45 protein-coding genes and 1 riboswitch are annotated in these 48,234 nt (G+C 43.5%); of the genes, 34 read left to right on the forward strand and 11 right to left on the reverse strand.

From position 1 onward, the window contains the following. The first annotated feature begins 613 nt into the window (after positions 1-613). From M3204_RS22335 to M3204_RS22350, 4 genes are read left to right on the forward strand one after another with little or no spacing between them, the layout of a single operon-like run. Positions 614-1,987: a right-handed parallel beta-helix repeat-containing protein gene (locus M3204_RS22335; RefSeq protein ID WP_251488316.1), complete on the forward strand. Its 1,374-nt coding sequence runs from the start codon at positions 614-616 to the stop codon at positions 1,985-1,987. Next, positions 1,984-2,445 (forward strand): nitrous oxide reductase accessory protein NosL, encoded by a 462-nt coding sequence (locus M3204_RS22340; RefSeq protein WP_251488321.1) that lies wholly within the window; start codon positions 1,984-1,986, stop codon positions 2,443-2,445. The genes M3204_RS22335 and M3204_RS22340 overlap by 4 nt, the downstream gene beginning before the upstream one ends. Further along, positions 2,442-3,260: an ABC transporter permease gene (locus M3204_RS22345; protein ID WP_251488324.1), complete on the forward strand. Its 819-nt coding sequence runs from the start codon at positions 2,442-2,444 to the stop codon at positions 3,258-3,260. Before M3204_RS22340 ends, M3204_RS22345 begins: the two co-directional genes overlap by 4 nt. After that, a complete protein-coding gene (locus M3204_RS22350; RefSeq protein ID WP_251488327.1) occupies positions 3,253-3,963 on the forward strand; it encodes an ABC transporter ATP-binding protein in 711 nt (236 codons plus the stop codon). The genes M3204_RS22345 and M3204_RS22350 overlap by 8 nt, the downstream gene beginning before the upstream one ends. 261 nt (positions 3,964-4,224) lie before the next feature. Here the strand turns inward: M3204_RS22350 and M3204_RS22355 are convergent, their stop codons facing one another. Beyond that, positions 4,225-4,854 carry a nitrous oxide reductase accessory protein NosL gene (locus M3204_RS22355; RefSeq protein ID WP_251488330.1) on the reverse strand — a complete coding sequence of 210 codons (630 nt, stop codon included), beginning with the start codon at positions 4,852-4,854 and terminating at the stop codon, positions 4,225-4,227. 252 nt (positions 4,855-5,106) lie between these two features. On the opposite strand from M3204_RS22355, the gene M3204_RS22360 reads away from it, so the two are divergent. Both M3204_RS22360 and M3204_RS22365 read left to right on the forward strand, forming a co-directional pair. Continuing rightward, positions 5,107-6,204: a carbohydrate kinase gene (locus M3204_RS22360; RefSeq protein WP_251488333.1), complete on the forward strand. Its 1,098-nt coding sequence runs from the start codon at positions 5,107-5,109 to the stop codon at positions 6,202-6,204. Between the two features lie 12 nt (positions 6,205-6,216). Further along, positions 6,217-7,128 carry a pseudouridine-5'-phosphate glycosidase gene (locus M3204_RS22365; RefSeq protein ID WP_251488336.1) on the forward strand — a complete coding sequence of 304 codons (912 nt, stop codon included), beginning with the start codon at positions 6,217-6,219 and terminating at the stop codon, positions 7,126-7,128. Positions 7,129-7,277: 149 nt separating this feature from the next. On the opposite strand, the gene M3204_RS22370 is transcribed toward M3204_RS22365, so the two are convergent. Next, positions 7,278-7,625, reverse strand: a complete 348-nt coding sequence (locus M3204_RS22370; protein WP_353056061.1) for a helix-turn-helix domain-containing protein — start codon at positions 7,623-7,625, stop codon at positions 7,278-7,280. A 667-nt stretch (positions 7,626-8,292) separates the two neighbouring features. Then, positions 8,293-8,378, forward strand: a riboswitch (cyclic di-GMP riboswitch). Between the two features lie 29 nt (positions 8,379-8,407). On the opposite strand from M3204_RS22370, the gene M3204_RS22375 reads away from it, so the two are divergent. Next, positions 8,408-8,554, forward strand: coding sequence for an anti-repressor SinI family protein (locus tag M3204_RS22375; RefSeq protein ID WP_251488340.1), 147 nt, complete (start codon positions 8,408-8,410; stop codon positions 8,552-8,554). A 189-nt stretch (positions 8,555-8,743) separates the two neighbouring features. Here the strand turns inward: M3204_RS22375 and M3204_RS22380 are convergent, their stop codons facing one another. Next, positions 8,744-9,064, reverse strand: coding sequence for a helix-turn-helix domain-containing protein (locus M3204_RS22380; protein ID WP_251488343.1), 321 nt, complete (start codon positions 9,062-9,064; stop codon positions 8,744-8,746). 323 nt (positions 9,065-9,387) lie between these two features. Here M3204_RS22380 and treR point away from each other — a divergent pair, with 323 nt between their 5' ends. After that, a complete protein-coding gene (gene treR / locus M3204_RS22385) occupies positions 9,388-10,113 on the forward strand; it encodes a trehalose operon repressor (RefSeq protein WP_251488467.1) in 726 nt (241 codons plus the stop codon). A 115-nt stretch (positions 10,114-10,228) separates the two neighbouring features. Here treR and M3204_RS22390 read toward each other — a convergent pair whose 3' ends face one another. Continuing rightward, a complete protein-coding gene (locus M3204_RS22390) occupies positions 10,229-10,504 on the reverse strand; it encodes a late competence development ComFB family protein (RefSeq protein ID WP_251488345.1) in 276 nt (91 codons plus the stop codon). A 205-nt stretch (positions 10,505-10,709) separates the two neighbouring features. Between M3204_RS22390 and M3204_RS22395 the strand changes: the two genes are divergently transcribed. Beyond that, a complete protein-coding gene (locus M3204_RS22395) occupies positions 10,710-11,225 on the forward strand; it encodes a type 1 glutamine amidotransferase domain-containing protein (RefSeq protein ID WP_251488348.1) in 516 nt (171 codons plus the stop codon). 225 nt (positions 11,226-11,450) lie between these two features. Here M3204_RS22395 and M3204_RS22400 read toward each other — a convergent pair whose 3' ends face one another. After that, positions 11,451-12,635: an IS256 family transposase gene (locus M3204_RS22400; protein ID WP_251488364.1), complete on the reverse strand. Its 1,185-nt coding sequence runs from the start codon at positions 12,633-12,635 to the stop codon at positions 11,451-11,453. 387 nt (positions 12,636-13,022) lie between these two features. Here M3204_RS22400 and map point away from each other — a divergent pair, with 387 nt between their 5' ends. The 13 genes from map to M3204_RS22465 all read left to right on the forward strand — a co-directional run bounded on the left by map (position 13,023) and on the right by M3204_RS22465 (position 28,194). Next, positions 13,023-13,772: a type I methionyl aminopeptidase gene (gene map / locus M3204_RS22405; protein WP_251488368.1), complete on the forward strand. Its 750-nt coding sequence runs from the start codon at positions 13,023-13,025 to the stop codon at positions 13,770-13,772. A 125-nt stretch (positions 13,773-13,897) separates the two neighbouring features. Continuing rightward, positions 13,898-14,758, forward strand: a complete 861-nt coding sequence (locus M3204_RS22410; RefSeq protein WP_251488371.1) for a MurR/RpiR family transcriptional regulator — start codon at positions 13,898-13,900, stop codon at positions 14,756-14,758. An 83-nt stretch (positions 14,759-14,841) separates the two neighbouring features. Next, complete coding sequence (gnd, locus tag M3204_RS22415) at positions 14,842-15,744, forward strand: phosphogluconate dehydrogenase (NAD(+)-dependent, decarboxylating) (RefSeq protein ID WP_251488373.1); 903 nt, start codon at positions 14,842-14,844, stop codon at positions 15,742-15,744. A gap of 353 nt (positions 15,745-16,097) precedes the next feature. Next, positions 16,098-17,105: an ABC transporter substrate-binding protein gene (locus tag M3204_RS22420; RefSeq protein ID WP_251488376.1), complete on the forward strand. Its 1,008-nt coding sequence runs from the start codon at positions 16,098-16,100 to the stop codon at positions 17,103-17,105. Further along, positions 17,102-19,219 carry an ATP-binding protein gene (locus M3204_RS22425; RefSeq protein WP_251488379.1) on the forward strand — a complete coding sequence of 706 codons (2,118 nt, stop codon included), beginning with the start codon at positions 17,102-17,104 and terminating at the stop codon, positions 19,217-19,219. Before M3204_RS22420 ends, M3204_RS22425 begins: the two co-directional genes overlap by 4 nt. Beyond that, positions 19,185-20,528 carry a sigma-54-dependent transcriptional regulator gene (locus M3204_RS22430; RefSeq protein WP_251488382.1) on the forward strand — a complete coding sequence of 448 codons (1,344 nt, stop codon included), beginning with the start codon at positions 19,185-19,187 and terminating at the stop codon, positions 20,526-20,528. The genes M3204_RS22425 and M3204_RS22430 overlap by 35 nt, the downstream gene beginning before the upstream one ends. Positions 20,529-20,774: 246 nt before the next feature. Then, positions 20,775-21,755, forward strand: coding sequence for a nuclease-related domain-containing protein (locus M3204_RS22435; RefSeq protein ID WP_251488385.1), 981 nt, complete (start codon positions 20,775-20,777; stop codon positions 21,753-21,755). A gap of 33 nt (positions 21,756-21,788) precedes the next feature. Next, on the forward strand, positions 21,789-22,022 hold the full coding sequence (locus M3204_RS22440) for a hypothetical protein (RefSeq protein ID WP_251488388.1): 234 nt from the start codon (positions 21,789-21,791) through the stop codon (positions 22,020-22,022). A 33-nt stretch (positions 22,023-22,055) separates the two neighbouring features. Beyond that, the gene (gene tatA, locus M3204_RS22445; RefSeq protein WP_251488391.1) at positions 22,056-22,256 is read left to right on the forward strand and encodes a twin-arginine translocase TatA/TatE family subunit; all 201 of its coding nucleotides are present in this window, start codon (positions 22,056-22,058) and stop codon (positions 22,254-22,256) included. Positions 22,257-22,278: 22 nt separating this feature from the next. Then, positions 22,279-23,166, forward strand: a complete 888-nt coding sequence (locus M3204_RS22450; protein WP_251488394.1) for a 4Fe-4S dicluster domain-containing protein — start codon at positions 22,279-22,281, stop codon at positions 23,164-23,166. A 12-nt stretch (positions 23,167-23,178) separates the two neighbouring features. After that, complete coding sequence (gene nrfD, locus M3204_RS22455) at positions 23,179-24,471, forward strand: NrfD/PsrC family molybdoenzyme membrane anchor subunit (protein WP_251488397.1); 1,293 nt, start codon at positions 23,179-23,181, stop codon at positions 24,469-24,471. Then, a complete protein-coding gene (locus M3204_RS22460) occupies positions 24,461-27,559 on the forward strand; it encodes a molybdopterin-dependent oxidoreductase (RefSeq protein WP_251488399.1) in 3,099 nt (1,032 codons plus the stop codon). The genes nrfD and M3204_RS22460 overlap by 11 nt, the downstream gene beginning before the upstream one ends. Positions 27,560-27,609: 50 nt before the next feature. After that, positions 27,610-28,194, forward strand: a complete 585-nt coding sequence (locus M3204_RS22465) for a molecular chaperone TorD family protein (protein ID WP_251488402.1) — start codon at positions 27,610-27,612, stop codon at positions 28,192-28,194. A 245-nt stretch (positions 28,195-28,439) separates the two neighbouring features. Here M3204_RS22465 and M3204_RS22470 read toward each other — a convergent pair whose 3' ends face one another. From M3204_RS22470 to M3204_RS22480, 3 genes are all read right to left on the reverse strand, one after another. Further along, the gene (locus tag M3204_RS22470) at positions 28,440-28,760 is read right to left on the reverse strand and encodes a hypothetical protein (protein WP_251488405.1); all 321 of its coding nucleotides are present in this window, start codon (positions 28,758-28,760) and stop codon (positions 28,440-28,442) included. Positions 28,761-28,886: 126 nt separating this feature from the next. After that, positions 28,887-29,111, reverse strand: a complete 225-nt coding sequence (locus tag M3204_RS22475) for a DUF1128 domain-containing protein (protein WP_251488408.1) — start codon at positions 29,109-29,111, stop codon at positions 28,887-28,889. A 304-nt stretch (positions 29,112-29,415) separates the two neighbouring features. Then, positions 29,416-30,771, reverse strand: a complete 1,356-nt coding sequence (locus tag M3204_RS22480) for an alanine/glycine:cation symporter family protein (protein WP_251488411.1) — start codon at positions 30,769-30,771, stop codon at positions 29,416-29,418. 279 nt (positions 30,772-31,050) lie between these two features. Here M3204_RS22480 and M3204_RS22485 point away from each other — a divergent pair, with 279 nt between their 5' ends. After that, positions 31,051-31,416, forward strand: a complete 366-nt coding sequence (locus tag M3204_RS22485) for a YtxH domain-containing protein (RefSeq protein ID WP_251488414.1) — start codon at positions 31,051-31,053, stop codon at positions 31,414-31,416. Between the two features lie 128 nt (positions 31,417-31,544). Continuing rightward, positions 31,545-32,360 carry a YihY/virulence factor BrkB family protein gene (locus M3204_RS22490; protein WP_251488418.1) on the forward strand — a complete coding sequence of 272 codons (816 nt, stop codon included), beginning with the start codon at positions 31,545-31,547 and terminating at the stop codon, positions 32,358-32,360. Positions 32,361-33,065: 705 nt separating this feature from the next. On the opposite strand, the gene M3204_RS22495 is transcribed toward M3204_RS22490, so the two are convergent. After that, positions 33,066-34,985, reverse strand: a complete 1,920-nt coding sequence (locus M3204_RS22495; RefSeq protein WP_285857115.1) for a heavy metal translocating P-type ATPase — start codon at positions 34,983-34,985, stop codon at positions 33,066-33,068. 194 nt (positions 34,986-35,179) lie between these two features. On the opposite strand from M3204_RS22495, the gene M3204_RS22500 reads away from it, so the two are divergent. Then, positions 35,180-36,124 (forward strand): DMT family transporter, encoded by a 945-nt coding sequence (locus tag M3204_RS22500; protein ID WP_251488420.1) that lies wholly within the window; start codon positions 35,180-35,182, stop codon positions 36,122-36,124. 23 nt (positions 36,125-36,147) lie between these two features. Here the strand turns inward: M3204_RS22500 and M3204_RS22505 are convergent, their stop codons facing one another. Further along, positions 36,148-37,329: an MFS transporter gene (locus M3204_RS22505; RefSeq protein WP_251488423.1), complete on the reverse strand. Its 1,182-nt coding sequence runs from the start codon at positions 37,327-37,329 to the stop codon at positions 36,148-36,150. 300 nt (positions 37,330-37,629) lie between these two features. Here M3204_RS22505 and M3204_RS22510 point away from each other — a divergent pair, with 300 nt between their 5' ends. From M3204_RS22510 to M3204_RS22545, 8 genes are all read left to right on the forward strand, one after another. Continuing rightward, entirely contained in the window at positions 37,630-38,019 is a 390-nt protein-coding gene (locus tag M3204_RS22510) for an OsmC family protein (protein ID WP_251488425.1), read from the forward strand. 49 nt (positions 38,020-38,068) lie between these two features. Continuing rightward, positions 38,069-39,130, forward strand: a complete 1,062-nt coding sequence (cax, locus tag M3204_RS22515; protein WP_251488428.1) for a calcium/proton exchanger — start codon at positions 38,069-38,071, stop codon at positions 39,128-39,130. A 91-nt stretch (positions 39,131-39,221) separates the two neighbouring features. Continuing rightward, complete coding sequence (locus M3204_RS22520) at positions 39,222-39,839, forward strand: YczE/YyaS/YitT family protein (protein ID WP_251488431.1); 618 nt, start codon at positions 39,222-39,224, stop codon at positions 39,837-39,839. 118 nt (positions 39,840-39,957) lie between these two features. Then, a complete protein-coding gene (locus tag M3204_RS22525) occupies positions 39,958-40,788 on the forward strand; it encodes a YfkD famly protein (protein WP_251488433.1) in 831 nt (276 codons plus the stop codon). Positions 40,789-40,985: 197 nt separating this feature from the next. Next, positions 40,986-41,771 carry a YtxH domain-containing protein gene (locus M3204_RS22530; RefSeq protein WP_251488436.1) on the forward strand — a complete coding sequence of 262 codons (786 nt, stop codon included), beginning with the start codon at positions 40,986-40,988 and terminating at the stop codon, positions 41,769-41,771. A 181-nt stretch (positions 41,772-41,952) separates the two neighbouring features. Continuing rightward, entirely contained in the window at positions 41,953-43,638 is a 1,686-nt protein-coding gene (gene ggt / locus M3204_RS22535) for a gamma-glutamyltransferase (RefSeq protein WP_251488439.1), read from the forward strand. Between the two features lie 409 nt (positions 43,639-44,047). Then, positions 44,048-44,233, forward strand: coding sequence for an SE1561 family protein (locus M3204_RS22540; RefSeq protein WP_251488442.1), 186 nt, complete (start codon positions 44,048-44,050; stop codon positions 44,231-44,233). Between the two features lie 241 nt (positions 44,234-44,474). Then, positions 44,475-46,028, forward strand: coding sequence for a fumarate hydratase (locus M3204_RS22545; protein WP_285857116.1), 1,554 nt, complete (start codon positions 44,475-44,477; stop codon positions 46,026-46,028). A 38-nt stretch (positions 46,029-46,066) separates the two neighbouring features. Here the strand turns inward: M3204_RS22545 and M3204_RS22550 are convergent, their stop codons facing one another. Next, positions 46,067-47,083: a DUF3231 family protein gene (locus M3204_RS22550; protein WP_251488445.1), complete on the reverse strand. Its 1,017-nt coding sequence runs from the start codon at positions 47,081-47,083 to the stop codon at positions 46,067-46,069. A 119-nt stretch (positions 47,084-47,202) separates the two neighbouring features. On the opposite strand from M3204_RS22550, the gene pdaA reads away from it, so the two are divergent. Beyond that, positions 47,203-48,009, forward strand: a complete 807-nt coding sequence (gene pdaA, locus M3204_RS22555; RefSeq protein WP_251488448.1) for a delta-lactam-biosynthetic de-N-acetylase — start codon at positions 47,203-47,205, stop codon at positions 48,007-48,009. The last annotated feature ends 225 nt before the right edge of the window (positions 48,010-48,234 follow it).

Below are 48,234 nucleotides of genomic sequence, written 5' to 3' on the forward strand. Positions count from 1 at the left end.
TGTTAAAATTGGACATGGATAAAGTACTCCTCTCAAAAGGTTATTGTGGTGATAACTCAGAGAGTACTTTGTCCTTTTTTCTTTGTCTAGAAAAAGGCCTTACACATACATTTATAAACCATCTTTTAATAGCGAAAAAATAATTTTAATAGCGAAAATCTTATTTTAATAGCGAAAATCCAAATTTAATAGCGAACTGGAAATTCCTTGTCTGAATTTACATTTTTACCGATTAAAAGGAAATTCCGAGGAATTATTCCACTTCCTGCTTTGGAGCATCTGGCTTACACATTCTATCTACAGTAAAACCAATCACGAGCATCATGGCAATCGGAATGGAGAAATTTAAAATATGGACAATGGTCATGTCGATATCCTCCTTCGAGTTAATACGGTATTCATATTATTTACATTATATAGTAAAAGTCACAAAATAGACACATTTAATTTAGATAATTCAGAAAATTTTAGAAAAATGGCTAGACTTCACCCTGTTTTTGTGATTTTTACTGGTCATCATCTAGATAATTTCAACTTTTCCCCACATTAATTTCAAGTTTTCCTCACATTTATTTGCTAGTTTTAAAGAGGTACGTTACAAGGGAGGGCAGTTATGGAACGATTGAATACGCTCAGCCGAAATTTGCGAACGCCGGTAAAAATTTTATTCTATACAATCCTGTTTCTCACAATGGGAAGTACCGACGCATTTGCAGAAGAGATCAAGGTAGAAAAAGGCAAATCCATTCAAGCTGCCATCGATCGCTCGAATAGCGGGGATATCATCGGCATTGGGCCAGGAATTTACAAAGAGAATTTAGTCATTGATAAGCAAATTTCACTCATAGGGGAAGAGGGAGCAATTGTTGATGGCGGAGCAAAAGGGAGTGTCATCACAATCACTGCTTCAAATACCTTGATCGAAGGCCTGACCATCCAGAACAGCGGTACTCAGCAGGAGGACAGCGGGATCTATGTCAAAAAAGCACACGATAACGGGATAAAAAAGAACAAATTAAAAAACGTCCATAACGGAATTTATATAGCGAACAGCAACAATAACCAGCTGATTGAAAACAGCATCACAAGTTATGAATCTCATTTTTCAAAACGCGGAAATGGCATCCACTTGTTCAAGGGGGATGGGCATCTGCTTAGAGGAAATGAGATCTCCGATGTCCAGGATGGCATTTATTTCGATTTTACAAGAAGCGTACAAGTGGCTGAAAACCATATCCTTCATTCCCGCTATGGAATGCACTTCATGTTCAGTGAGCAAATTTCAGCGGAAAAGAATAAGGTTGAAAAAAATATCACGGGGTTAATGGTGATGGATTCGAGCGGGATTGAGTTCATCGGAAACAGGGTGTCCGACCATTTCCATTTCCGGGGTTTTGGCATCCTTATCTATGAAACGAAGGATGTTCTTGTTGAAGGAAATGAAATCCTGCGGAACAGCACGGGGTTGTCCTTGGAAAATGGTGCAAACACTTTGACCAGCAAAAATATCATTGCAGCAAACCAGGTCGGTCTTGAATTCAGAGGGGAAAATCAGCAAAACATCTTTTCGGAAAATAATTTTATCGGCAATGTCGTCCAGTCAAAAATCTCTGGGGGAAATATGAGGCTCGATAATGGCGAGAAGGGGAACTATTGGGATGATTACGGCAGTTTCGATTTATCGGGTGATGGAATTGGGGAAGAGGCTTATAAAGCAGGATCCCTGTATGACCGACTTTTGCAAACGCAGCCTTACTGGCAATTCTACTTTGAAAGTCCATCGATCAAGCTGTGGACTAAGGCGGAATCTTTATTCCCGTCTTTCGGGACGGCCAATGTATATGATGCAATGCCGCTCGTTGAACCTGCTGTTAAGCTGCAGGAAACAAAGCAAGAGAGCAAACGTCCATTGCTTCCAGGAGCAGCCGGGGCACTTTTCATTTTATTCTCTTTACTTGTCATTGTGAAAGGAAGGAAACTGCTATGATCAAAAAGCTTGGAATCTTGATGGTGTCGCTTGCGGTAATAAGCGGCTGCCAGAACAATACGATGGAACCTGAGGAGATCAATCCGGAAATTGACGTATGTGAGGTTTGCAATATGGGGATTGCCCATGAACATTTTGCGGCCGAGGTTGTCACTAAGGACGGTGATATCCATAAATTTGATGATATCGGCTGTATGGAGGAATTCCTGCAATTGGAAACCAGCCTAAAGGAAGAAGGAGCTGCGAAGAAGTATGTAAGGGACATGGAAACAGGGGAATGGTTGGAGCTTGAAGAAGCGTACCATGCGTACCACCCTGAATTCTGGACGCCGATGGCTAATGGTGTCGTCAGCTTCAAGGATAAAAAAAGTGCTGAGAAGTATGTGGATGAACAGGAAATGGGAGAAATCCTTGATTATCAGGCGTTGCTAAAACATGAGTGGAGCTGGGAACGATGATGCATATTGCCAGGCAGCAGATGACACTGATTATGAGAAGCCATTGGCTTGCCGGCTTTGGCTTGCTGTTCTCATCACTCGCCGTAATGGTGGCGTTTTTAGGAAACACGGGCGGGACGGGATTTGATGGATTTAATCGAATGACGGCAAGCTTGCTGAATGTAAACCTGCTGCTGATTCCATTGCTGTCCTTGTTGATTGGCAGCTTATTCCTGTCGGGTGATAAAGAGGATAGGGGACTGATGCTGCTGCTGACTTATCCAGTTTCACCATGGGCAGTCATCCTTGGAAAATATGCCGGACTGTTTGCTGCTGTCTGGTCGGTTTTAACATTCGGCTACGGTGCAGCATTGCTCGTTATCTTCTTTGTTGGCGGCAGTGTCTCGGTATCATTGCTGCTGCTGTTCTATTTATATTCCGTCCTGCTGGCGGCAATTTTCCTGTCGATGGCAATGATGATCGGCATAATGGCCAAATCGCGCTTCCAGGCTCTGGGAGTAAGCTTGATTGTCTGGGCATTCCTGGTGCTTTTTTACGAATTCATCATTATGGGAGCAAGCATGTTCATGATGAAGCAATGGATTCTGCCAATGCTGACGGCTTCGATATTTCTCAATCCTGTCGAACTAATACGTGTCCAGTCGATCCTGTCGCTTGATGGAGCATCTGTATTTGGACCGCGTTTATACGATTTGACGATATGGGCGGATGGAAGCGCGGGGAAAGTGCTATTTGCAGTTGCTGTTTTCCTATGGACCGTACTTCCTGTTTTATACTCGGTACGCAGGATAAAAAGAGGTGCAGTTGATGAATAACAACGAATGGATCAGGCTTGAGGGATTAGCCAAACATTATAGCGACGAGAAAAAAATCACCGACATCAGCCTTACAATAGAGAAGCCTGAAATCTTCGCGCTATGCGGGGGAAACGGTGCCGGCAAAAGCACATTGATTAAAATGCTGACCGGAATCACGAAGCCGACTTCGGGAAGGATCTTCTTGGATGGAAAAGAAGTGGACCCGCAAAGCTTCGACTATAAAAAACTGTTTTCGTATATGCCGGACGAAATGCTGCTCCCTCGTCAATTGACGGGACTGGAAGTGCTGGCTTTTTTTGCGAGATTAAGAGGAATAAGTGATGGAAAAGTAAGCGAAGTCCTGCAGCAGGTTGGTTTGTATGATGTACGGAAAATGCCGATCAAGCAATATTCAAAAGGGATGCAGCAACGCCTGTCGCTGGCGCAGGCGCTTATGCCAGACGTTCCGCTAAGAATCCTCGATGAACCCACGAACGGACTTGATCCATTCTGGGTATTCCGCTTTAAAGAAATTATTCAAGAGGAGAAACGGCAGGGGAGGACGATCTTCTTCACAACTCATATACTAAGCCTTGTCGAGGAACTGGCTGACAGAGCAGCCTTCATGCAGGAAGGAAAAATGCATTACTGTGATTCTGTCGACACGCTTGTACAAAAAAACGGCGTATATACACCGCTTGAGAAGGTATTCTTCAAATAGGGTCTTTTTGCTTTTATACTCAAAATTATTTAGATCCAGGTTCAGGAATAACTCAATAAGAAGAATACGAGCCGTATGGACTAATCCGAATAACAAAAATTAATGTCAAAAACATCGAAAAAAAATCCCGGTGCGGTTCAAATTTCGCTCCGGGATTTTTGAATTATAAGGAGTTGCTTCTACTAAATGTGTTTTTCAGCGACAGATCTTTCCCTTAGGACAACATTTTTAGGATGACCTTCTTCATCGGTGCTAGCATCATTAATGTCCGCTTTCTTCTTTTTCATCCTCGTCCATATTGCCGTCCTCCTTTTTATCCATGCTGCCGCCGTTCATTTTCATTTTTTTCATGTATCGTTCATTAGAAATTTGGTCGATTTGCTGCCATGCAGCCATCTCTGGATTCTTTTCACCATTATCCGAAATGAAATTTTCGGCGCTTTCCTTGTCACTGAAAAATGCATAGCCGTATTTCATAGGAGTTTTAATCTCTGCTTTTACCGGCACCGCAGTATCAGCACCAATCCATTCAGACGTCACATAGTCACGAACCCATTTCTCTTCGTATTCCACTTCATCTCTTCTTTGGTAATTCAAAAGGCAGCCCGAATCATCGAAGAAGACATATTCCCCGCCCTTCGTTTTTGCCTGGGCCGTGAATACTCCCATTGGATCGGTTTTTGTATAGACCTTCATATTGCAGAAGGCGCAGACATCTTCCTCGCCTGGTTCATGTGGGCTAGCTGCATGCTCGCTTTCATCATGTTTTTCTTCAGTTGCCACAGTCATTCCTTCCTCCTGCTTATCCTTGTTTTCTGCAGCTTCGTCACCGCATGCCGAAATGATTATCATTAAAAAGAATGCCATCATAATAGCTAATAATTTTTTCATTAAAGTTCCCTCCTTTAATCGAATTTAATCCTATCAAGGAGTTGTGATTAAATTGCGAAAAAACCGTGTGGAAAGCGTGAGATGGGCTTGTTTTTTTTGACGATTTTGTGACAAGTTATAAATCAATTTCTTATACAAAGTAAAAGTTGAGTTATCAAAAATGTAACCGTTTTATAATAAAGTTGTGTATATTCAGACAAAGGTTTAAGATTTAAATATAAGCTATAATTTGGAAGTAGCGAGGTGCGCCACATGAACGAAAAAGAGGCACTGATTTTAAAATTGATAAAAGAGGATCCGTTCATTTCACTGAACGACCTGGCTGCGAAAACTGATTTATCACGTTCAGAGGTTGCCAGCTACATTTCAACATTAATAAAGCAAGGAAAGATTCTTGGTCGGGCTTACATATTGCCAGAAAAACGCCAGGTCTTGTGTGTAGGCGGAGCGAATGTCGACAGGAAAATCTGGTCGAAAAGCCAGCTGGAGCTGGGAACATCAAACCCGGCGGAAAGCTCTAAATCATGCGGCGGAGTTGCCAGGAATATCGGCGAGAATCTGGGACGGCTTGGCAGCGATGTCAGCGTGCTGACAGTCGTTGGCGATGACCATGAGGGGCATTGGCTGATGGAGTACACTAAGGCTTTTGCCGATGTGAGTCCATCACAAACTCTACAAGGTCATTCAACCGGGGCCTATACAGCGGTGCTGGACCATGAAGGCGAAATGACCGTAGCATTGGCCGAAATGTCAATCTATGATTCTATAACTCCTGAATTTATTGATAATAAATGGGGCTATTTTGCTTCCTCCGATTTCATTATGCTGGACACGAATTTCCCTGCGGATGTCCTTGAGTGCATTATTGAACGCTGCCGGAAACAAAATATCCAGCTATGTATCACTCCAGTTTCATCGCCCAAAGCAAAAAAGCTGCCAATGGATTTATCAGGCGTGACCTGGCTGATTGCCAACAAAGATGAAGCAGAAGCAATTTCAGGAATCAGCATCCAAAATGAAGGCGACTACTTCAAGGCAGCTGAAATGATCATACATAAGGGTGTAGAGAAGGTAGTCATCAGCCGTGGAGATAAAGGGCTGATTTATTTTACAATAAAAGGAGAAGCAGGCGTCCTTATCCCGCCCAGCATTCCGGTAATCGATGTCACAGGAGCAGGAGATTCCCTAGTAGCAGGAATCATTTATGCTCATTTGAATGGAATCCAGACAGAGGATGCATGCAAAATTGGCATGGCATGCTCGATCCTCACGTTGCAGACAATTGAAACTGTGAACCCGGTATTAAATAATAAGCATCTGTTGGACACCTATAAACAAAACTTTAAATAAGAGAGGTATAGCATGCTAGAGAAGTGGCTTGAATATTCGCAAGAAGTAATAGAAGCAAGAGAAGCAGGCAAACCAATAGTAGCTTTGGAGTCTACGATTATCTCACATGGTATGCCTTATCCTCAGAATGTAGAGACCGCTAGGGAAGTTGAAGAAATCATCCGTGAAAATGGAGCGGTTCCTGCGACCATAGCCATCCTTGATGGAAAAATAAAGATTGGCCTTTCAAATGAAGACTTGGAGTATCTCGGGCAGAGCGAAAATGTGGAAAAAGCAAGCAGGCGTGACATCCCATTCTTATTATCAACAAAGAAAAATGGAGCGACAACGGTGACAGCGACAATGATTTGTGCTGAGCTTGCCGGAATCGAAGTGTTTGTAACTGGCGGAATTGGCGGGGTCCACCGTGAGGCGGAAACAACGATGGATATTTCGGCAGACCTGCAAGAGCTGGCACAAACGAATGTGGCAGTGGTGTGTGCAGGTGCTAAATCCATCCTTGATTTAGGTCTGACATTGGAATACCTCGAAACACATGGAGTTCCTGTTGTTGGTTTCGGAACAGATACGCTGCCGGCATTTTATACAAGGACAAGCCCTTTTAATGTGAATTTTCGTCTCGATTCGGCAGATGAAGTAGCTGAAATGATTAAAACGAAATGGGAACTGGGACTGGATGGCGGTATCGTAGTGGCAAACCCAATTCCAGAGGAAAACGCACTCGAAGAAAGTTTTATCTCAGAAGTAATCAATCAGGCACTGGCTGAAGCGAAGGAAAACCAAATCGAAGGCAAACAGGTTACACCATTTCTCCTCGGGAAAGTGAAAGAGCTAACCGAAGGAAAGAGCCTTGTTGCCAATATCGCGCTCGTCAAAAATAATGCGAGAGTTGGAGCAATGATTGCAGCCAGCCTTGTCAGATAGAGAATCAGCCATTTAGGCTGGTTCTTTTTATTTTTTGTGGTCTAAATGGAAATATAATGTTGTATTTATTATTAATAACGATAAAAAAGGTTACCTAAGAGGGTGAGGAGCAAGTGTGACTGAGGAATTATACTAGATTTTTTAAAGAATCAAGTGCTTTTTTCATTTCTGGTGTTTTTGAATTTCATAAAATCTAAGTAATATGCAAAATCTTCTTTGCTGATTCCGTTTTTTATAGCCTCATCAACAAGAAGAATCCATTCTTGATCGATCGGCACTCCCTCGTTATTTACAAATGTCTCTCGGCCCATTAAGTATTCGACTGTTGTATCCAGGGTATTTGCCAGCCGGGATAAAACCTGGAGGGAAGGATTCTCCTGAATCCCTCTTTCAATGTAACTAAGATAGGACTTTGATACATTCGCTTTTTCAGAGAGTTCCGTAATAGAGTATTTTTTTCGTATCCTCAAACTTTTGATTTTCTCTCCAACCATCATTCTTGTAATCTCCTTAAAATTAATACACTAATTCATTATAACGAACAATTAATTCTTTAAAAAATACAAGAAAGTAAGATAAACCGAGTAAATTCTTAAAAAAGAACGATTATGGTTCTTTTTTAAGAATATATGGCTGATTTTAGGTTTTTTAAAAATGATTCCAATGGACTATACTCGAAAGGAAAAATGTAAGAAAATAAAGGAATTTGAGAAATGCAAGGAGGTATAGATGCTATGTATAGAAAAAACTGTGACCGATGCAATCGACCCTCATATAGCAGCAGTGAGATAGGAGAGTGGTTATGTCCTGTATGCGGTCAAGATATGACTGGATATCCTTTCTTTAACTCTGTAAGTCTTGAGAAAGTGGCAATATTACCTCGCTGGAAAAAGGATGTCTATAGAAAAGATCCTGCATATAAAAAACCGTCATCAAATTTATGGGGGTGAATTTTAAAAAAGAGTTCAACAATTAGCTATTTAATCTGACAAAAATCTCACTATAAATAGCTGAAATTTCAGAAAAATACCTTTTTGTACAATCATTTTGTAATACTTTGGAAGAAAAAAGAAATAATCTATAAGACGTACCCGACAAATAATTACAATATAAATATAAAGCACCATATACAATGAAATTGGGAATGAAAGATAAGGAAAAAGGCACAGAAAAAGGCAAACTTGTTGAAAAACTAGGACGCAAAGTCACGGATCTAAGGTGCAATGTACTATGATGGCCGGACTGCCTGGAATACCAAATGTATTTTGGGGGGAAGAACTTGATTAAAGAAAAGGCAATTTTCGAAGAACTAGATACGGAATGGATGCAGCTTATTATGGAAGCACTGGAAATGGGAATAAACAAAGAAGAAATCAGGGAGTTTTTAACAAACTTCAACGGCCAGCAAATTGGTACAAAGATTTAATACCTACATAGATAATAGTGAAGATGATCAAGCAGCTCTTTTGGAGGTGCTTTTTATTTCTCATAAGCGCAAAACACAATTTATTTTAAAATAGGGCTCTATTAAGGGTTATGGTTGTTTAGACCTGGAAATCACAGCTAAGTTTAACGTACTAAAATAAAAAATGGACAGCATCGCTATCCATTTAAATTATTTATTATGAAGACGCCATTTATTAAATTCTAGAAACTCACGAAACTGATCTTTGGTTATGCCTGAATCCATTGCTTCTTTTACAAGGTTAACCCAATCATTATCCATATTTTCCTTGTCTGGCTGTTCGTGAATCAGATGGTCCACGGGTATATTAAGAACTGCCGCAATTTTTTCTAAAAATTGGATTGATGGATTAGTTTGAAGATTACGCTCTAAGGAGCTCAAATATGATTTTGCAACGCCAGCTTGTTCTGCCAGTTCAGATAAGGACATTCTCTTTTCCTGCCGGAGTTTTTTTACGCGTTCACCAATCACTGTTATCCACACACCTTATCAATTTATATTTATATAATAACAAATTACATGGAATAGTTCCATATTAAGAACAGCTTATAGAACGATTATATCCAAATTCAGCTCCTGTATGGGTGTATTTTAAAAAAATATTGCTAAGAACGAGTTGGGAAAATTGGTGCTGAATGTATACATATTGGCTTCTAATTAAATTTTTTATGATTAGAACTTGTTATTTAGTTCCCTCTAAGAGGCAGCCAGTCCATCGCCAGGCTCACATTTGTGTTCAAAATGCTGAAAAAAAGGTAAAATGGTAGCATTCAGACGAGGTACGGGTGATGATGATGCAAAAAAAGTATTTGTTGATATACGAAGAAATCTCGAAACAGATCCAAGAGGGGCATTTCGCACCAAAGACGATTCTGCCTTCGGAAAATGAGTTTGCCGACAGCTATCAGACTTCGAGAGAAACGATCCGCAAAGCGCTGAATCTGCTGGCGCAAAATGGGTTCATCCAAAAAATCCGCGGGAAGGGCTCATTGGTGCTCGATTTGAAGAGGCATCAATTTCCGATTTCCGGGCTGGTCAGCTTCAAGGAATTGGCAGAGAACATGGGCGGGAAGGCGGAAACGAAGGTGGAGGAGTTTACCCTTCAGCAAGCTGGGCGGGAAATCTCAAGGGAATTGAATGTCGACGATGATGAACTGGCATGGAAAGTAAAAAGGGTGCGGCATATTGATAGCGAAAGAGTGATTCTTGATAAAGATTTTCTCGTCGAAAAACATGTCCCGGGGCTGACAAAGGAAAACTGTGAAAACTCGATCTTTGAATATATTGAAAAGAAGCTCGAAAAGAAGATCAGCTTCGCGAAAAAAGAATTCACTGTCGAGGAACCGAGCGCAGAGGACCGGATGCTGCTCGATATGGAGGGCTTCCATGCCATCGTAGTCGTGAAAAATTATATTTATTTCGATGACGCTACGCTGTTCCAATATACAGAGTCCAGACACCGCCCGGATAAGTTCCGGTTTGTCGACTTTGCAAGACGCATGGATACGCCGTCTTTGTAATCTATCGTTCTGCACAATAAGAAAAAATAAGCTGCCAGGTTTGGATTGCCCTGATAGATAGACACATGGTCTAGCTATTGAAGGTGCAGTTCAAATTGGCAGCTTTTATTGTGGTTTAATGCTTCGGATATTTTCCGACAAGGTGGATGGCACTGATGATTCTTTTATTGATCCAGGCTCTGTTTTCCTGGGTATTGAGCTGTTCGAATACCATCTTTCGGCCATCTTCGGTTGTGACATAGTGACTTGGAAGAGTGTTCAAGCTGATGGCGATGATATCATTCCTGCACTTCTGGCAATTGCAGAAGGTCTGGTAATCAGGGCTCATCATCAAAACATTGACAAGAGTGGAAACCACTTCTTCCATTACATTGACATAGCTAATATTCATGGTGATTCTTCTCTCCCTATTGATGTCCTAAATTAAATTATAGTTGAATAACAGAAATATAAAATGTTTTTTTTGCTTTCGTTTTAAGATGGGACTTTTCGCATATGTTTATTCTAAAAAATGGAACGTGATATAAATGTTTCGCTAACGGAAGACAGGGAACTTTAATAGTGGAGAATTTTTGTGAAAAGGAGATGTTGATGCGATGGCTAAGAAAATTGCCTGTTTAATAACCGATATGTTTGAGGATATAGAATATCTTGAACCTTCAAGAGCCTTTACCGAAGCTGGCCATGAAGTAATGACAATTGAAAAAGAAAAAGGAAAGACTGTCAAAGGCAAGCAGGAAAAAGCAGAGGTTAAAATTGATGAGAGCATCGATAACGTCAAACCAAAAGATTTCGATGCTCTCTTCATTCCAGGGGGCTTCTCACCTGACCTGCTCCGTGAAGATGAACGCTTTGTCCAGTTTGCCAAGGCATTCATGGATGAGAAAAAACCGGTATTCGCGATTTGCCATGGACCGCAGCTGCTGCTTACAGCAAAAACACTCGAAGGCAGAGGAGCCACCGGCTATAAATCCATCCGTGTCGACATGGAATATGCCGGAGCAAAATACATGGACAAGGAAGTCGTCGTTTGCTGCAACCAGCTCGTGACAAGCAGGGAACCGAAGGACATACCAGCGTTCAACCGCGAAGCCCTTAAAGTGCTGCAATAATATTTAGCTGAACCCTTTTGCTGAGAGGCAAGAGGGTTTTTTTATTGATGGATAGTTACAGAATTGGAAAAAAACGCGTGTTTTTTCCAGTTCGCTATAAAAAAGTTATTTTCGCTATAAAAACGAGAAAATCGCTATAATAAGGTTCCGTCAAGAATTATGTGTAAGCATCCATACTCTATGAGTTATATGTGGAGGGGTAGTCAGGCAGCCGAGGCTGCCTGACTACCCCTTTTTGGCTTTTGGATATCGCTCTTCAAACATCTTTAAAATCTTATCGTAAGCCAGCCCGAATCCTCCCAACCTTCTTCTTGCCCATCGCTCGTTATAGTCAATGGAGGTCAGGTAAATAATCTTCTCAGCTGCTTCGATATTAGGCAAACTGTTCATAGTCTTTAATCTCTTACGGACTTCCTTGTTCGTACGCTCGATTAGGTTCGTAGTATAGATATACTGTTGGACTTCTTTAGGGTAACCTAAAAAAGTCAGGAGGACTGGCAGGTCTTCTTCCCAAGAGGCGAGTTCCCGGCTATAATTCTTTTTCCATTTCTTCTTTACCATTCCAAACATTTCTTCTGCTTCTTCATATGTGCTTGATGTGTAGACCTTTTTCAAATCCATGCTTAGTTCTGCCTGATCCTTCTTTCGCGCTTTATTCATTGTTGAGCGGACCTTGTGTATGACGCACCGTTGAACATCTGCTTTTGGAAAGATAGATCTAAATGCCTCTTCGAGACCGGTCAGTCCGTCAAAAGCTCCAAGTAATACTTCCTGTACTCCTCTGTTACGCAAGTCTTGGAGGATTTCCTTCCATCCATTTGAGGATTCTACTCCACCCACATAGAACCCAAGGATTTCCCTGTGTCCTTCTGGAGTAATACCTAGGACAATATAGACAGCTTCCTTGCCGACTGTATCCCTGCGGACTTTTACAAATAGGGCATCAAGAAATAAAGCACAATAACGTTGCTTGAGAGGACGATTCTGCCATTTTATAACGTCCTCCATTACAGCCGATGTAATATTGGAAATCGTTCCTGGGGAGTATTGTTCGCCAAGAAGGCTTTGCATGATTTTCCCTACCTGTCGAACTCCGACTCCGTGTTGATAAAGCTGGACAACCAATTCATCTACGGCAACCATTCGCCTTTGATAGGGTTCGAACATATTGGTTGTGAAGTCGCCCTTGCGATCCCTTGGAACAGAAAGATCGTCTACACGTCCATACATGGTGTCAAGAGTCCGAGGATAGTATCCGTTACGTGAGTTCCCATCTCCGACAGGTTCGTTTTCCAGGACACTCTTAATCTCCTCACGCAAGATGTATTCTATTTTCTCTTTAAGAATGTCCTGCATGGAGGCTTTTAGCATAGTGGCTAAATCTAGTTGGTCTGTGTTAAAATTGGACATGGATAAAGTACTCCTCTCAAAAGGTTATTGTGGTGATAACTCAGAGAGTACTTTGTCCTTTTTTCTTTGTCTAGAAAAAGGCCTTACACATACATTTATAAACCATCTATAATAAAATTATTTTCGCTATAAAAAAGAAAAAATCGCTATAATAAAATTATTTTCGCTATAAAAAGGAAATATTGCTATAAATAAATGATTTTCGCTATAAAAAAATCATGAGTGGGATTTACATTTTTATAATAAAAAGTTTTTTTACTGAAAATATCATGAACCCCACTCAATTTAACGTGATTTATAATCCTCTTCAAGCATTCCTGTTCATTTTGCTAAAGCCTTTGTATAAGATAATATAGAGAAAGAGGTTTGAATCAGGGAGATGAAGGAATGATCGTTTTAAAATCAGCACGTGAAATTGAGAACATGAGGGAAGCTGGAAAGCTGCTTGCTTCTGTCCATAAAAAGCTTCGTTCATTGATCAAGCCAGGGGTGACAACCCTGGAAATTGACGAGTTCGTAGAAGATTACTTAAAGAAGCATGGAGCAACTCCCCAGCAAAAGGGATACCGGGACTATAAATACGCGACCTGCGCGAGCATCAATGATGAAGTTTGCCACGGTTTTCCGCGAAAAGAAGCTTTGAAGGACGGCGATATTGTTACAGTAGATATGGTTGTGAACTTGAATGGCGCACTGGCGGATTCGGCATGGAGCTATGCTGTAGGAAATGTCAGTGAACAGGCTCAAAAATTACTTGATGTAACTAAAGAAGCTTTGTACCGCGGGATTGCTGCATCTGTACCCGGCAATCGCATTGGCGACATCGGCCACGCCATCCAGTCCTATGTTGAAGCTGAAGGCTTCTCGGTTGTCCGTGAATTCATCGGCCATGGCATTGGCGCAGTCATCCATGAAAAGCCGGATATTCCGCACTATGGCTTGCCAGGAAGAGGACCAAGAATCAAGGAAGGCATGGTATTCACGATCGAACCGATGGTCAATATCGGCCAATGGAAAACAAAGATGGATAATAACGGCTGGACAGCTCGGACGGTTGATGGAGAATTGTCTGCACAGTATGAGCACACTATTGCCATCACCAAGGATGGCCCCATTATTTTGACAGAGCAGGAATGATGAGAAAATCGAGCTGAACAGAGTTTGGCTCTTTTTTTTATTGCTGATGAAAATAATTTTCATGATTGATAAATAAACGTAAAAATAATTTGATACAATAACACTGTTAAAAAGGGGGCGGCAAAATGGCAAGCGAACTAAACGGACAAAATGTCATCGTGAAAATAAAAGCAATCCACTCCTCCTTGTCATCCAAGGAGAAGGCAGTAGCTGACTACATAATGAATAATCCACAGGAAATCATCCATCTTTCAATTACCGAGTTCTCTGAATACAGTTCTGTCGCAGAAGCCACGATTTTCCGCTTTTGCAAGCGTCTTGGATTCAGGGGGTACCAGGCGTTCAAAATTGCCCTTGCAAGCGAAGTCGTGGAACCGATCAAGAATATCCATGAAGAAATCAAGGAAGAGGATGATGTCCATACACTTGCTGAAAAAGTCTTCGCCGGCCATATCGAGGCAATCAAGGATACGCTCAATCTATTGGATGCAAAGATGCTCGAAGAAATCGTGGAGATCCTTAGCAAGGCTTCAAGAATCGATTTTTACGGTTCAGGCGGATCGTCAGCCATCGCGCTCGATGCCTACCATAAATTTTTAAGGACAGGCATTAACTGCAATGCGCACAGCGACGGACATCAGCAGATCATCTCGGCAGCGCTGCTCGTTCCTGGGCAGGCGGCAATCGGGATTTCCCACAGCGGCAGCAATAAAGATGTCACAGAAGCGCTTCGGATTGCAAAAGCTAATGGGGCAGCGACCATTGCGATCACAAATCACTATAAATCTCCTTTGTCGAAGGAAGCAGATTTTGTCCTATATACCACTTCGCGTGAAACTTTTTTTCGCTCCGAGGCACTGGCATCAAGGCTTGTCCAGCTGAGTTTGATTGACGTTTTACATGTGGCAGTTTCAGTAAGGAAGCAGGAAGAAACACTTGGGAATCTGCAAAAAATCAGGGAAGCGATCGCGATTAAAAGATATTGATGAAAATTATTTTCATATTTTACATATACAGACGAAAAAATATTTGATACTATCTGGATATAACGAAGAAGGAGTGCATCTACGTGAAACTTGGAATGGTTGGCCTTGGTAAAATGGGTTTTAATTTAGTATTGAATTTAATGGAAAATGGCCATGAGGTAGTGGCTAATGATATTAACACTGAAGCAATGCAGAATATCGAAGCAAAAGGTGCAGAGATTGCACAAGATTATAAAACAATGGCAGAAATGCTTCCGAAGCCTCGTGTGATTTGGCTGATGATCCCGGCTGGATCGCTTATTGATCAGGTGATCGAGGGCTTCACTCCTTACTTAAAGGCAGGCGATATCCTGATCGACGGCGGAAACTCAAATTATAAGGATACTCTAAGACGTGCTGAGAAGCTTTCTCCAGCTGGCATCCACTTCATGGATGTAGGAACGAGCGGCGGCATGGAAGGGGCACGCAATGGTGCCTGCACAATGATCGGCGGCGATGCCGAAGTATTTGCCCATGTAGAGCCAATTTTTAAAGACATTTCGATTGAGAATGGCTACCTTTATACAGGCAAGGCTGGCAGCGGCCACTTCCTGAAAATGGTCCACAACGGCATCGAATACGGTATGATGCAGGCAATCGCTGAAGGCTTTGAAATCCTTGAGAAAAGCCCATTTGATTATGATTATAAAGAGGTTTCACGCGTCTGGAACCACGGATCAGTCATCCGCAGCTGGCTGATGGAATTGATGGAAAATGCATTTTCAAAAGAGCCTAAGCTCGAAAGCATCAAGGGTGTCATGCATTCTTCAGGTGAAGGCAAATGGACAGTAGAAACTGCGCTTGACCTGCAAACTGCAGCGCCTGTAATCGCGCTGTCACTGATGATGCGTTACCGCTCATTGGAAGACGATACGTTCACAGGTAAAGTCGTAGCCGCATTGAGAAATGAATTCGGCGGGCATGCTGTTGAACGAAAAGAAGACTAAGATTCAGGTTCAGTCCCCCTCTTGATGAGGGGGATCTTTTTAGTCAGGTAAAGTTGATTTTCGTAAACTTTGATTTTTACGTATCTTATGGCATTGTGAGTTAAGAAAACAAAGCCCCGAATTTAACTTGAAGCGCCACGAAAAGCAACAATCATTTCGAACACAAGCCTTAATGAAAAACTTCCATATATCTAAATACTTTTCTTGGAATGCTGTCTGCTTAATATAGAGGCAGTATTTTTTTATGTAAAAAAATACCCCAATACGTTCATAAAATTATCCTTTTTAGCAAGATGGTTACGTTGCTTTTTCCGTTATAGTGGAAGTGAAGACTGGAAGTGGGGGCGCTGGCCGTGAAAACAAAGTGGTATTTCTTTTTTCTGACGACGATTGCCGTTTCGGCTGTCATATATGCATTGCTTGGGATTCAGGATGAAGAATCGGTTGAAATCGGTGTCCTGATGATCGGTGAAAACCGTTATGAAAAGTTCGACGGGTTAAAAGCCGGCCTTGAGGACCTAGGATACAGCAATAAAGAAATCCAATATATAGTGAAAAATGCCAATAATGAGGAGGTTCTCCTCGACACTCAAATCGACGAGCTGCTTGGAAGTAAACCAGATTTAATTGTTACGCTAGGCGGAATCGAGACTCAGCGGTTAAAAGGAAAAATGGATGCGAGGAAAATTAAAATTCCTGTGGTATTCGCTGGGCTTGCTGCGCCAAAGGAACTCGGATTGATAAAGGATTACAAGGCTCCTGGCGGACTTTATACAGGTATCAACAATTACCATGCAAGCATTTCCGGCAAGCGCCTTGAGATGCTGACCTCGCTTGTGCCTGATATTGAAAAGGTTCATGTGATATATGACAGCAAGATTGATGTCAGCGAATTAAGCCTGAAGGAAACAAAGGCTTCGGCGAAGACATTGGGAGTTTCAGTATTTCCGTGCGATGTCGGCACGAAGGAATGCATGGATACATTGTGGAAGTCGATTAAGAAAAAAGATGCAATCCTTGTATTACCAAGCTTTAGAATCGAAACTCTGACAGATGAACTTGTGAAGCTCACCCAGGAAAAGAAAATCCCATCCATGGGATTATACGATTTTGAGGCAGAAAAGGGGCTGCTTGCTAGCTATGGTGCAAGCTTTTATTCGCAAGGCTACCAGGCTTCGAGATTCGTCAGCTTGATTCTTCAGGGCAACAATCCGGGGGATTTGCCGGTAGAGCTGCCGGATGGCATCCGTTTTGTGATCAACCAGCAGACGAAGGATTCGCTCGGGGTTACTTATAACGAGGATTTACTGTATATCGCCGATTTGATACACCCTGAGGTACAGGGAGGGCGAAAGCGATGAAAGCTCTGCTTGAATTCTTATACTCCCAAACAATCAGGAATAAAGTTCTTGTATTCGGTGTGGCCATGTCCACGATCCCGCTGCTGTTAATCAGCTTATATTACTATTCTTTCGTAAAATCAGACCTGGAATCGAGGATCCTTGAAAAACAAAATTTAGTGCTTGAAAACCTGTCACGGGAAATCGAGTTTGAATTTAACCAAACGTTCCAGCGGATTCATGTCCTGGCATCTTTAAATCAATTAAATAAAGAAAAAAGCGCTTTGTATGAGCTATTGCAGCAAAACGCCTCGATTGAGGAAGTTATCGTCGCAGATGACAAAGGATTCGTTGAAAAACGGGTTTCGCGATATGAGCTTAACATTGCGGGTGACAAGGAGCAGTGGTTCTCGGATGAAATGTGGTTCCACCTGCAAACAGATGACAAGGTATTTGGTCAGGTAGAATTCAATCAATACGGGCAGCCGGTCATGAAGCTGGCGATTCCGTTTTATGAAAATGACACAAAAAAAGCGCTTGGAGTTGTTGTCCAACTGCAAAAAATGATTGGCAAAATTTCATCAATGAGGCAGGACAATTCCTCCTATATTTATCTTTTAGATGAAAAGGACCGTGTTATTGCCCATCAGGATTACAGCAAGCTTTGGCAAAAGCAGTCTTCACGTGAGCGAAGCGATGAGATTGGCGTAACAGCTAAAATAGACGACTTGAACTGGGTGCTGGTAATGGAGCAGCCAAAAACCACAGCCTTCGCACCGATTAACAGGATGCTGCAAAACGGCATCGGTGCAGTCGCGCTCGTGATTTTAACTGTCAGCTTAATCAGTGTTTGGGCAGGGCTTTATTTTACACGGCCTATCGTTTTGATTGACCGAGAGATGAACAATCTGAAGAAGGGCCGCAAAATCAGCCCGATTAAAATGAAGCGGACCGATGAATTTGGCAAGCTTGCCGACTCTTTTAACGAGATGAGCAAGGAACTACTTGAAAAATCAAAGCTTCTTGAGCAGGAGAAGGAAAGACTCAATGTGGTCGTGAACGGAATTGGAGCAGGGCTTGCGCTAGTTACAAAGGAATACCGCATTACCTGGATGAATCCAATATTAAAAGGGTGGTTAAAGGAAGAGCGACTGTCGCTTCCGTGCTATGCAGTGATAGGCGGCGAAAATGCTCCGTGTTTGAATTGTCCGATTACCTGTCCGGATCTCGGTAAAATTGCCGATGAAGTAATGAAGTTCAAGGATGGCGCAAATGGCGAACGTATCTTCAGGCACAGGGTGTTCCCACTGAACCACGCGATTGAAGAAGAAGGCGAATACCTTGTGGTGCTGGAGGATATTACCGAGCAAAAGCAAATGGAAGAAACGATGATCCAGACGGATAAGCTTAGTGCGCTTGGCATCATGGCATCAAGCTTTGCCCATGAAGTGAACAATCCGCTGGCAACGATTAATGTTTATGCAGAGGATTTGATCGATCGGATCGAGGCCAGGGACGAGGATCTTGATGAGGATGAGATGGGGCATTATCTCCGGAAAATTAAAGAAAATACTGAGCGGTGCAAACGTATAACAGGAAACCTTCTTAATTTTTCCCGAAAAAATGATTGGACAGAGGATCACATCAAGGTGAAGGAAATCATTGAGAACAGCATCAGCCTGGTGGAGCACCAGCTGAAAAAACAGCGGATCCAGCTTGAACTTCAAGTGGGTGATGCTTTGCCGGCTATACTAGGTGACGGTTTGAAGCTTATGCAGGTGCTTGTCAACCTGATCAATAATGCGGTCGATGCGATGGAAAGCGAGGGCAGGCTCATTGTTTTTGCTGAACGAATTGGTGAGGCAATTTCCATAAGGGTTACCGACTCAGGTCATGGCATCCCACCGGAAGCAATGGATAAACTTTTTGATCCGTTTTTCACTACAAAGCCTATTGGCAAGGGAACTGGGCTAGGTTTGTCTGTTTGCTACGGCATCATCCAGCAGTTCGGCGGGAATATCCAGGTAGACAGTAACCCAGGAGAAGGAACAACGGTGGAAATCCAGCTGACGGTACATGAATCAATGGAGGTGGGCGACAATGTCAGCAACGAGATTGTTAGTCGTGGACGATGAACAGGATTTATTAGAACTTTTGGTAAGGCGTCTGAGGCGGAAAGGGTTTGATGTCGACAGTGCCGGTACGGCGGAGGGTGCTCTTGAACTTGTGAAAAAGAACGAGTATGACATCGGTGTCTACGATATCCGCCTTCCGAACATGGATGGCATTGAGCTTTTAAAAGAAACCAAGAAGGTGCAGCCTGATACCGAAGTTCTGATCCTGACTGGCCACGGCACAATTGATACGGCGATTGAAGCGATGAAGGTCGGAGCATTTGACTATATCACAAAGCCATATAACCTATCTGAACTTGAAATGACGATAGGAAAGGCAGCAGAAAATAAAGCGTTGAAAGAAAAGAATGCCAGCATGAAGAAAATCATCGCCAAGCATAATGAATTCAACATTATCGGCGAAAGTGCCAATTTTAAAGAAGTGCTCGAAATGACCCGGCGGATTGCCGATAGCGAGGTCCCTGTGCTGATCGAGGGAGAAAGCGGGACCGGGAAGGAGCTGTTCGCAAAAGCTCTTCATTACTGGAGCAGCCGTGCGGATGAACCTTTCGTCCCCGTGAACTCAGGCGCGTTGCCTGAGCATTTGCTTGAAAGCGAGTTATTCGGACATGCCCGCGGTGCTTTTACCGGAGCGAGCCAGGATAAAAAAGGCCTGGTTGAAGCAGCGAAGGGCGGAACGCTTTTTCTTGATGAGCTAGGCGAAATGCCTCTCGCTCTTCAAGTAAAATTGCTGCGTTTCCTCGAGACAGGCGAGTTCCGCCGCGTCGGCGACGTCAGGGAGCGCCACGTCACTGTCCGTGTTGTCGCCGCGACGAACCGTGATATGGAAAAAGAAGTCGCCGAAGGGCGATTCCGTGAAGACCTTTATTATCGATTGAATGTGGTAAAGCTGACGATTCCGCCCTTGCGCGAACGGAAAGCGGATTTGCCGGAGTTGATAGCGTATTTTATCAGCAAAACGAAGGATTCATCGAAAAGGCTTTCCGAAGACGCTTTGGCGGCACTTGAGCAATACGACTTCCCCGGCAATGTAAGGGAGCTGAGCCACTTAATCGAACGCGGCGTGCTTTTATCCAAGGGAAGTTTAATCGAAGCGGAGGATTTACTTTTACCGCATGCTGCTAAAAACGTTAACGTGCCGGTTCAAGCAAATTTCCCCTCGCTCTGCTCGCTTGAAGAAGTGGAAAAAATCCACATCGAAAATGCCTTGAAGCAAATGAACTGGAACAAAACAAAAGCAGCCGAGGTCCTCGGCATCAGCGTGCGGAATCTTTATCGGAAAATCGATCAGTATGGGTTGAAGGAGTAGGAAGCAGTGTGCTTGTTCAAACAGCGAACTGGAAAAAAACGCTCATAATTTCCAGTTCGCTATAATAAATCTATTTTCGCTATGAAAATTAAAATTCCGCTATAAAAAAGTGATTTTCGCTATAAAACTATGAAATTCGCTATAAAAATAAGATTTTCGCTATAAAATTTTTTCAAACAGAAAAAGAGGAATTATAAAACTGAAAATAGAACTGTTTTAGTGGAAAAACATAAAGGAGTGATGTGCTTGATTGAAAAAAATCGTGATTTTCCAAAAGAAATTACTATTCTGAAGGCAATCCTGAGGAGATTTATGCTAAATCCTCAGCGCAAAGCAGAACTTGAAAACAAATTATCCAGAAAACTAGCGGGCTATAAAGGGGAAAAGGAACTAGACTACCATCTTTCGCAAATGGACCATACAAAATTTAAGATTTTACATGATTTAAGGATTCCCCACAATAATACCCACTTCCAAATCGATTCCCTGCTGGTATCAGCCACATTCTTACTTCCAATTGATTCAAAAAACTACGCCGGAGTTCTCGATTTTAATCCGGAATTCAACCAATTGGTCCAAACGTTAAATGGAATCGAAAAAGTATACCAAGACCCTATCCTGCAAACGCAAATCCAAGCTTCCCAACTCAAATCTTTTCTAATAAAGAATCAGTTTTCCCCGCCGCCAATCGAATTCCTCGTTTCCATCAGCAACTCCCAAGCGATGATTAGAAATCCTGCCAACAACAAAGAGGTAAGCAAGAGAGTTTGCAAGACGCCTGCTGTAGCTTATAAAATTCAATCCTTGAATGAGAAATACCATAAAGATTTTTTATCAACAAAAGAAATTAAGAAAATAGTGAAGTTGCTTTTGAGAAGTCATGAGCCGTATATTCCAGATATTCGTTCTATGAATTTGCCGCCAATGGACCATATTCAGAAAGGAGTCCAATGTCCGGAATGCGTTCATATTGGAATGATGAAGATACATGGCAGCTGGATCTGTAAACAATGCGGACATCTTTCAAAGGATGCTCATATTGATGCACTCAAAGATTACTTCTACATTTTTGGTCCTGCCATTACGAGCAGGCAATTTAGTGATTTCCTCGGAATCTCCTCGATCCACCAATCCAAAAGGCTGCTCTCTTCAATCGACTTGGACACCATTGGTTCGAAGAAAGGACGAGTTTATAGTCCAGGCAAAACATTTCGTTTATGGGATTAACTTCATTTTTTTGTGATGTGTAGCATTTCTTTAATGAAGACATTCCCGCAAACCCTGACAAAATGGCACATGCCAAATTTGCAAGACCATGACAAAATGACACGCAACCCAGCGGCTGTTATCGAGCATCAACCTCGATACCAGCTGCTTTTTTTGTTCACAGAAGTGTCACTAACTGCCGGAGCCTTACTCCTGCAAGGAATCCAATCCACCTATCACCAGGAAATTCACCGTGCCAAAAAAGTTGGCACGCAGCTTGCATTATAAATAAGCAAGAAAAAATAAAAAGGAAGTGGCATCATGTTATCCAATATTGGCGTACCTGGTTTGATTTTGATCCTGACTCTGGCATTAATCATCTTCGGTCCTAAAAAGCTCCCGGAAATCGGCAGGGCATTTGGACAGACGCTGAAGGAATTCAAAAAATCAACAAGAGAATTGACAAGCGATATTACAGACGATATTGCAGAAGACATTAAGGAAATCAAAAAGGAATTATAAATGCATAAAGAGGTGACTAATAATGGGTCTATTTTCAAATGAGAAAAAAGTGGATTATGACAAAATAGTCGATAAAATGCTGCCAGATGCAAGAAAAGAATTGGATGAATCACAGTATGATACAGAGCTTGGCCTGAATATGGCTCGCGATGCCAGAAAAGTCATCAGCGGAAAATTGAAGATCGAGGATTTCCACAAAGTTTATTCTTCTTCCCTGACTAAGGAATTCGGAAACTATTATGCATCAGAAACACCTGACACAAAGAAAAAGAGTGACGGGCCGAAATGGGCGATGGTTATCGACCTGAAAAAATGTGTTGGCTGCGATACTTGTACGGTCAGCTGTAAGGCTGAGAACAGGACGCCGCCGGGCATTTCCTATAACGTAGTCATGGAATCGCTTGAAGGGGAGTTTCCGAACATCAAGGCAGTGAACCTGCCAAGGCCGTGCATGCAATGTGACAAACCGGCCTGTGCCCAGGTTTGTCCAACAAGAGCGACTTACAAGATGGAAAATGGCATCGTTGCGATCGACAATGACCGCTGCATCGGCTGCCGCTACTGCATCGTTGCCTGCCCGTATGGAGCACGCTCATTCGATTTTGGTGATAGCTATGAGCAGGAAATGGTTGGCTACAACGACGTCACAAGCCCTGAGTATGGCAAAGAACGCGGCAACCGTGAAAAAGGCAAAACACCGATCGGCACGGTCCGTAAATGCAGCTTCTGCTTCCACCGTCTGCAAAGAGGTGAAGAACCGGCATGCGTGGAAACATGCATAGGCGATGCGCGCTTCTTCGGCGACATCAGTGATCCGAACAGTGTTGTATCGAAGCTGGCTGCGAGCCCAAGAGCATTCCGTCTGAAGGAAGAGCTAGGAACGCATCCAAATGTCATTTACTTACGATAGGAGGGACTTGCGATGTCTAATCTCGCTGTTGATTTAAAACAAAAAACAACTTCAAAGACAAAAATTAATCTAGAAGTCTCGAAAGCATTTAAAATCTGGATTTCAGCGCTGACAATTGCTTTTTTGATAGGCGGATATTTTATCGTTGAACGCTTCATCACCGGGCTGGCAGCTACGAATCTATCAAGCATCACACCGTGGGGAGCGTGGATCGCTTTCTACATTTTCTTTGTAGGGTTGAGCGCCGGTTCGTTCCTGCTGTCCACGTTAATTTACGTTTTCGGGATGGAAGAATATGAGAGGGTAGGAAAGGCCGCTCTATTCACAGCGATTGTCTGTATGATCGTGGCGCTTACCTTTGTCCTGATGGACCTTGGCCGTCCGGAGCGTTTACTCAACGCGATTATTTTCTGGAACGTCACTTCTCCGCTTGCATGGGAAGTCCATTTTTACATGGTGTACATTGGGCTTTTAACGGCTGAACTATACATCGCGATGAGGGAAGACCTTGTCCGAGCTGCAAAAATGAACACATTGAAGGGCTTTGTCGCAAGACTGATAACTTTCAAGAATGCCACAATCAATGCAGCTACCAAGAAGCGTGATCATATGTGGATGAAAATCCTTGGCACGATCGGCATCCCGCTTGCGATCCTTGGGGTTCACGGTGGTACGGGCACGATTTTCGCGGTTGTAAAAGCACGTCCTGCATGGAATACAGCCTTATTCCCAATCATCTTCGTCGTATCCGCGATGGTTTCGGGTACCGCCCTTCTGCTCGCGATGTACATCATCAAGAAAAAGGTCCAGAAGCAGCCAATCGACCAGGGAATGGTTGTGTCACTATCAAAGATGATGGTCGGATTCCTGATTATCGACCTTGGTCTCCAATTCTATGAATATTTGATTGGGTGGTACGGTCTTGAGGCAGAACATCTGGATTCTCTGGCGACGATGATGGCAAGCGAGAAAGCCTGGTCGTTCTGGGGTGTACAAATGTTCTTAGGTGCAGTCGTACCGATTACGATTGTCTTCTGGAAAAAAACAAGCCAAAACATCAATGCTTTACTGGCAGCAGCTGTCCTCATCGTTATTGGAATCATAGGCGTCCGATTCAACATTGTCGTACCGCCGCTTGTGGTGCCAGTGTTCCACGAACTTCCATGGGGCAATTACGCTCCAACGATAAAAGAGTGGATGGTCAGCGTCGGCGTAGTCGCGATGGGGCTGTTAATCTATTCATTCGGCGAGCTGCTGCTGCCAATTGAAGAAACTTCTGACGAGGTGAGCCATAATGGAAAATAAACCGATGAAACGTCGTGGATTTTTAAAAGCGCTCGGAACGCTTGGGGCAGTCGCATTTGTAGGACCAGCGTTCGTCGGGCCAATCAAGCAGGTGATGAATGGTGTCTGGATTGATGAAGCACATGGTGCCGGAACAGACTACCAGGACTATACAGCAGAAAATGTCATTTTCACATCATGCCAGCAATGTAACGCAACATGTACAATCAAAACCTATATCACTACAGGTGCAGTTGGTGGAGCCTATTCCTCCATCGTCCGCAAGATTGCAGGAAATCAGTACAGCCCAATCAATATGGTGCAAATCGGCCACATCAACTATGATACACCGGTAGCACAAGCTGTTAAGGGAACTGGTGACGTGGCAAAAATGGGACGTGGTCTCCGCGGCGGGCGTACCTGCTTAAAAGGGCAGGCTGGCATCCAGACGAATTACGATGCATTCCGGATTCAAAAACCTTTGAAGCGTGTCGGTGAGCGTGGAAGCGGCATGTGGAAAACTGTCAGCTGGGATGAGGCTTATAAGGAAATCCTCGAAGGCAGCAAGGACCTGGGGACTCCAGGCTTGAAGGAAATGTGGAAATACGTGCCTGAAGCGGCGGTCATGGCTGACTGGGATAAGCTGAAAGCAGGCGAGATGACGAAAGCGGGATTCGATAAAAAGTATAAGGATATCCTGATCGATACGAATCATCCTGACCTTGGTCCAAAAGCAAACCAGATCGCCGTAATGGCTGGCCACAGACGTGAATTCATCGAGCGTCTTGCGGTTGGCAGCCTTGGTACAGCAAACTTCTACGACCACGGCGGATATTGCGGAATCACAAGTGTACAAGGTAATGCTCGTTCACACGACTCGGAAAAACCGAAAAAGCGGATGATTCCCGATTATGATAATGCGGAAATGGTCATCATCTGGGGCACAAACCCGATGGTCGCAAACCGTGGGCCGACCACATTTGCTCCGCAGATCACAAATGCGATTGACCGAGGCATGAAGGTTGTCGTCATCGACCCTCGATTCAGTAAAACAGCTGAAAAAGCGCATGTATGGGTGCCGGTCAAGCCAGGCGGAGACGGAGCACTTGCAATGGCGATGTGCCGCTGGATCATTGAAAATAACCGTTACGACGACATCTACCTGCGCAATCCGAACCAGGCTGCGGCAAACTTGGATAATGAAACAACATGGAGCGACGCTTCCTTCCTGGTCAACGTCGGTGACAAGAAACGCCCATTCGTAAGGGCAAAAGATCTCGGAATCGGCGGAGAAGAATTCGTCGTCATTGAGAACGGCAAGCCAGTTTCACATGAGAAAGCAGCGAACGGCGAGATCGATGTCGATACAACAATTAATGGCATGAAAGTGAAGTCAGTTTTCAGGATTTTTAAAGATAAGGTGATGGAAAAATCAATCGAAGATTACGCGAAGCTTGCGGACGTACCTGCAGACCAGATCATCTCGATTGCCCGTGAATTCACTTCACATGGCAAGAAGGTCGGCATCCATGCTTATCGCGGACCTGCAATGCACGCAAATGGTTATTATAGCGTCCGTGCGATCAACATGCTGAACCACCTGGTTGGAAACCACGACTGGAAGGGTGGCGACACGGTATTAGGCGCAAAGTTCAAAGCAACCGAAGGACGTTATGACCTTGCGACGGTACCTAATGCGAACAAAGCATGGGGCATCCCGGTCACTCGGCATAAAATTCCTTATGAAAAGACGTCATTGTTCGCAAAAGATGGCTATCCGGCAAAACGTCCATGGTATCCGTTAGGAAATAAATTAATTCACGATGTACTTCCAAGTTCAGCGGAAGGATATCCATACAAAATCCGCGCATTGCTTATTAACAGGACTTCACCAGTTATGGCAGCGCCTCGCTCTGATATGCAAGCCAAGTTCATCAGAGATCCAAAAGTGGTGGAATTAGTTGTTTCTTCAGATGTAATGATCGGTGAAACATCAAAGTACGCAGATTTCATATTACCGGACCTTGCCTACCTTGAAAGCTGGAATTCAGAAGACATCTTCCCGATTTTGAAATATAAATTCGCAGGTGTCATCCAGCCGGTGACAAGGGTCGTCTCTGATGCACGTCCAACCGAACAAGTATACATTGACTTACTTGCAGGAATGGGACTTCCTGGTGTCGGAGATAAGGCTTTCGCCGATGGCTCTGCGCTGAACAATCCCGAGGATTATTATTTAAAACGAATCGCGAACATCGCCTTTGACGGCAAGAAACCTGTCCAGGATGCGAATGCTGAAGAGCTGGCGATTTTTGAAAAAGCAAGACAGAAGGCGTTAGGCAAATACTTCGATATCCAGAAGCTGAAAAATGCCGTCAAACCGGAAGAATGGAAGAAAGTCGTCTATGTATTGAACAGAGGCGGCCGCTTTGAAGCAGCGGGCGATGAGTATATTGGCAACAAGCTTAAGTACCAGTGGGCAAAGCAGGTTTATTTTTACGATGAAAAAGCTGCAGGATTCAAGAGCGCGTACTCAGGAAAGTTCTTTGAGGGCGTTCCGGTGGCTGAGGAAATCAAGACATATGATGGCGAAGTTTACAAGCCAAGCAAACCGCTGCAATTTATCAACTGGAAATCAAGGAATATGGCAACGCACCGAACCGAAGGCAACACCTGGCTTCGTGAAATCAAACCGGAGAACTATCTGTGGATCAATCCGGTCGATGCTGGTAAAAAAGGCATCAAAACCGATGACGAGATTTACATCGTTTCTAACAATGCCAAGGTAAAAGGAAGGGCGCTTGTCACTCCTGGAATCAAACCGGGGGTCGTTGGTGCGAACTTCAGCTTCGGGCATGATGCATACGGCTCAAAAGCAGTTAAAGTAGATGGCAAAACGATCGAGCCAGCCGGAGCATACGGCCATACTGGCTATGAATTCAACAAACCGCTCCATGAAGAATCCGGATATGCAAAACCGCGAGGACTCGGATTCTCCGTCAATGCACTATCTGACAGGGACGGCAGCTACTTCGAAGGCTATCTCGCAGATTTATTAGTTGGAGGTCCAGCACAGCAAGACGTATTTGTTGATATCGAAAAGGCTTAATATCATCAGGGAGAAATCCCTGGAAATTATTTGAAATAAAGGTGGAGACAATGATGGAAGAACGTTATGGAAAGCTCGCACTAGCAAATATCATGACAAGCATCTGGTTCGGGGACTGGGACCGCTACGAAGAAATCATGAAGGAAGTACCTGAGTCAGTAAAGGCTGAGCTTTCATTTCATTCATTTTACAAACGGGATGAAGTGCAGCTCTGGCATGACAATCACTTTTTCATACCTGGAGATCATTTTGTCTCCCCTTACTTTTCCTCTTATACGAAAAATGGGGAAGATGAAGACGCCCGCAGGCATGATTTGCTATGCTTGATCGGCCTTTACGAAAAGACCGGCTTCCTTTATCCGCTTGAAAAGGACAGATTCCCGGATCACTTCGGCAGCCTGACTGCCTTCCTTAGCTCCGTGATCAAGGAAGAAATCAAAGCAGAGCAAGAAGGGGACAGTGAGTATCTCAAACAGCTTGAAGAACTCGAAGCGGACGTGCTTCGCCAGTACATCCAGCCTGTCATCCAGCCGATGCTTGAGAAGGCTGAGGAAAAAGTGAAGCACTCTTTCTTCAAAGAATTCATCGGATTTTACGCAGAATTGATGAGTGAAGATTGGGTGGACGCAGCGTAACTGATCATATTCAAACATCCTGACTGGGATGAAAAACAAGACGGTCCTCATAAATTGGGGACCGTCTTGTTACAGATTTGGCTAGTTTCACCAGTGCTATTTACTCTGCTTGAATAAATCGATAAACGCATGATAAAATTCTAAGCCCTGGTAAAGCATAAAGCTCGTTGCAGTCAGGGAAAAGAAACCAATCATCAGGAATCGAAACCACATATCCATTCCTCCTTGATTTTTATTTAGTAAAATCAAAGAGGATTGATCACATAATTGGACTGGAAGAAGACGGCTGTCAGGAAGGCAAACAATGCAGAAAAAGCGTTACTTGGGTAATCCTTAATGAGAAATAGGCTTACTAGAGTGATAAGGAGTAAAGTGTGTGAGATGAAGGTGTTTTTCTTATCGTCTGTATCAGGTCCAGGGAGATTTTCATCAACGTGGTCCCCAGGGAGGATCATCTTCGATTTTGGATCGAGCGCTTTTATTTTTTCAGCAGGAAGGATCCCGGTGCCCAGCAAAAAAGCAAATAACATAAACATGCTAAGGGCAGAAACAGTCAGCCTCTTCACGGTTCTCACTCCCCTAAAAAGTAATATCACTATCTTATAACAATATATGAATAGTGGAAACCAAAAAATTTTGACATTTTTCTCAAAATAAAAAAAAACAGGCACTTGTTAAGTACCTGCATTCCATTATTGCTTTCGCAAATTGCCAAGCTCTTCTGCGATTGCCTGCAATTCGTTCGGGCTGAAATTGTTCTTTTTCATGATCATCTCGTAGATTTCTACCAGTTCTTCATACATTTCGCCGTCAAAATGGCTGGATTTGATAGCGCCAAGATTCATGACATTTAGTTTTTCCTTGATTTTTTCAATCATGAAATCCACGTTTTCAGGTGATTGTTTAGTTAAGTCCACTCCGTTCATCCTCTCAATGGTTGTACAATCATCTTTCCACGTTCGCAAAAAAAAGTCAATTAGAAATCCGGCGCCCAAAACCGCCGGATTATCTAATTCTTTAGGAAATTATAAAATTTTTAGTTGTGGATAACTTCAAGTAGTATTCTTAATCCAGCTCCAGCGCCTAGCCCCTCGAGTCGCTTCGGTCCGCCCAATGAAGTCAAAGAACGACTTCACCGGTCGGCCCTCCAGCGCTTGTCGGGGCTGAACGAGGCGCTTGCGCTTTTTGTTCGTTTGAAAGATTTAACTTTCGACCAGTGGATTAAGCACTTAGCGTTTTTGTTTCATTTTTTTCTTCTTTGATCGCATTCAGGATTTTCCTTGTTTCAATCACGACCACACCGGACAAGCCTAGAAGGCCGATGAGGTTCGGTAATGCCATCAGGCCATTCATGATATCGGCAACGCCCCAAACAATCTGAAGCTGGGAAATTGCTCCGATAAAGACGGCCACGACATATGCGATTCGATAATAAATTACGACATTCTTGCTGAATAGGTAGGAGAAGCATTTCTCCCCGTAATAAGACCAGCCAATGATGGTCGAGGATGCGAAGAACAGCAGTCCCACGGCCACGATAATAGATCCTGACTGGCCAAGGAATTTGGCGAAGGTTGCTGAAGTCAGGTCAGCAGCTGTTACATCTCCTGTGTACAAGCCTCCCATTACGATCGTGATTCCCGTAATCGAACAGATGACGATTGTATCAATGAATACCTGGGTCATCGATACAAGAGCCTGGCGACCAGGAAGGTCAGTCTTTGCCGCTGCTGCAGCAATCGGTGCAGAACCAAGGCCTGCTTCATTGGAGAAAACCCCGCGGGCGACACCCATGCGGATAACCGTACCAAGTGCACCGCCGGCAACTGCCTCGCCTGTGAAAGCATCAGTAAAAATAAGTGCAATAGCTGCAGGTACAAGGTCAAAATTCATGATCATCACAGCAAGACCTGCGACGAGATAAAAGAGTGCCATAACCGGCACGAATAAGGCCGTTACTTTTCCGATACTCTTGATACCGCCAAGAATAGCAAGAGCTGTAAAGATTGTCAGCACAATCCCCGTCACCCAGGCGGGAACCGAGAAAGTGGACTGTACAACGCTGGCAACAGAGTTGGACTGAACAAGATTGCCAATTCCAAAAGCCGCGACTGCGCCAAATAAAGCAAAAAGGACACCAAGCCATTTTTGTCCCAGACCTCTTTCAAGATAGTACATCGGTCCGCCGGACATTTCACCATTTTCGTCCTCAACCCGGTATTTAACAGCCAATACAGCTTCTGCGTATTTTGTTGCCATACCGAAGAAAGCGGTGATCCACATCCAGAAAACAGCACCTGGTCCACCGGTAAATACGGCAGTTGCGACACCTGCGATATTACCCGTCCCCACGGTGGCAGCAAGAGCGGTCATTAATGCCTGGAAATGGGAAATATCACCTTCCGATTTTTTGTCCTGCTGCTTTGTAAAAGCAAGCTTAAGTGAGTATGGCAGCAGCCTCATTTGCAGAAAGCCGATTCGGACAGTTAAATAAATTCCCGTTCCGACAAGCAGAATAAGCAGAGGAGGTCCCCATACCCAGCCGCTGATTTTTCCAATCCAATCTTCAAATGTCATGTTGCTCCCCCTAAGAAATATTATCGTCGAAAAATGTTCTCCAACAAGAATATTCTGATAATTACTCCCGAGTCAAGCAATATCCACTAGGGAAATGTTAGAAAATGCATTAACCATAGATTATAAAAGGCTTTTTAGATAATATTTTTATTTCATAAGTTTTTTAAAAAATGTTCTAAACTTGCATGAAGTGATGGTAATCGTGGAAAATGTTAGGTAGAAGCAGGCAGGATTGAATGCCTGAACTTTTTAAGAAGGATGAATTTAGGAGGAGAAAAAATGGGCAGTTCAAAGAAGTTCTGGATGGGCATGGTTTTAGGCGCGTTGGCAGGGGGAGCAGTAAGCCTTTTGGATAAAGCGACCCGCCAGTCTGTCAAAGAAGATTTTAGTAAGGTATCCAATGGTGTTGCGTATGTCGTGAAAAATCCAGAAAATTTTATTGAAGACATAAAGGACGCTGCGAATAAAGTCCGCTCAACAGTGGAACAAGTAACAGAGGATGTTGCATTTATTACCGAAAAAGTGGAGGAAGTCAGAGACGTTCCGCCACAAGTTACCGAGCTTGTAAAAGGGACGAAAGAAACATTAAGAAGAATTGCGGCATCGGACAATAAGCAGCCGCATATAGATGAAAATGAATTGTAGACAAGCCCTTACTTAAATGTAAGTAGCTTGTTTCGAGAAGCTTTCTGAAAGAGCTGAAAATCAGATGGCTATTCTTATTTTTGGTTGTAAAAGCAACAAAGATTCCTAAAGCAAAAAGAGGTGGATCAATGGTTGATTTATCATTTTTCAGGCAAATGTGGCACAGGATACAGGAAGACGATGTTCCGGCACTTGCTGCCCAGCTTGCATACTTCTTTTTGCTTTCCTTGTTTCCGCTATTGATCTTCCTGGTGACACTGGTGCCGTATCTGCCAATCACCGAGGTCGATATCCTGGGCTTTTTTGATGACTACGCACCGGGAGATTCGATGGACTTAATCAAAAACAGCCTTGAGGATATCATGAAAAAAGACGGTAAATTATTATCTTTCGGCCTGATAGCGACAATATGGTCAGCATCTAACGGAATAAATGCCATCGTAAGAGCTTTTAATAGGGCATATCGAGTCGAAGAGACGAGATCTTTTTTCGTTAGCAGAGGGATGTCGATCATATTGACGTTCGCGATGATTTTCGTATTTTTGGTCGCGTTAATTCTTCCAGTGTTCGGAAAAGAAATAGGGATCTGGCTGTTCGCTAATTTCGGGTTGAAGGAAGAATTTATCTCTGTTTGGAATATGTTCCGCTGGCTGATCAGTATTTTGATTCTTTTTATTGTTTTCCTTGGTCTGTACTGGATTGCCCCGAATAAAAAACTGACTTGCATCAGCGGCCTCCCGGGGTCGGTTTTTGCGACAGGAGGGTGGGTGCTTGTATCACTCGGTTTCTCCTACTACGTCAGCAACTTTGCTTCTTACACTGCCACGTACGGAAGCATTGGCGCCATCATCGTGCTGATGATCTGGCTTTATCTGTCCGCTTATATCATCATCATTGGCGGCGAAATCAATGCTTACTTCAGTGAAAAGAAAGCTGGCTGCTGAATTATATATGATACGTTAAGTGGCAAGTAAGGAAAGCTGCTGCCGTTCCCTGTTAATCGATATCCTGTAATTTCCTCGATAGCGGTCCGTTTTTTTGCGGAAGATAATAAAGAGGAATGTACCTCACTTATAACAAGGGGGATTAAAGGATGACAAAGAAAACGAAAAAAGACGGCGGCACAAAGCAAAAGGGGAATAAAAGCAACCCTAAGCAAAAAACATCAGGCTCAGCAAACGGATCAAACGGATATCACTAAGACCGAGGGTGTCCCAAAAGGTAAAAACTTTTGGGCACCCTCTTGTTTTTTAGCGACTTGTAAAAATGGTCCGTTGATTTCCGTTCCAGGCGCTTCGCTTTCCGCGGGGCTGGCGCTGAGCCTCCTCGCCGCCGTTGGCGTCTGTGGGGTCTCACCTGTCCAGCTGAGCCCGCAGGAGTCTTCGCGCCTTCCACTCCAATCAACTCAGGTTTCTAAACTCAGGTTGAGTTTAGAAACCTTTTGAGTCAGCCTCTACATTTTGTTTGAGGAAGGATATGGACAAAACTCTTTCAAAGTCCGGAAATGAAATGTCCGTAATTGTGCCATCAATGAAAAAAATTGTGTTCGCTTTCAGAACCATGCCGGAAAGAAATAGTGAATCCAACTATAACAACCAACCCGCCAATATAAAAAATTCCCGCCGAAATTACATCCAGCGGGAGTTTTATTATTTTAATAATCGTAAGCTATTCAAAATAACCAAAATCGTGCTTCCTTCGTGGCCGATGACGCCATATGGCAAGTCGAGCAGCTGCAGGAAGTTTGAGGCGATCAGCACCATGATCACCAGAATCGAAAAGACGATGTTTTGCTTGACGATTCGGTTCATCCGTCGGGAGAGATTGATGGCTTCTGCAATCTTCGGCAGGTCGTTTTTCATCAGCACGACGTCTGCTGTCTCGAGTGCGACATCGGAACCTTCGCCCATCGCAATCCCGACGTTTGCCGTTGCCAGTGCAGGAGCATCATTGATGCCGTCACCGACCATGGCGACATTGCCATACTGTGCTTTCAGTTTCTTTAGTTCTTCGACCTTCGTTTCAGGGAGGCATTCGGCAATATGTCCGTCTACATGGCTTTCAGAAGCGATCGCTTTTGCAGTATTCTTGCTGTCGCCTGTCAGCATGACGGTGTATATGCCTTCTGATTTCAGCAGGTCGATTGCCTGCTTCGTTTCTTCACGTACGACATCCTTCAATGCCAGCAAACCTGCGAGCTGGCCATTCCGTTCGATAAAAACAATCGTTTTTCCTTCTGCAGCAAGTGTCAATGCGGCGCCATCAGCAAATGCTTCTGCAGCTGGCCTGCCGACAAAATCGGCTTTGCCTATTTTCCAGTCCTCATTCTCATAATGTGCTTTTACGCCCCAGCCGGAAACATCTTCAATGCTTTCTGGATGTATAAGCTCTTTGCCAAGTTGACCCTTTGCGTATTTTACAATCGCGTTGGCAAGAGGATGGTTGGAGTGGCTTTCAATGGATGCCGCCTTGAGGAGCACTTCATCACTGTCCAGTCCATCAGCTACAAGAACGTCCGTTACTTCAGGTTTACCCTTTGTCAGCGTGCCTGTTTTATCAAAAGCAATCGCTTTTAAGTGGCTGAGATTTTCTAAGTGGACACCGCCTTTAAACAGGATACCGTGCTTCGCTCCGTTCGAAATGGCCGATAAAGTTGCTGGCATGATTGATGCGACCAGTGCGCAAGGAGAAGCGACCACCAGCAAAATCATTGCCCGGTAAAAGGTTTCAGTCCAGCTCCAGCCAAGCAGGAAATGGGGGACAAACATCATCAGCACGACTACCGCAAGAACAACCTTCACATATGTTCCTTCAAATTTCTCAATGAAAAGCTGGGAAGGAGATTTCTCGCTCTGTGCGTTTTGGACGAGCTGGATGATTTTCTGAAACAGTGTTTCATTGTTTGGTTTTGTGATTTCGACTGTAAGTGAGCCAGTCAGGTTGACGGTGCCGGCAAAAACATCATCGCCTGTATCCTTGGAAACGGGGATTGATTCACCGGTAATGGCTGCCTGGTCAATCGTCGTCTGTCCCTTGGCAACTTTACCGTCGGATGGAATTCTTTCACCTGGTTTGACTAAAATCATGTCGCCAATCACAAGTTCTGATACATGGACTCTTTCCTCAGTGCCGTCCGTAATCCTCAGCGCTTCTTCAGGCTGAAGCTCCATTAGCGAGGAAATTTCCTTGTGGCTTTTGTTCATCGTATACGTCTCAAGCGCACCGCTCATCGCAAAAATAAAGATTAAAATAGCGCCTTCTGTCCAGTATCCGATGACAGCCGAGCCAATCGCGGCAAAAATCATCAGCATTTCTACGTTCAGTTCTTTTTCCTCGATCGTCGCTTCGATGCCTTCCTTGGCTTTTGCGAATCCGCCAATTACATATGAGAGGATAAAAGCAACAACAGAGGCCGTTTCGGATTCCCCTTTGCTGAGAATCCAGCCGGCCACAATCAGGATACCGCTGAAAATTGCGGCGATCAATTCCACGTGCGGCTTTATTTTTTCGATAAAACTTAATTCAGGAACAGGTTTTTGTTTCATTAAAGCATTCGCTCCCTGGGCCATCGTTTTCTCCTCCTCTTTCAATCTCTAACTGATAGTAATAATCACAATCAATACCCTTAAAAAACACGAAAGCTGCCACCAGACTGGTGACAGCGAAAAGCCAAAGCAAAAGATACATATTGTATTCACTATTATGTTACCATACAATATATGCTTTTTAAAAGAATTATGCGTTTGAATGAGGAGACAGATTGATGAAAACTAAAGACTTTTTTACCCATCCGCTGGGAATTGCCGCATCGGCAGCGGGGGCCACGCTGTTATGGGGAAGTGCCTTTCCGTTTATAAAATTAAGCTATAAAAGCCTTGATATCAGACCTGAGGAGATAGGTGAACAGATGCTGTTTGCCGGATACCGCTTCCTGCTTGCCGGGCTGCTGATCCTAATTCTGTTCCTGCTGATGAAGAGGAATATGAAATTCAGGCCGGAAACAACAATGCCTTTATTAAAAATCGGCTTGTTCCAGACTTTCCTTCAATACGTATTATTTTATATCGGATTAAGCTATTCAACGGGAATCCAGGGTTCGATCATCGCGGGAACGACCTCCTTTTTCCAAATCCTCCTGGCTCATTTCCTTTATCCTGATGACCGGATGAACCGTCTGAAGGTAGCTGGGTTGATGATCGGCTTTACCGGGGTTATTTTTGCGAACTGGCCGAATGGGGAATATGAGATCCATTTTGGGATCGGTGAAATTCTATTGATACTGGCAATGCTTGCCGGAGCGTATGGAAATATTCTTGCCAAGCAAGGCAGTGCGAAAATGGAAGTCATTTATATGACTGCCTATCAAATGATTTTGGGATCACTTGGGCTTGTTGCGATAGGTGCGTTTTCTGTGGGACTTATTCCTTTCGATTTTGATCTTAAATCGATTCTGATGCTCGTTTATTTGGCGTTCCTCTCGGCTGCAGGCTTCATTTTATGGAACAATGTCATGAAATACAACCAGGTCGGCAAGGTTTCGCTGTATCTCTTTTTAGTGCCCGTGTTCGGTGTGATTTTATCGTCGGTACTTCTCAATGAACCGCTCCATTACTTTGTCATAGCTGGATTAATATTTGTTGTTGCCGGAATCGTTCTCGTAAACCGGCCAGCACGAAAAAACACAAAAAACAGCCTCCCATCGAAATAGGGAGGCTGTTTTTCTGTATTTAATTATGCTGATCTTGCTTCACGCTGGGATGGCCCTTCAGACCGAACCGCCACTAGTGCAATGAAAATCAACAGCAGCATTGTACTGATCACGTAGAAAAAGCTGATTCCTTCTAATAATTCGATTGCCACGCCCCCGATGAACGGGCCGCTGATACTGCCAAAGCTGAAAAAGATGCCGCACATCAAGTTGCCGGCGGGCAGCAGCTCTTTTGGCAGCAAATCGGCCATATAGCTGATTCCCAGTGAAAAAGTAGATCCGACAAGTGTTCCGGCTAAAAAGAAGCAAATCAACAGTCCGGTGGTAGAATTCTCGAGCAGTCCTGCGGCGGTGAAACAAATGAAGCCGGAAAGTGTAATCGCAATTAATACTGTTCTTCTTCCAAGCTTATCGCTCAATATGCCAAGCGGCAGCTGGGAGATTATGCCGCCTACTGCGAAAGCAGGCAGCAGAATCGCAACCGCATTGACGCCAATTCCCGATCTCATTGCATAGACAGGAAAATTGCCGTTAAGGCTTGCTTCTAAAAAGCCGTAGCCGAATGGAGGGAGGAAGGCAACCCATGCATATTTAAAAACTTTGCCAAACCGTTTCATTGTCCCAAAAAAGGACGTACTGTCCATACCGTGTTCAGGATGTTCATTTTTCAGCATCCAGACTGTCAGCCAGGCTGCAAGACTGATCACTGAGGAGATGATGAAAGGCAGGGCTGTATTGACTTTTACGAAGCTTGTCATTAATGGCCCTGCTGCGAAACCAAGTCCAAAAAACAATCCGTAAATGGAAATGTTCCTGCCAATTCTTTCTTTTGGAGAAAAAGAAGTGATCCACGTCTGTGTAGCAAAATGAAGCATATGATCTCCAATGCCAATCACAAGCCTTAATAGAAACCAAAACCAGAATGACTTCCATAAAGGAAACAGCGCGAGGGAGACGGCTACAGCCAATCCGCCAATTAAAATGATTGGTTTATAGCCGAAACGCCTTAGTGGGGCTTCCATCAAGGGCGATGCAATCAATATACCTATATACAAACCTGTGGCGTGCAAACCATTCATTGATGAGGACACGCCATCCTGTTCAAAAATAATCGCAATTAACGGCAGCAGCATTCCCTGCGAAAAGCCTGATATGGCAACAATACTGACCAGGATCCAGAAACGAAGCATTATGCTGATATTCATATAAAAAATCTCCTGACATTTTAGTACTCTTTAGATGTGTCCGGCTCCAGCGTCTAGCTCCTCGGGTTATAAGCCTTCAAGCTGTGGGGGGCTGAAAACTGCCTCTTCGCTTATTGTCTTATGGAGATGGAGCTGAAAAAGGTGCTGTCGCATTTCAATGGTATAGAAACAAAATTTTATGTGCAATGTTTTTTTAGTTTAAATCAGGGAAAAAATAGTGTAATCTCTTTATAGCTAATTGCGGAAAAATTTGCTAATTTATTTTTCTTCAGAGCAATATGTATTAAGGGTGTGGGCAATATGGAATTTAAAATGAAACCGGATGTAGGCTTTTATACGGAGGTGGGTTTTGGAAGGCTGGATGTAGCAGGCGACGATGAGTTTGGATTCAGGCCTTACCAGCTGCTCGTTTCTTCGGTTGCGGTATGCAGTGGGGGAGTTCTCCGCAAGGTTTTGGAAAAGATGAGAATGGAAATAAAGGACATACATATTCATGCCGCTGCAGAACGTGTTGAAGAAGAAGCGAACAGAGTAAGCAAGATTATTGTGCACTTCCGTATTGAGGGAGACAATCTGGACGAAAAGAAAATTGAGAAAGCCATGGTTCTGACAAGAAAAAATTGTTCCATGGTCCAATCCGTGATCGGCAGTATCGAAGTGGAGGAAACCTTCGAAATCGTAGGCGGGTAAGCCTTTATGTTTGAAGGGAATTTTAAAAAGAATAGCGAGGATTAAAAACATGGTGCATAAGATTTTCATGATTTTGACCTTTGTCGGTGTTCCGCTGTCTGTCATTGGGACATTGATGCATTGGCCAAGTATCTCATTATTTATTATTTACTGCTTAACAATTATCGCGCTGGCAAGCTATATGGGCCGGGCGACAGAAAGCCTGGCAATCGTAACAGGGCCGCGTATCGGCGGTTTGCTCAACGCGACTTTCGGAAATGCGGTTGAACTTATCATTTCTATTTTTGCATTAAAAGCTGGCTTGATTGGTGTCGTACTTGCGTCACTGACTGGTTCTGTACTAGGCAACCTTCTTCTTGTAGCGGGATTATCATTTTTTATAGGCGGATTGAAATTCAAACGTCAGCATTTCAACGTATTTGATGCAAGACATAATTCAGCATTGTTAATTTTTGCTGTTATCGTTGCTTTCGTTATTCCTGAAGTGTTTGCAATGGATATGAACGAAAGCAAGACTCTCAGTCTTAGTGTCGGCATATCAATCATCCTGATCGCATTATATCTTGCAGCACTATTCTTTAAGCTAGTCACCCACCGAGGCGTTTATCAGCACTCAACTGAAGGTGGAACCGAGCACCATGAAGAAGAACCAGAATGGGGCAAAGGCAAGGCGATGCTGATTTTATTGGCAGCGACAATTGCAGTTGCTTATGTTGCCGAGAATTTGGTACACACATTCGAAGCGGTCGGAGAATCGTTCGGCTGGTCAGAATTGTTTATCGGGGTCATAATTGTAGCCATCGTTGGTAACGCTGCTGAGCACGCTTCAGCAATTATCATGGCATACAAAAATAAGATGGATATCGCCGTTGAAATCGCGATCGGTTCCACGTTGCAAATTGCGATGTTCGTCGCTCCAGTGCTTGTCTTGATTTCATTGATGTTTGAAACAAAGATGCCGCTCGTGTTCTCAATGCCTGAAATGATCTCGATGGCAGTCGCGGTACTTTTAGCAATCAGCATTGCCAATGACGGCGAAACGAACTGGTTTGAGGGACTTACACTTTTGGGCGCTTATGTTATAATGGGTATTGGATTTTACTTGCTTTAATATATATAGTAACAATGAACTCTGTTCCGAGAGGACAGGGTTCTTTTTTCGGTGTTAAAGTAAGTTCAGTTATAGAAGAAGGAGAATTTTAATGGCTTTTTTTTATCGCACTCTTTTTTTCATCATTGGGTTAACGATTCTTTCTTTCGGAGTATCAATGACCATTAAAGCTGGATTAGGTACAGGGGCCTGGGATGCCCTCAACGTGGGACTGTCAGAAACAGTCGGGCTAACACCCGGAAGCTGGGTAGTCATCGTTGGGATCATTTTGATCTTTGTCAATTCTGCCCTGGTAAAAAGACGTCCTGATTTTGCTGCAGTCATCACGCTGCTCATCACAGGTGCGTTAATTGATTTCTGGATTTTACGAGTGTTTGATGAATTTGTTGTTACAGGCTATGTAAGGCAATTTGCTGTATTCATGCTTGGGATGGTCACGCTCAGCATGGGACTTGCAATATACCTTCAAGCTAAATTTCCGCTTATTCCAATCGATAATTTTATGATGGCCTTACGGGAAAGGTTTGGCTTGAATTTAATGGTGGCGAAAACGCTTGGCGAAGTAATTGCGCTGTCAGCGGCATTCGTTTTTAAAGGACCAATCGGCATCGGAACGCTGATTGTTACATTCGCTATTGGCCCGCTTATTCAATTTTTCTTCCCGTTCTTTGAAAAATTGTTAAACAAGCTTGTTTTGTCAGTCAGATAAATGAATGAGATTAAAAAATTACTGCCGATAAATTTTTAATCTTTGGATAAAGTGGTGCGACTCCGAAAACACTATAAGCAAACTTATAAGTTTCTTGTAGTGAAAGGAGTTCAACACCATGAAAAAAACAGCAGCTATCTTGATGACGATGGTTTTCATGATGTCCATTTTGACGCCTGGATTTGCTGAGGAAGGCAAAGCCCAAAAAGCTCCACTGCCAAAACAGGAGGAAAAAGCAAAGTATACGATTCCTGGTTCAGTAATGAATATTACAAAGGATAATACGTATCCAAATCCTACGGAGGACTTGCCGTTTCTTCAGCCAAGCGAGCTCACGAAGAGTCTGATTGAAACTTCAAAAGTGAAGATTGAAAATCCTGATCTGATCAGAATGATGAATGAAACGACGATCAACAGCACTCCATTTGCAATTGGATACCGGGCGATTGTCTATCTTGGCGAATGGCCATTGAATTATGAATCAACTGAAACTTCGCCAAATTGGGAGTTCCAGAAGATCAATACGAACTATTATGATAACCGCGGGGGCAATGCTATTTATCAAATTCATTATGTCCAGGAGCAGCAAAAGGTGGTAAAGGGCGGACTGACGGCGAAAATCAAGAATGCCGAAGACGTTCAGAAAATGATGCTATTAAAAGCAGCCCAAAAAACTGGTCTCCCGCTAGCGTTCGAAACAATCGTCGGTGCCGGTACGAAGAAAGACCATATCTACAATATCCAGCCAAAACGGTTAGGCTATTTATACGCATACGCACCTGCCATCAACGAAAAGGGCAAGGTAACATATGGCGAAGTCTATCTGATGCTAAAGGGCAATAAGAAATTCATCGTCGTCAAAAATGTCGTCTCACAGGGGATCGGGGCGTGGATACCTCTTCAGGATCACGTAAGCTTCGGTTTTGTGGCCAGTGAGAGGCCGAGATAACACCTAATTATTATATGAACAAATTGGCCTGATTCCCTTTTAGGGGATCAGGCCAATTACATTTCAAGGGTCATTCTTTAAGAGGTAATTTTTCCCTCTTGACAAATGGTATATAAATCCTGTTTATCTCTTGGCAAACCCGGGAATTAAATAGGCATAACAATAAAACAATTATAATTTTAAGGAGGAAATAAATCATGGCACAGAATATTCTACCTAACGGAAATTCAATGGACAACACAACGGGCACTTACACTTCAGCAACTGAAAACGCGACATACGATACAACTACAGGTACAACAACTTACGCAAGCACAGCATCAAATGATTCTTACTCTAACAATTCTTCAATGGGCGGTTACTCCAGCAGCTTTGCAACAGACAGCTCAAACAGCTCAAATGGCAAGCTGATGAAGGGTCTTTTAATCGGGGCGACAATCGGCGGCGTATTAGCAATGCTTGATTCCAACACTCGTACAAAGGTGAAGGATACAGCAGTGAATGTAAAAGATACTTCAATGAATGTAATCAATGAAGTTAAAAACAACCCAACTGATGTAAAGGAACAAATGATGAGCAGCTTCAAGGAAGCTTCCAGCATTCTGAAAGAAGCAATCAGCGACGCTCAGAACCTTTACCAGCGCCTGAATGAAGATGTGTTCAGCAAAATGGGTGATGTGAAGTCACTATCCAATGAAGCAATGAACACAGTATCACAGGCGACAGATGGCTTAAAGGAAGTAGGCTCGAAAGTGAAGGAAGCAGGTTCAACTGCAATGGATAATCCTGTCGTGAACTCTGCATCTGGACCCACTTCAGGAAGTACGTCATCAAGCAGTTCTTCAACAGTAAGCTCAACCAATGCAGCAGGAGCTTATGCAACTGGAATGGCCAGCAAGCCGTCTGATACAACCGGCTTAGGCAACACATCAAATGCATTCGCAGTTTCTCCTGAAGACCAGAACAATGACAATAATCGCTAACAACAAAAATTTAAGACCAGTCCTCAGGGCTGGTTTTTTTGTGGGCTTATGAGGATATTAGGAGCAGAAAAACGTTCGACAAAACGTCAATCCCATTATTTTGCTTGTTTCTTAAAGAGAACAAAGGGGTAATTTACATATATAAGCTGATAGTCAGAGACTTTGGGAGGTTGAACATATAATGGGGAAGGAATTCAAAACACGCTCTAATAGATGCGATTACGATAGAGAAACAGCAACAGGGAAAATTTCAATGGCCGCTTCGGCACATCCAGTCGCTACGGATGCCGGAGAGAAAATCCTCCGCGACGGTGGCAATGCAATTGATGCTGCGATTGCAATCCAATTCGGGCTCAATGTCGGTGAACCGATGATGACAGGTATTGGCGGCAGCGGATTTTTCATGGTGTATCATGCCGAGAGCAAGACCACTAAAATATTTAATGGACATACACGTGCACCAGCAGCCGCGCATTCAAAATTATTCCTGGATGAGAATGATGAAGTGATACCTTTTCGCAAAAGGTCGACGCACGCCTCAGCGGTTGGGGTTCCAGGTATTTTAAAAGCAATGGAAGAAGCCAGAAAAGAATATGGGACAAAGCCACTTTCTGAATTGATCGAGCCTGCAGCACAGGCCGCCGAAAAAGGCGTGGAGGTCAACTGGGTGATGGACCAGTCATTGAAGAACTTCGAATATAGACTAGGCGATCATGCAAGGGAACTTTTTATCCCTGAGGGGGAGTTTCTATGCGAAGGTGACGTCTACGAAAAAGCTCACTTGGCGAAGACATTCCGCATCCTCCAAAGAGATGGAATCGAAGCGTTTTATGAGGGCGAAATAGCAGAAGCCATTATTTCTACCTTAAAAGAACTTGGCGGAATCATGGAACTTTCAGATCTCCAGAGCTATAGGACATCAATAGACGAGCCTGTATGGGGAACGTACCGAGGGTATAAAGTTGCGTCTTCCAATATGCCTAGCGCAGGCGGGACAACAATGCTGCAAATTTTAAAGCTTCTTGAGGGCTTTGATCTTAGCAAATACGATGTGAAATCATGGGAGAAGTATTATCTGTTTACCGAAGCAATGAGAATTGCTTTTTCTGATAAAATTGCCTTTTCTGGTGATCCTGAATTTAGTGATATTCCTTTGGAAGGTTTGTTGAATGAGGAATATCTGGCAAAACGTCGAGACTTGATTAATTTTGAACGAAGAAACGATGCAGTTGATTTCGGCAACCCATGGGCATATTCCGATGGAAAAGAAATCAATGTGGTTAGGCAGCCTTTTGAGGCAGAAAAAGAAAGAAGTGAAACAACCCATTTTACCGTTGTCGATCAATGGGGCAATATTGTTGCGTGTACTTCTACAGTTGAGCACCCGTTCGGGGCAGGCATAATGGTTAAGGATTATGGGTTTGTTTTAAATAATGAACTTACCGATTTTGATGCTGTACCCGGAGGATTGAATGAAATCCAGCCAGGGAAGCGGCCTGTCAGCTGTAAGACACCAACTATTGTTTTCAAGGACGAAATGCCTGTATTGACGCTGGGATCGCCAGGCGGCCCGACGATCGTTGGTTCAGTTTTCCAAACAATTGTTAATATCCTTGATTTTGGCATGGACGTTAAAGAAGCAATCGAAGAGCCGAGAATTTTCAACAGTTCAGGCCCATTGATTGGCTGGGAAGCTGGTATCAGCATGGAAAGCAAAGGGAAGATGGAAGCGATGGGTTATGAATTCGCCGATGGGCCGTTCCCAATCGGTAATGTTCAAGCCATTCAGATTGATCACGAAAAAGGCCTGTTGCACGGAGCGGCTGATTCAAGCCGGGAAGGGAAAGCAACTGGAATTGATGAATGATGGGGATACGCTAACTAAATAAATAAGCAGAACAGAAGCAGGCTGGTCACAAACAGTCTGCTTCATATTTTGTATTTTTAAATTAGGCTCTGTTAAAGCTGATTGTTGATTTTAAACCCTGTTGATTGTAGTGGAAGGCGCGTAGACTCCTGCGGGCGCAGCTGGTCAGATGAGACCCCGCAGGAGCGAAGCGACGAGGAGGCTCAGCGCCAGCCCCGCGGAAAGCGAAGCGCCTGGAACGAAAATCAACAACCTTGTTTAACAGAGCCTTAATGAAAAGCAAATGTGTTGTTATCCCAAGGAAAAGGGAATACTATTACTGAGCAGATAATGTTGATAGATGCGATTGTTATTGCAGAAAAATGGATTTTTCGGTAGGATGTTAACGATAGTAAAAGGAGTGAGCAGTTTGGGAAACCCGATTAATGAAAAGAATACTCAGGTTGTGTTTTTGAAGCAACGTTTGGATATGTTTGCAGATTTGCTTGACGCAATTGATCCTGAAGAAGCTGATTTAGAGGATATCGACCGCATGATCCAAATCGTCGAAGAGATGGATGCTAAATGCCGTGAGTTCAAGAATCGCGACTCGTAAGAGACCTTATTGATGAGGTCTCTTTTTTTAGTGATTTTTGAATTAAAGGTGCGATATCAAATCTCTTTCATTGCTTCAATCCAAATGAAACTTTGCACATTTTTCCTTGTAAACGATTCCAGTTTTCATCTTTAAATCAAGAGATGATAGGAGTATAATGATACTGGAATTGTTATAAAATTTTCACATATATAAGAGATTGACGTTAACGAACATTGGGAGCAGAGAGAGGGGTAAGAAAATGAATATCGAAAAGTTTCAGGAAAGCATGTACCAGCTGATCGTTGAAACATCCACTAACCTGCCAAAGGATGTGCGCAGGGCAATAAAGGGTGCGGCAGAGCGCGAAAATGCGGGAACCCGTTCAGCCATGAGCCTGGCAACCATCACGAATAACATCAAAATGGCTGATGATAATGTATCGCCGATTTGCCAGGATACTGGACTTCCCACGTTTAAAATTAAGACGCCAGTTGGAGCTAACCAGATAGAAATGAAAAAGGCGATTTATAACGCAATTGCACTGGCTACAAAGGATGGCAAATTGCGTCCGAATTCTGTTGACTCGCTGACTGGGGAAAACAGCGGCGACAATCTTGGCGGCGGAACGCCTGTCATTAAGTTTGACCAATGGGAAAAAGATTATATCGATGCCCGCCTGATTTTAAAGGGTGGCGGCTGTGAAAATAAAAATATTCAATACAGTCTTCCAACAGAGCTTGAAGGACTAGGACGTGCTGGCCGTGACCTTGACGGCATCCGCAAGTGCATCATGCATTCTGTCTACCAGGCTCAGGGACAAGGATGCAGCGCTGGCTTCATCGGCGTTGGAATTGGCGGAGACCGTTCTTCCGGATACGACCTTGCAAAGGAACAGTTATTCCGTTCTGTTGATGACGTGAACCCGCATGAAGATTTGCGCGACCTTGAAGCTTATATCATGGAAAATGCCAACAAGCTTGGAATTGGCACAATGGGTTTTGGTGGGGAAACGACTCTTCTTGGCTGTAAGATTGGTGTCATGAACCGTATTCCTGCCAGCTTTTATGTTTCTGTTGCCTATAATTGCTGGGCATACCGCCGCCTGGGCGTAACGGTGAATCCTGAAACTGGAGAAATTCAGGACTGGATGTACCAGGAGGGAGAAAAAATCGACTTCGCCCAGCCGGCTGCACAGGAAATCGCAGCGACTGTTGAAGCACCTGCTGAAGAAGGTGTAGTAACTTTAACAGCTCCAATCACAGAAGAGCAAATCCGCCAGCTCAAGGTTGGGGATGTCGTAAAAATCAACGGTATGATGTACACAGGCCGTGACGCGATCCATAAATATCTATCCGACCATGATTCACCAGTCGACTTGAATGGCCAGGTAATTTATCATTGCGGACCTGTTATGCTGAAGGATGATGAGGGCAAGTGGCATGTCAAGGCTGCAGGGCCGACAACAAGTATTCGTGAGGAGCCTTACCAGGGCGATATCATGAAAAAATTTGGAATCCGTGCTGTAATCGGTAAAGGCGGCATGGGCGCGAAGACACTGGCTGCTTTAAACGAACACGGCGGCGTTTATCTGAATGCAATCGGCGGAGCTGCACAGTATTATGCCGACTGCATTAAGTCTGTAGAGGGTGTAGACCTGATGAACTTCGGAATACCTGAAGCAATGTGGCACTTGAATGTAGAAGGTTTTACAGCGGTTGTAACAATGGATTCCCACGGTAACAGCCTCCACCAGGACGTTGAAAAATCCTCTCTTGAAAAATTGGCACAGTTTGCAGACAGAGTTTATAAATAAAATAGACAAAGGAGGCTCGCTTTACGGCAAGCCTCCTTTTAATTTTTCTTCTGTTTTGCCAGCTGGTTTCGGTCCACATTTCCTGGTGGTCTTTCCAGCCAGTCATTCTCAATCTGGATGTTCCCGCCATCCTCTGCAAAATTTGCTGTCTCCAACAAGAATCTCATATAGGTCGCGCCCAGGTCATGGCGCGGGCTGACAGCCATTGAGTCACCAAAGTTACGGACCTTTGCGGATGAAAGATTAGAAATGTGAAATAGCATTAATTTATCAGAGTAAGGCGATTCAGTTGAATCGGTTATCTTGAATTGGCTCGGGACTGACACTGGCAAGTCCTCTTTGTTCAACAGCTGCGATAAAACGTTATGCTGCTTGATGTTGATTTCTTTTCCTCGCAAAAAATAATTCCGTACTTCCCCTTTCTTAGCTACCTGGCTGAATCCCATCACTAAAATAGTTTTAATTGCATTCACCTGGATATTTTGAAATAGGTGGGAAATTTCCATAGCGGTAAATGGTCTTTTATCACCAAAAAAACCATTGAAAAAGCTTTGCTTTTCAATAAAAGAAACCCTCTTCGGATTTGGGATGAAGGGTGCCCGTATATGCAAACCCTTTTGAAGCATTACTTCAGTAACCTTGTTGGAAAGATTGAGGGTTGAAATATTGATTTCTGTCAGGTAATTCCTCATGTCCATCCTAGAAAAGGAGGGCAGGGCGACACTATAATAAAGTGCTCCGTATTTAACCATCATATCAAGATAGTTAAGATAGAAGCTGTCAGAAAATAACCTTGGTGCGCCTGCATTCACATCATCATCTGCAGAGAAGCCATGAGGTATGGCAACTCCCTCAATTGCAAATTTATCTTTCAAGTCGGCTAGGATCTTTTTGCTCAGATTGTCTGCTGTTACAAGGCAATCTTTAATCTCTTCATCCTCAACGTTCAGTAAAAAATGCTGGAACATACAGATTACCATCGAATTAGCCATGTATATATTCCACAGGTTTCCTATTTCGCCGGAGGTCCAATCGATTTTTTGTTCTTCAGTCATGTCATTCTCCTTTGAATTCATATATATAAATACTATTTGCTAAAAATAACTATCTATACTGAGGAGAATTTTTTTCTCTCCCTGACAAACAATAAGGAAAACAGCATGGGAGGAACATCATGAAACTGATTTTTAAAATAATCTTTGCTGCCAACCTGCTCATATTAACAACGTTGCCTGCGGCTGTTCACGCAGAATATTCGAACTCCCCTTTGCACTGGGGGTTTAAAAAGGGCCGGAACGGCAGGCAAGCTGATGCTGGCAGAATGTTTGAAGTTATTATTGAAGAGCAAGGCGCTGTTTATAAAGGCGACAAAAATAAAAAAGACATATATCTTACCTTTGATAATGGGTATGAGAATGGCTACACTGAAAAAATTCTTGATATTTTGAAAGAAGAAAAGGTGCCGGCAGCATTTTTTGTGACCGGGCATTATCTCGAAAGTGCTCCAGAATTAGTCGAACGTATGGCATATGAAGGCCATATTGTAGGCAATCATTCGTGGCACCATCCGGATATGACGAAAATCAGCGATGAAAAAATTAAAAAGGAATTGGAAATGGTGCGGGCTGAAACAGAGAAAATCACCGGCAATAAGCATATGTCCTACTTGCGCCCGCCCCGGGGAATTTTTAGCGAAAGAACAATGGCGGTAGCCAAAGAAGCAGGCTACACGCATGTCTTCTGGTCGCTCGCCTTCGTCGACTGGAATACCGATCAGCAAAAGGGCGCGCAATATTCCTACGATAAAATCATGACCCAGATCCACCCAGGTGCCGTCCTGCTGCTCCACACCGTGTCGAAGGACAATGCTGACGCACTCGGAAAAGTCATCAGGGATTTAAAGGAACAAGGCTACACTTTCAAAAGCCTGGATGAATTGATGCTGAGCCAGAATGGTGTGAAAGATCCGATGCTGTATTGATGATTTGATGTCCCGGCACTTTTATTAGTGCCGGGGTTTTTCCAGTTCGCCAATAAAATTATAAAATCGCCAATAAAATTGTGAACTCCGCCAATAAAATGATGGTTTATAAATGTATGTGTAAGGCCTTTTTCTAGACAAAGAAAAAAGGACAAAGTACTCTCTGAGTTATCACCACAATAACCTTTTGAGAGGAGTACTTTATCCATGTCCAATTTTAACACA

Source organism: Mesobacillus subterraneus (assembly GCF_023715485.1).
GTDB lineage: Bacteria > Bacillota > Bacilli > Bacillales > Cytobacillaceae > Mesobacillus > Mesobacillus subterraneus_B.

Bases quoted from the DNA above. Each gene is read 5' to 3' on its own strand.
- M3204_RS22550 (WP_251488445.1), bottom strand. From the start codon at position 47,083: ATGACTGAAGAACAAAAAATCGATTGGACCTCCGGCGAAATAGGAAAC.
- M3204_RS22425 (WP_251488379.1), top strand. From the start codon at position 17,102: ATGAAAGCTCTGCTTGAATTCTTATACTCCCAAACAATCAGGAATAAA.
- pdaA (WP_251488448.1), top strand. From the start codon at position 47,203: ATGAAACTGATTTTTAAAATAATCTTTGCTGCCAACCTGCTCATATTA.
- cax (WP_251488428.1), top strand. From the start codon at position 38,069: ATGGTGCATAAGATTTTCATGATTTTGACCTTTGTCGGTGTTCCGCTG.
- M3204_RS22525 (WP_251488433.1), top strand. From the start codon at position 39,958: ATGAAAAAAACAGCAGCTATCTTGATGACGATGGTTTTCATGATGTCC.
- M3204_RS22505 (WP_251488423.1), bottom strand. From the start codon at position 37,329: ATGAATATCAGCATAATGCTTCGTTTCTGGATCCTGGTCAGTATTGTT.
- M3204_RS22510 (WP_251488425.1), top strand. From the start codon at position 37,630: ATGGAATTTAAAATGAAACCGGATGTAGGCTTTTATACGGAGGTGGGT.
- M3204_RS22400 (WP_251488364.1), bottom strand. From the start codon at position 12,635: ATGTCCAATTTTAACACAGACCAACTAGATTTAGCCACTATGCTAAAA.
- M3204_RS22465 (WP_251488402.1), top strand. From the start codon at position 27,610: ATGATGGAAGAACGTTATGGAAAGCTCGCACTAGCAAATATCATGACA.
- M3204_RS22490 (WP_251488418.1), top strand. From the start codon at position 31,545: ATGGTTGATTTATCATTTTTCAGGCAAATGTGGCACAGGATACAGGAA.
- M3204_RS22440 (WP_251488388.1), top strand. From the start codon at position 21,789: ATGAAGACATTCCCGCAAACCCTGACAAAATGGCACATGCCAAATTTG.
- M3204_RS22410 (WP_251488371.1), top strand. From the start codon at position 13,898: ATGGCAAGCGAACTAAACGGACAAAATGTCATCGTGAAAATAAAAGCA.
- treR (WP_251488467.1), top strand. From the start codon at position 9,388: ATGCAAAAAAAGTATTTGTTGATATACGAAGAAATCTCGAAACAGATC.
- M3204_RS22480 (WP_251488411.1), bottom strand. From the start codon at position 30,771: ATGACATTTGAAGATTGGATTGGAAAAATCAGCGGCTGGGTATGGGGA.
- M3204_RS22545 (WP_285857116.1), top strand. From the start codon at position 44,475: ATGAATATCGAAAAGTTTCAGGAAAGCATGTACCAGCTGATCGTTGAA.
- tatA (WP_251488391.1), top strand. From the start codon at position 22,056: ATGTTATCCAATATTGGCGTACCTGGTTTGATTTTGATCCTGACTCTG.
- M3204_RS22360 (WP_251488333.1), top strand. From the start codon at position 5,107: ATGAACGAAAAAGAGGCACTGATTTTAAAATTGATAAAAGAGGATCCG.
- M3204_RS22430 (WP_251488382.1), top strand. From the start codon at position 19,185: ATGTCAGCAACGAGATTGTTAGTCGTGGACGATGAACAGGATTTATTA.
- M3204_RS22500 (WP_251488420.1), top strand. From the start codon at position 35,180: ATGAAAACTAAAGACTTTTTTACCCATCCGCTGGGAATTGCCGCATCG.
- nrfD (WP_251488397.1), top strand. From the start codon at position 23,179: ATGTCTAATCTCGCTGTTGATTTAAAACAAAAAACAACTTCAAAGACA.
- M3204_RS22340 (WP_251488321.1), top strand. From the start codon at position 1,984: ATGATCAAAAAGCTTGGAATCTTGATGGTGTCGCTTGCGGTAATAAGC.
- M3204_RS22395 (WP_251488348.1), top strand. From the start codon at position 10,710: ATGGCTAAGAAAATTGCCTGTTTAATAACCGATATGTTTGAGGATATA.
- M3204_RS22355 (WP_251488330.1), bottom strand. From the start codon at position 4,854: ATGAAAAAATTATTAGCTATTATGATGGCATTCTTTTTAATGATAATC.
- M3204_RS22485 (WP_251488414.1), top strand. From the start codon at position 31,051: ATGGGCAGTTCAAAGAAGTTCTGGATGGGCATGGTTTTAGGCGCGTTG.
- M3204_RS22520 (WP_251488431.1), top strand. From the start codon at position 39,222: ATGGCTTTTTTTTATCGCACTCTTTTTTTCATCATTGGGTTAACGATT.
- M3204_RS22450 (WP_251488394.1), top strand. From the start codon at position 22,279: ATGGGTCTATTTTCAAATGAGAAAAAAGTGGATTATGACAAAATAGTC.
- M3204_RS22335 (WP_251488316.1), top strand. From the start codon at position 614: ATGGAACGATTGAATACGCTCAGCCGAAATTTGCGAACGCCGGTAAAA.
- ggt (WP_251488439.1), top strand. From the start codon at position 41,953: ATGGGGAAGGAATTCAAAACACGCTCTAATAGATGCGATTACGATAGA.
- M3204_RS22350 (WP_251488327.1), top strand. From the start codon at position 3,253: ATGAATAACAACGAATGGATCAGGCTTGAGGGATTAGCCAAACATTAT.
- M3204_RS22390 (WP_251488345.1), bottom strand. From the start codon at position 10,504: ATGAATATTAGCTATGTCAATGTAATGGAAGAAGTGGTTTCCACTCTT.
- M3204_RS22345 (WP_251488324.1), top strand. From the start codon at position 2,442: ATGATGCATATTGCCAGGCAGCAGATGACACTGATTATGAGAAGCCAT.
- map (WP_251488368.1), top strand. From the start codon at position 13,023: ATGATCGTTTTAAAATCAGCACGTGAAATTGAGAACATGAGGGAAGCT.
- M3204_RS22370 (WP_353056061.1), bottom strand. From the start codon at position 7,625: ATGATGGTTGGAGAGAAAATCAAAAGTTTGAGGATACGAAAAAAATAC.
- M3204_RS22460 (WP_251488399.1), top strand. From the start codon at position 24,461: ATGGAAAATAAACCGATGAAACGTCGTGGATTTTTAAAAGCGCTCGGA.
- M3204_RS22365 (WP_251488336.1), top strand. From the start codon at position 6,217: ATGCTAGAGAAGTGGCTTGAATATTCGCAAGAAGTAATAGAAGCAAGA.
- M3204_RS22530 (WP_251488436.1), top strand. From the start codon at position 40,986: ATGGCACAGAATATTCTACCTAACGGAAATTCAATGGACAACACAACG.
- M3204_RS22495 (WP_285857115.1), bottom strand. From the start codon at position 34,985: ATGGCCCAGGGAGCGAATGCTTTAATGAAACAAAAACCTGTTCCTGAA.